The sequence below is a fragment of the Derxia lacustris genome, assembly GCF_002105195.1.
Classification (GTDB): domain Bacteria; phylum Pseudomonadota; class Gammaproteobacteria; order Burkholderiales; family Burkholderiaceae_E; genus Derxia; species Derxia lacustris.
Genome location: NZ_MUHU01000036.1, coordinates 1 through 56,230 on the forward strand (window position 1 = coordinate 1; position 56,230 = coordinate 56,230).

The 56,230-nt window shown below is 69.1% G+C and carries 54 protein-coding genes and 1 tRNA gene (1 of these 55 cut by a window edge); 21 read left to right on the forward strand and 34 right to left on the reverse strand.

Annotated features, from left to right (window positions below; translation table 11 throughout):
• Positions 1-73 precede the first annotated feature (73 nt).
• From fusA to B9P64_RS20980, 4 genes are all read right to left on the reverse strand, one after another.
• The gene (gene fusA / locus B9P64_RS20965; protein ID WP_085318059.1) at positions 74-2,176 is read right to left on the reverse strand and encodes an elongation factor G; all 2,103 of its coding nucleotides are present in this window, start codon (positions 2,174-2,176) and stop codon (positions 74-76) included.
• Between the two features lie 89 nt (positions 2,177-2,265).
• A complete protein-coding gene (rpsG, locus tag B9P64_RS20970) occupies positions 2,266-2,736 on the reverse strand; it encodes a 30S ribosomal protein S7 (RefSeq protein ID WP_085318060.1) in 471 nt (156 codons plus the stop codon).
• Between the two features lie 114 nt (positions 2,737-2,850).
• Positions 2,851-3,228, reverse strand: a complete 378-nt coding sequence (rpsL, locus tag B9P64_RS20975; RefSeq protein WP_085318061.1) for a 30S ribosomal protein S12 — start codon at positions 3,226-3,228, stop codon at positions 2,851-2,853.
• A gap of 278 nt (positions 3,229-3,506) precedes the next feature.
• On the reverse strand, positions 3,507-4,688 hold the full coding sequence (locus B9P64_RS20980; protein ID WP_085318062.1) for a S1C family serine protease: 1,182 nt from the start codon (positions 4,686-4,688) through the stop codon (positions 3,507-3,509).
• A 73-nt stretch (positions 4,689-4,761) separates the two neighbouring features.
• Between B9P64_RS20980 and B9P64_RS20985 the strand changes: the two genes are divergently transcribed.
• A complete protein-coding gene (locus B9P64_RS20985; RefSeq protein WP_085318141.1) occupies positions 4,762-5,508 on the forward strand; it encodes a Nif3-like dinuclear metal center hexameric protein in 747 nt (248 codons plus the stop codon).
• A 12-nt stretch (positions 5,509-5,520) separates the two neighbouring features.
• Here the strand turns inward: B9P64_RS20985 and mscL are convergent, their stop codons facing one another.
• Positions 5,521-5,976, reverse strand: coding sequence for a large conductance mechanosensitive channel protein MscL (gene mscL / locus B9P64_RS20990; RefSeq protein ID WP_085318063.1), 456 nt, complete (start codon positions 5,974-5,976; stop codon positions 5,521-5,523).
• A gap of 428 nt (positions 5,977-6,404) precedes the next feature.
• Between mscL and petA the strand changes: the two genes are divergently transcribed.
• The 6 genes from petA to B9P64_RS21020 all read left to right on the forward strand — a co-directional run bounded on the left by petA (position 6,405) and on the right by B9P64_RS21020 (position 10,527).
• Positions 6,405-7,028: a ubiquinol-cytochrome c reductase iron-sulfur subunit gene (petA, locus tag B9P64_RS20995; RefSeq protein WP_085318064.1), complete on the forward strand. Its 624-nt coding sequence runs from the start codon at positions 6,405-6,407 to the stop codon at positions 7,026-7,028.
• 13 nt (positions 7,029-7,041) lie between these two features.
• The gene (locus tag B9P64_RS21000) at positions 7,042-8,343 is read left to right on the forward strand and encodes a cytochrome b (protein ID WP_085318065.1); all 1,302 of its coding nucleotides are present in this window, start codon (positions 7,042-7,044) and stop codon (positions 8,341-8,343) included.
• Between the two features lie 20 nt (positions 8,344-8,363).
• Positions 8,364-9,224 (forward strand): cytochrome c1, encoded by an 861-nt coding sequence (locus tag B9P64_RS21005; RefSeq protein WP_085318066.1) that lies wholly within the window; start codon positions 8,364-8,366, stop codon positions 9,222-9,224.
• 94 nt (positions 9,225-9,318) lie between these two features.
• Positions 9,319-9,930, forward strand: coding sequence for a glutathione S-transferase N-terminal domain-containing protein (locus B9P64_RS21010; protein ID WP_028312450.1), 612 nt, complete (start codon positions 9,319-9,321; stop codon positions 9,928-9,930).
• A 37-nt stretch (positions 9,931-9,967) separates the two neighbouring features.
• On the forward strand, positions 9,968-10,438 hold the full coding sequence (locus B9P64_RS21015; protein ID WP_085318067.1) for a ClpXP protease specificity-enhancing factor: 471 nt from the start codon (positions 9,968-9,970) through the stop codon (positions 10,436-10,438).
• Between the two features lie 13 nt (positions 10,439-10,451).
• Positions 10,452-10,527, forward strand: a tRNA-Thr gene (locus tag B9P64_RS21020).
• A gap of 8 nt (positions 10,528-10,535) precedes the next feature.
• Here B9P64_RS21020 and B9P64_RS21025 read toward each other — a convergent pair.
• From B9P64_RS21025 to B9P64_RS21060, 8 genes are all read right to left on the reverse strand, one after another.
• Positions 10,536-11,159 (reverse strand): UbiX family flavin prenyltransferase, encoded by a 624-nt coding sequence (locus tag B9P64_RS21025; protein WP_085318068.1) that lies wholly within the window; start codon positions 11,157-11,159, stop codon positions 10,536-10,538.
• A gap of 13 nt (positions 11,160-11,172) precedes the next feature.
• The gene (gene grxD / locus B9P64_RS21030; RefSeq protein WP_085318069.1) at positions 11,173-11,496 is read right to left on the reverse strand and encodes a Grx4 family monothiol glutaredoxin; all 324 of its coding nucleotides are present in this window, start codon (positions 11,494-11,496) and stop codon (positions 11,173-11,175) included.
• A 94-nt stretch (positions 11,497-11,590) separates the two neighbouring features.
• Positions 11,591-12,697, reverse strand: coding sequence for a phospholipase A (locus B9P64_RS21035; protein WP_085318070.1), 1,107 nt, complete (start codon positions 12,695-12,697; stop codon positions 11,591-11,593).
• Positions 12,678-14,261, reverse strand: a complete 1,584-nt coding sequence (ubiB, locus tag B9P64_RS21040; RefSeq protein ID WP_085318071.1) for a ubiquinone biosynthesis regulatory protein kinase UbiB — start codon at positions 14,259-14,261, stop codon at positions 12,678-12,680. The genes B9P64_RS21035 and ubiB overlap by 20 nt, the downstream gene beginning before the upstream one ends.
• 127 nt (positions 14,262-14,388) lie before the next feature.
• Complete coding sequence (locus B9P64_RS21045; RefSeq protein WP_085318072.1) at positions 14,389-15,057, reverse strand: ubiquinone biosynthesis accessory factor UbiJ; 669 nt, start codon at positions 15,055-15,057, stop codon at positions 14,389-14,391.
• A complete protein-coding gene (locus B9P64_RS21050; RefSeq protein WP_176256917.1) occupies positions 15,054-16,052 on the reverse strand; it encodes a Tim44 domain-containing protein in 999 nt (332 codons plus the stop codon). The genes B9P64_RS21045 and B9P64_RS21050 overlap by 4 nt, the downstream gene beginning before the upstream one ends.
• Positions 16,053-16,147: 95 nt before the next feature.
• Positions 16,148-16,927, reverse strand: a complete 780-nt coding sequence (ubiE, locus tag B9P64_RS21055; RefSeq protein WP_085318074.1) for a bifunctional demethylmenaquinone methyltransferase/2-methoxy-6-polyprenyl-1,4-benzoquinol methylase UbiE — start codon at positions 16,925-16,927, stop codon at positions 16,148-16,150.
• 73 nt (positions 16,928-17,000) lie between these two features.
• Positions 17,001-17,378 carry a gamma-butyrobetaine hydroxylase-like domain-containing protein gene (locus B9P64_RS21060; protein ID WP_407919700.1) on the reverse strand — a complete coding sequence of 126 codons (378 nt, stop codon included), beginning with the start codon at positions 17,376-17,378 and terminating at the stop codon, positions 17,001-17,003.
• Between the two features lie 243 nt (positions 17,379-17,621).
• Here B9P64_RS21060 and phoB point away from each other — a divergent pair, with 243 nt between their 5' ends.
• From phoB to B9P64_RS21075, 3 genes are all read left to right on the forward strand, one after another.
• Entirely contained in the window at positions 17,622-18,326 is a 705-nt protein-coding gene (gene phoB / locus B9P64_RS21065; RefSeq protein WP_085318075.1) for a phosphate regulon transcriptional regulator PhoB, read from the forward strand.
• 113 nt (positions 18,327-18,439) lie between these two features.
• Entirely contained in the window at positions 18,440-19,567 is a 1,128-nt protein-coding gene (locus B9P64_RS21070; RefSeq protein WP_085318076.1) for a PDC sensor domain-containing protein, read from the forward strand.
• Between the two features lie 13 nt (positions 19,568-19,580).
• Entirely contained in the window at positions 19,581-20,057 is a 477-nt protein-coding gene (locus B9P64_RS21075) for a hypothetical protein (protein WP_085318077.1), read from the forward strand.
• Between the two features lie 4 nt (positions 20,058-20,061).
• Here B9P64_RS21075 and hslU read toward each other — a convergent pair whose 3' ends face one another.
• The 14 genes from hslU to B9P64_RS21145 form a co-directional block, all read right to left on the reverse strand.
• Positions 20,062-21,393 carry an ATP-dependent protease ATPase subunit HslU gene (hslU, locus tag B9P64_RS21080; protein ID WP_085318078.1) on the reverse strand — a complete coding sequence of 444 codons (1,332 nt, stop codon included), beginning with the start codon at positions 21,391-21,393 and terminating at the stop codon, positions 20,062-20,064.
• Positions 21,394-21,403: 10 nt separating this feature from the next.
• Positions 21,404-21,940, reverse strand: a complete 537-nt coding sequence (gene hslV / locus B9P64_RS21085; RefSeq protein WP_085318143.1) for an ATP-dependent protease subunit HslV — start codon at positions 21,938-21,940, stop codon at positions 21,404-21,406.
• Positions 21,941-22,059: 119 nt separating this feature from the next.
• The gene (locus B9P64_RS21090) at positions 22,060-23,490 is read right to left on the reverse strand and encodes an STAS domain-containing protein (RefSeq protein ID WP_085318079.1); all 1,431 of its coding nucleotides are present in this window, start codon (positions 23,488-23,490) and stop codon (positions 22,060-22,062) included.
• Positions 23,491-23,738: 248 nt separating this feature from the next.
• On the reverse strand, positions 23,739-25,877 hold the full coding sequence (locus B9P64_RS21095) for a TonB-dependent receptor (RefSeq protein WP_085318080.1): 2,139 nt from the start codon (positions 25,875-25,877) through the stop codon (positions 23,739-23,741).
• A 91-nt stretch (positions 25,878-25,968) separates the two neighbouring features.
• Positions 25,969-26,373 (reverse strand): hypothetical protein, encoded by a 405-nt coding sequence (locus tag B9P64_RS21100; protein ID WP_139826444.1) that lies wholly within the window; start codon positions 26,371-26,373, stop codon positions 25,969-25,971.
• A 34-nt stretch (positions 26,374-26,407) separates the two neighbouring features.
• On the reverse strand, positions 26,408-26,785 hold the full coding sequence (dksA, locus tag B9P64_RS21105; RefSeq protein WP_235840082.1) for an RNA polymerase-binding protein DksA: 378 nt from the start codon (positions 26,783-26,785) through the stop codon (positions 26,408-26,410).
• A 126-nt stretch (positions 26,786-26,911) separates the two neighbouring features.
• On the reverse strand, positions 26,912-27,895 hold the full coding sequence (locus B9P64_RS21110) for a CobW family GTP-binding protein (RefSeq protein ID WP_139826445.1): 984 nt from the start codon (positions 27,893-27,895) through the stop codon (positions 26,912-26,914).
• Between the two features lie 212 nt (positions 27,896-28,107).
• Positions 28,108-29,346 carry a class I SAM-dependent rRNA methyltransferase gene (locus B9P64_RS21115; protein ID WP_085318083.1) on the reverse strand — a complete coding sequence of 413 codons (1,239 nt, stop codon included), beginning with the start codon at positions 29,344-29,346 and terminating at the stop codon, positions 28,108-28,110.
• A 34-nt stretch (positions 29,347-29,380) separates the two neighbouring features.
• A complete protein-coding gene (locus B9P64_RS21120; RefSeq protein WP_235840078.1) occupies positions 29,381-30,415 on the reverse strand; it encodes a tyrosine-type recombinase/integrase in 1,035 nt (344 codons plus the stop codon).
• Between the two features lie 13 nt (positions 30,416-30,428).
• Positions 30,429-31,106 (reverse strand): DUF484 family protein, encoded by a 678-nt coding sequence (locus B9P64_RS21125; protein WP_085318084.1) that lies wholly within the window; start codon positions 31,104-31,106, stop codon positions 30,429-30,431.
• Between the two features lie 94 nt (positions 31,107-31,200).
• Positions 31,201-32,052 carry a diaminopimelate epimerase gene (gene dapF, locus B9P64_RS21130; RefSeq protein ID WP_085318085.1) on the reverse strand — a complete coding sequence of 284 codons (852 nt, stop codon included), beginning with the start codon at positions 32,050-32,052 and terminating at the stop codon, positions 31,201-31,203.
• Positions 32,053-32,140: 88 nt separating this feature from the next.
• Positions 32,141-32,977: an RNA polymerase sigma factor RpoH gene (gene rpoH / locus B9P64_RS21135; protein ID WP_235840083.1), complete on the reverse strand. Its 837-nt coding sequence runs from the start codon at positions 32,975-32,977 to the stop codon at positions 32,141-32,143.
• A 293-nt stretch (positions 32,978-33,270) separates the two neighbouring features.
• Entirely contained in the window at positions 33,271-34,215 is a 945-nt protein-coding gene (locus B9P64_RS21140; protein ID WP_085318087.1) for a cell division protein FtsX, read from the reverse strand.
• The gene (locus B9P64_RS21145; protein ID WP_085318146.1) at positions 34,212-34,916 is read right to left on the reverse strand and encodes a cell division ATP-binding protein FtsE; all 705 of its coding nucleotides are present in this window, start codon (positions 34,914-34,916) and stop codon (positions 34,212-34,214) included. The genes B9P64_RS21140 and B9P64_RS21145 overlap by 4 nt, the downstream gene beginning before the upstream one ends.
• 213 nt (positions 34,917-35,129) lie before the next feature.
• Between B9P64_RS21145 and B9P64_RS21150 the strand changes: the two genes are divergently transcribed.
• The 11 genes from B9P64_RS21150 (at position 35,130) to B9P64_RS21200 (ending at position 44,154) form a co-directional block, all read left to right on the forward strand.
• Positions 35,130-35,954 carry an ABC transporter ATP-binding protein gene (locus B9P64_RS21150; protein WP_085318088.1) on the forward strand — a complete coding sequence of 275 codons (825 nt, stop codon included), beginning with the start codon at positions 35,130-35,132 and terminating at the stop codon, positions 35,952-35,954.
• A complete protein-coding gene (gene mlaE / locus B9P64_RS21155) occupies positions 35,951-36,736 on the forward strand; it encodes a lipid asymmetry maintenance ABC transporter permease subunit MlaE (RefSeq protein WP_085318089.1) in 786 nt (261 codons plus the stop codon). The genes B9P64_RS21150 and mlaE overlap by 4 nt, the downstream gene beginning before the upstream one ends.
• Positions 36,737-36,757: 21 nt before the next feature.
• Positions 36,758-37,240: an outer membrane lipid asymmetry maintenance protein MlaD gene (gene mlaD / locus B9P64_RS21160; protein WP_085318090.1), complete on the forward strand. Its 483-nt coding sequence runs from the start codon at positions 36,758-36,760 to the stop codon at positions 37,238-37,240.
• Positions 37,237-37,995: an MlaA family lipoprotein gene (locus B9P64_RS21165; RefSeq protein WP_085318091.1), complete on the forward strand. Its 759-nt coding sequence runs from the start codon at positions 37,237-37,239 to the stop codon at positions 37,993-37,995. The genes mlaD and B9P64_RS21165 overlap by 4 nt, the downstream gene beginning before the upstream one ends.
• A 96-nt stretch (positions 37,996-38,091) precedes the next feature.
• Positions 38,092-38,742, forward strand: coding sequence for an MlaC/ttg2D family ABC transporter substrate-binding protein (locus B9P64_RS21170; RefSeq protein WP_139826446.1), 651 nt, complete (start codon positions 38,092-38,094; stop codon positions 38,740-38,742).
• A complete protein-coding gene (locus tag B9P64_RS21175; RefSeq protein ID WP_085318093.1) occupies positions 38,742-39,011 on the forward strand; it encodes an STAS domain-containing protein in 270 nt (89 codons plus the stop codon). Before B9P64_RS21170 ends, B9P64_RS21175 begins: the two co-directional genes overlap by 1 nt.
• Before the next feature lie 85 nt (positions 39,012-39,096).
• A complete protein-coding gene (locus B9P64_RS21180; RefSeq protein WP_085318094.1) occupies positions 39,097-40,062 on the forward strand; it encodes an ABC transporter ATP-binding protein in 966 nt (321 codons plus the stop codon).
• 33 nt (positions 40,063-40,095) lie between these two features.
• Positions 40,096-40,905 (forward strand): ABC transporter permease, encoded by an 810-nt coding sequence (locus B9P64_RS21185; protein WP_085318095.1) that lies wholly within the window; start codon positions 40,096-40,098, stop codon positions 40,903-40,905.
• Positions 40,906-40,936: 31 nt separating this feature from the next.
• Positions 40,937-41,194, forward strand: a complete 258-nt coding sequence (locus B9P64_RS21190) for a BolA family protein (RefSeq protein WP_235840079.1) — start codon at positions 40,937-40,939, stop codon at positions 41,192-41,194.
• A gap of 7 nt (positions 41,195-41,201) precedes the next feature.
• Positions 41,202-42,482, forward strand: a complete 1,281-nt coding sequence (gene murA / locus B9P64_RS21195; protein WP_085318096.1) for a UDP-N-acetylglucosamine 1-carboxyvinyltransferase — start codon at positions 41,202-41,204, stop codon at positions 42,480-42,482.
• A gap of 319 nt (positions 42,483-42,801) precedes the next feature.
• Complete coding sequence (locus tag B9P64_RS21200) at positions 42,802-44,154, forward strand: capsule biosynthesis protein (RefSeq protein WP_176256918.1); 1,353 nt, start codon at positions 42,802-42,804, stop codon at positions 44,152-44,154.
• An 18-nt stretch (positions 44,155-44,172) separates the two neighbouring features.
• Here the strand turns inward: B9P64_RS21200 and B9P64_RS21205 are convergent, their stop codons facing one another.
• From B9P64_RS21205 to B9P64_RS21235, 7 genes are all read right to left on the reverse strand, one after another.
• The gene (locus tag B9P64_RS21205) at positions 44,173-46,194 is read right to left on the reverse strand and encodes a capsular polysaccharide biosynthesis protein (RefSeq protein ID WP_139826447.1); all 2,022 of its coding nucleotides are present in this window, start codon (positions 46,192-46,194) and stop codon (positions 44,173-44,175) included.
• The gene (locus tag B9P64_RS21210; protein WP_176256919.1) at positions 46,191-48,188 is read right to left on the reverse strand and encodes an FAD-dependent oxidoreductase; all 1,998 of its coding nucleotides are present in this window, start codon (positions 48,186-48,188) and stop codon (positions 46,191-46,193) included. Before B9P64_RS21210 ends, B9P64_RS21205 begins: the two co-directional genes overlap by 4 nt.
• 80 nt (positions 48,189-48,268) lie before the next feature.
• Complete coding sequence (locus B9P64_RS21215; protein WP_085318099.1) at positions 48,269-49,510, reverse strand: glycosyltransferase family 4 protein; 1,242 nt, start codon at positions 49,508-49,510, stop codon at positions 48,269-48,271.
• 8 nt (positions 49,511-49,518) lie between these two features.
• Positions 49,519-50,859, reverse strand: coding sequence for a glycosyltransferase family 4 protein (locus tag B9P64_RS21220; protein WP_217808729.1), 1,341 nt, complete (start codon positions 50,857-50,859; stop codon positions 49,519-49,521).
• 8 nt (positions 50,860-50,867) lie between these two features.
• Positions 50,868-53,300, reverse strand: coding sequence for a polysaccharide pyruvyl transferase family protein (locus B9P64_RS21225; protein WP_085318100.1), 2,433 nt, complete (start codon positions 53,298-53,300; stop codon positions 50,868-50,870).
• Between the two features lie 18 nt (positions 53,301-53,318).
• Positions 53,319-55,241 carry a polysaccharide pyruvyl transferase family protein gene (locus B9P64_RS21230; RefSeq protein WP_085318101.1) on the reverse strand — a complete coding sequence of 641 codons (1,923 nt, stop codon included), beginning with the start codon at positions 55,239-55,241 and terminating at the stop codon, positions 53,319-53,321.
• Between the two features lie 14 nt (positions 55,242-55,255).
• On the reverse strand, positions 55,256-56,230 hold the 3' end of the coding sequence (locus tag B9P64_RS21235) for a polysaccharide pyruvyl transferase family protein (RefSeq protein ID WP_176256920.1). The gene runs 1,536 nt beyond the window's last position; 975 of the gene's 2,511 nt are visible here — the last part of the coding sequence; its start codon lies off the right edge, out of view; the stop codon is at positions 55,256-55,258.

Here is a 56,230-nt window from a genome sequence, read left to right on the forward strand (position 1 = left end):
CCGTTCAAACTTGCTCTTTGCCATGTTCTTTCCTTGATATCCGAATCAGTGAAACCGGGGAGGCGCCGGCCGATTACTTCGTGCGAGCGCTGATGACCGCTTCGGCGACGTTCTTCGGCGCTTCGGCGTAGTGCTTGAATTCCATCGAGTAGGTGGCGCGGCCTTGCGTGGCCGAACGCAGCGTCGTCGAGTAGCCGAACATCTCGGCCAGCGGAACTTCGGCCTTGATGATCTTGCCGCCGCCCGGGATGTCGTCCATGCCCTGGACCATGCCGCGCCGCGACGAAAGATCGCCCATGACCGTGCCGGCATAGTCCTCCGGCGTTTCCACCTCGACGGCCATCATCGGCTCGAGCAGCACCGGGCTGGCCTTGCGCATGCCTTCCTTGAAGCCCATCGACGCGGCCATCTTGAACGCGTTTTCGTTCGAGTCCACATCGTGGTACGAGCCGAAGAACAGCGTGACCTTGACGTCGACAACCGGATAACCCGCCAGCACGCCAGCGTTCAGCGTGTCGATGATGCCCTTGTCGACCGCCGGGATGTATTCACGCGGCACCACGCCACCCTTGATGGCGTCAACGAATTCATAGCCCTTGCCCGGCTCCTGCGGTTCGAGCTTGAGCACGACGTGACCGTACTGGCCGCGACCGCCCGACTGCTTGACGAACTTGCCTTCGGCTTCTTCGCAGATCTTGCGGATGGTTTCGCGGTAGGCCACCTGCGGCTTGCCGACATTCGCCTCGACACCGAACTCGCGCTTCATGCGGTCGACGATGATTTCGAGGTGAAGCTCGCCCATGCCCGAGATGATGGTCTGGCCCGATTCCTCGTCGGTCTTGACGCGGAACGACGGATCTTCCTGAGCGAGGCGCTGCAGGGCGATGCCCATCTTTTCCTGGTCGACCTTGGTCTTGGGTTCGACGGCCTGCGAAATCACCGGCTCCGGGAACTCCATGCGTTCGAGCGTGATGATCGCTTCAGGGTCGCACAGCGTTTCGCCGGTCGTGACTTCCTTCAGGCCCACCGCAGCGGCGATGTCGCCGGCGCGGACTTCCTTGATTTCGTCACGCTGGTTCGCATGCATCTGCAGCAGACGGCCGATGCGGTCCTTCTTCCCCTTGATCGGGTTGTAGACCGTATCGCCCGAGCTCAACACGCCCGAGTACACGCGGATGAACGTGAGCTGACCCACGAACGGATCGGTCATCAACTTGAAAGCCAGCGCCGAGAACTTCTCGTTGTCTTCGGCCTTGCGGGTGGTCGGCTTGTCGTCGTCGTCATGACCATCGACCGGCGGGATGTCCACGGGCGACGGCAGGTAATCGATGACGGCGTCGAGCATGGCCTGCACGCCCTTGTTCTTGAACGCCGAGCCACACAGCATCGGCTGGATTTCGCCAGCGATGGTGCGGGTGCGGATGGCAAGCTTGATTTCCTCTTCCGACAGCGTTTCGCCTTCGAGGTACTTGTTCATCAGGTCTTCCGACGCTTCGGCAGCGGCTTCGACCAGCTTCTCGTGCCATTCCTCGCAGACATCGACCAGATCGGCCGGGATGTCGCCGTAGGTGAACTTCGTGCCCTGGGCAGCGTCGTCCCAGATGATGGCCTTCATCTTGAGCAGGTCGACCACGCCTTGGAAGTTGTCTTCCGCGCCGATCGGCACTTGCAGCGCCACCGGATTGGCCTTCAGGCGCAGCTTCATCTGGTCATAGACCTTGAAGAAGTTGGCACCCGTGCGGTCCATCTTGTTGACGAAGGCGAGACGCGGCACGCCGTACTTGTTGGCCTGGCGCCAGACGGTTTCCGACTGCGGCTGCACGCCGCCGACCGCGCAATACACCATGCAAGCGCCGTCGAGCACGCGCATCGAGCGCTCGACTTCGATCGTGAAGTCGACGTGCCCCGGGGTGTCGATGATGTTGACGCGGTGCTCGGGATAGTTGCCGGCCATGCCCTTCCAGAAGCAGGTCGTCGCGGCCGACGTGATCGTGATGCCGCGCTCTTGTTCCTGTTCCATCCAGTCCATGGTGGCGGCGCCATCATGCACTTCGCCGATCTTGTGGTTCACACCCGTGTAGAACAGGATGCGCTCGGTCGTCGTGGTCTTGCCGGCGTCGATGTGCGCGGAGATACCGATGTTGCGGTAGCGCTCGATGGGAGTCTTGCGTGCCATGGTGGGAACCTGAGAAAACGTGAAGATGGGACGGGCCGCCGGCTGCACGGCCGGACCGCGCTGGTGCGACGGCCCGGGCCTCGCAACGATCAGAAGCGGAAGTGCGAGAACGCCTTGTTGGCTTCGGCCATGCGGTGCACTTCGTCGCGCTTCTTCATCGCGCCGCCCTTGCCTTCGGCTGCGTCGAGCAGTTCGCCGGCGAGGCGCAGAGCCGCCGATTTTTCACTGCGCTTGATGGCAGCTTCGCGAAGCCAGCGCATCGAGAGCGCCGTGCGACGCACCGGACGCACTTCGACCGGCACCTGGTAGTTGGCACCGCCGACGCGACGGCTCTTCACTTCGACCATCGGCTTGACGTTGCTGATCGCGGCGGTGAACACCTCGATCGGATCCTTGCCGGTCTTGGCCTGGATGGTGTCGAGGGCACCGTAGATGATGCGCTCGGCGACGGCCTTCTTGCCGCTGAGCATGATGACGTTGGCGAACTTGGCGAGATCGACGCTGCCGAACTTCGGATCGGGCAGGATCTCGCGCTTGGGTACTTCACGACGACGGGGCATTGCTGACTCCTGGCTTCAGTCTGGGCGCGGTTGATTTGCGCTCCGGGGACCGCCCACGGGCGGCGACTTACTCGGCGGCACCGATGTGCGGCCGGCATTGAAACGATCGGGCGATCAGGCCTTCTTCGGGCGCTTCGCGCCGTACTTGGAGCGCGATTGCTTGCGGTCCTTGACGCCTTGCAGGTCAAGCGAGCCGCGCACGATGTGATAGCGCACGCCAGGCAAGTCCTTCACACGGCCGCCGCGGATCAGCACGACCGAGTGTTCTTGCAGGTTGTGGCCTTCACCGCCGATGTAGGAGATGACTTCGTAGCCGTTGGTCAGGCGCACCTTGGCGACCTTACGCAGCGCCGAGTTCGGCTTCTTCGGGGTGGTGGTGTAGACGCGGGTGCAAACGCCGCGCTTTTGCGGGCAATTGTCCAGCGCCGGGCTCTTGCTCTTCGCATGCGCGAGAACGCGCGGCTTGCGAACGAGCTGGCTGATGGTGGGCATAGCAGTCCAATCCAACGGGCGCCGACGACATCTCGGAAGACGACGACGGCAGGTTCTTTGTCGAAGTTCTTGATCGGAGGACTGCCGCACCACGAAATGCGCGCAATGGCGCAACGGGGCAGCCAAAGAGCGACTCGCAATGAATGCGGCCGGGTGTTCCGCGCGCCCGCCAACGTCACTGAAGGTTGGCGCGACAAGAGACCCAGTCACCCGATTCAAGGGAATCGCAATTCTATGCACGGTGCGCAAGGGGCGTCAACCCGAAGGCCGCCAGGACGCTACTCGGCGCGGCGCCGCGACTTGGCCGGCCTCGGCCGCTGACCGACATCCACGGTCACATCGATGCGCTGGCGTGCGCGATTGAGCGTGAGGCGAGCCTGCCCACCCGGCTTGAGGCGCGCGACCTGATTGAGCATCGCGCTCGAATCGTCGATCGGCGATTCGCCGATGGCAACGAGGATGTCTCCGGTCTTCACGCCGGCACGTTCAGCCGGGCCGCCACGCACGAGGCCGGTAATCAGCGCGCCCTTGCGGCTCGCCAGTTGGAAAGCATCGGCAAGCTCGGGCGACACGTCCTGGGTCTCGACACCGATATAGCCGCGCACCACCTGCCCGTCGGCGATCAAGCCCTCCATCACCTGACGCGCCGTCGATACCGGAATGGCAAACCCGATGCCCGAGGCAGCGCCGGTGCGGGTAAGGATCGCGCTGTTGATGCCGATGAGCCGCCCCGCCACGTCGACCAGCGCACCGCCCGAATTGCCCGGGTTGATGGCTGCATCGGTCTGGATGAAGTTCTCGAACACGCTCAGCTGGAGATTGGCGCGCCCGGTCGCCGAGACGATGCCCATCGTGACCGTGGAGCCGATGCCGAAGGGATTGCCGATCGCGAGCACGACATCGCCCACATGCACATCCTCGTCGCGACCGAACTCGATCACCGGCAGAACCCGCTCCTCGCCCGGCGCAGCCTCGACCCGCAGCAGCGCGAGGTCGGTCTCGGGATCGGTGCCAACCACCTTGGCGGTCGCGCGCCGACCGTCGCCGAACACGATCTCGATGCCTGCCGCATCCTCGATGACGTGATTGTTCGTGAGCACATAGCCGTCGCCGCTCACGACCACGCCCGAGCCTAGGCTGGCGTCTGGATCGGAGCGCCCGCCCTGGCCGTCACCGAAGAAATAGCGGTAGACGCGGTCATCGCGGCCGCCGCGTTCGCGCGTGGTGTTGATATTGACGACCGCCGGCGTGGCGCGCCGGGCGGCATCGGCATAGGACGCGGGCGCCGGCACGGCGGTCGGCTGCGCGCCGGACGGCGCCGTCTGCACAACCGGCACAACGACCGGAACGCTGACGCGCCAGGGCAATTGCCAGTCCGGCCGCAGCGTTTCGAGCACAAAAATGACAGCGAGCGCGGCAGTGACTGCCTGCGCAAAGATCAACCAGAGTCGGCGTAGCATCCGGGGCTTTCTGTGAGCGCGCGATTCTAGTTGACCGATGGAGAGCCTTCTTCCCATGCCCAATGCAGCGCAGATCGAACGGCAGGCGCTCGCCGACTACCTTGATCGCCTGCTCGACTGCGCGCGCTTCAAGGATTACTGCCCGAACGGCCTTCAGGTGCAGGGCCGGCCGCGCATCGGCCGCATCGTGACCGGCGTGACTGCGTCGCTGGCGCTGCTGGAGGCGGCAATCGCGGCCAACGCCGACGCGGTGCTGGTGCATCACGGCTACTTCTGGCGCAACGAAAGCCCGCGCGTGACCGGACGGCTGCACGCCCGCCTGCGCGCGCTGCTGGTCGCCGACATCAGCCTGTTCGCCTATCACCTGCCGCTCGACGCCCATCCCCGATTGGGTAACAACGCGCAACTTGGCGCGGCGCTCGGACTCGACATTCATGGCAATGCCGGCGAGCCCGGCATGCTGCCGTGGAGCGAGCCGGCCGAGCCGCCGACCGCCGCAGCACTCGCGCTGCGCATCGAGAGCGCGCTTGGCCGCGCGCCGACCGTGGTCGGCCGCAGCGACCGGCCGCTGCGCCGCATCGGCTGGTGCACCGGCGGCGCGCAAAGCCATCTCGACGCGGCCATCGAGGCCGGTTGCGACGCATTTCTCTCCGGTGAGATCTCCGAGCCGACCGCGCATATCGCGCGCGAAGCCGGCGTCGCCTACTTCGCCTGCGGCCATCATGCGACCGAGCGCTACGGCATCCAGGCGCTCGGCGACCATCTCGCCGCCGAGTTCGGGCTCGATCACCGTTTCATCGACATCGACAACCCGGCCTGACGCCTCCCGCCTTCAGCGCGACACGCCGCGCAGGCTGTCGCGGATCTCGCGCAGCAGCACCACATCCTCGGGCGGCTCGGCGGGGGCGGCCGGTGCCTCGGCCTGCGCTTCGCGCACCACCTTGCGCTGGGCCGCGCTGACGAACTTCACCAGCCAGAAGATCGCGAAGGCCAACAGGATGAACTGCACCAGCGCAGTCAGGAATGCGCCATAGCCGAAGACCGTCGCCCCGGCCTTGGTCAGCGCCTCGTAGGTCGCCGGGCCGGTGTAGTTCTCGGGCGCCTTCAGCACCAGAAACATGTTGGTGAAGTCGGGCTTGCCGACGAACACGCCCACCAGCGGATTGATCAGATCCTTCACCACCGAATCGACGATCTTGCCGAAGCCGGCGCCGATGATGACGCCCACCGCCAGATCGATCACGTTGCCGCGCACGGCGAAATCGCGAAACTCCTTCAGAAAACTCATTGCCAAACCCTCTGTGAATGTTGTTGATGGCGCCGGCGGCCAGGACGAGGCCGGCGGGCCGACCGGACGCTCCGGCATTTCGTCGCAGCGCCTGCTGGCCCACATGATTGGACGATGACCTAGCGCACGCATCACGTCGCTGCCAAGCGGTCCACGCCACAGAACCGACGGACACAGGTTTTTCTGGCTTGACAGGAATGGCTACAATGGCGCGTTGCGCCGACCGCGCACGTAAAAGAAGTTCCGGCGCACACGCGATGCCGGACACGCGGCTTTTGCTGCCCAGGGCCCGCACGCACAAGCAACAAGAGGCGCCGCAGCATCAAGCCACCCGATCGCTCCATCCGCGTCCAACAACGAGATCAAGCCGCGCCGCCAGGTGCTGCCGAAAGCTCGATCAGGAATCCGTTCTCGAGGAACCTGCTCCCATGAGTACCCAGAACCCGACTGCCGGCCAGCCCGGCGATGCCGAAGTCGATCCCTCCCGCCGCACTTGGCTCACGCTGACCTGCGGCGCTGGCGCCGCACTCGGTGCCGCCGTCGCAGCGCCCTTCATCCTGAGCTTCGCCCCGTCAGAACGGGCCAAGGCAGCCGGTGCGCCGGTCGAGGTCGACATCGCCGACCTCAAGCCCGGCCAGCTCAAGACCGTCGAATGGCGCGGCAAGCCGGTCTGGCTGCTCAAGCGTGATGCGGCGATGCTCGAATCGCTCAAGAAGACCGATTCGATGGTCGCCGACCCCAAGTCGGATCGCGCCGGCATGACGCCCGCCTATGCCAAGAACGAGACCCGGTCGCGCAAGGAAGACCTGCTCGTCGTGATCGGCATCTGCACCCACCTCGGCTGCTCGCCCAACGCGCGCTTCGCCGCCGGTGCGCAAGCCGGTCTGCCCGACGACTGGCAAGGCGGCTTCCTCTGCCCCTGCCACGGCTCCACCTTCGACCTGGCCGGTCGCGTGTTCAAGAACAAGCCCGCCCCCGACAACCTCGAAGTTCCGCCGCACGTGTACCTGTCCGACACGAAGCTGCTGATCGGCGAAGACACGAAGGCCTGAGCGGAGACCACAAATGGCTGAATTCCACGAAGTCCCCGCCGACGCGCCCGTTGGCGTCAAGCTGCTGAACTGGGTCGACAACCGCTTCCCGCTGTCGGTCACCTACAAGGCCCATCTGTCCGAGTACTACGCGCCGAAGAATTTCAACGCCTGGTACTTCTTCGGTTCGCTGGCACTGCTGGTGCTGGTGATCCAGATCCTGACCGGCATCTTCCTGGTCATGAACTACAAGCCCGATGCCTCGCTCAACGCCGCCGGCCTGCCGGTCGCGTTCGCGAGCGTCGAATACATCATGCGCGACGTGTCGTGGGGCTGGCTGATCCGCTACATGCACTCGACCGGCGCGTCGATGTTCTTCGTCGTGGTCTATCTGCACATGGTGCGCGGGCTGCTCTACGGCTCGTACCGCAAGCCGCGTGAACTGGTCTGGGTGTTCGGCGTCGCCATCTTCCTGGCGCTGATGGCCGAAGCCTTCATGGGCTATCTGCTGCCCTGGGGCCAGATGTCGTACTGGGGCGCCCAGGTCATCGTGAACCTGTTCTCGGCGATCCCGCTGATCGGCCCCGACCTGTCGGTGTTCATCCGTGGCGACTATGTCGTGAGCGATGCCACGCTGAACCGCTTCTTCGCGCTGCACGTCATCGCGGTGCCGCTGGTGCTGATCGGCCTGATCGTCGCGCACATCGTCGCGCTGCACGAAGTGGGCTCGAACAATCCCGACGGCGTGGAAATCAAGGCCAAGAAGGACGCCCGCGGCATTCCGCTCGACGGCATCCCCTTCCACCCCTACTACACCGTGCACGACGTGTTCGGCGTGGGCATGTTCCTGATGGTCTTCTCGGCGATCGTGTTCTTCGCGCCCGAGGCTGGCGGCTACTTCCTGGAAGCCAACAACTTCTTCCCGGCCGACCCGTTCAAGACCCCGCCGCACATCGCCCCGGTCTGGTACTTCACGCCCTTCTACTCGATCCTGCGCGCCAACACGTTCAACTTCTTCTGGCTCGACGCGAAGCTGTGGGGCGTGATCTTCATGGGTCTCGGCGTCATCATCCTCGGCTTCCTGCCCTGGCTCGATCGTTCGCCCGTCAAGTCGATCCGCTACCGCCCGTTCTGGCACAAGGCCGTGTACGCGGTGTTCTTCGTCAACTTCGTCATTCTCGGCTACCTCGGCGTGCAACCGCCGTCGCCGGTCGGCCAGATCGTTTCGCAGATCGGCACCCTGATCTATTTCGGCTTCTTCATCACGATGCCGATCTGGAGCCGGATCGGAACCTTCAAGCAGCCGCCCGAGCGCGTGAACTTCAAGCCGCACTGAGCCCCGAGGACCCAAAAATCATGAAGAAGAAGCTTCTCGCAGCCGTGTCGGCCATCGTGGCCGCCGCGACCCTGTGGATGAGCCCGGTACATGCCAACGAAGGCCCGGAACTCGACCACTTCCCTGTCGCCAAGGCGACGGACCTCGCGGCGCTGCAGAACGGCGCCAAGCTGTTCGTCAACTACTGCCTGAATTGCCATGGCCTCTCGGCCGTGCGCTACAACCGCCTGATGGACATCGGTCTGACCAAGGAACAGATCCAGGACAACCTGATGTTCACGACGGACAAGATCGGCGACCAGATGACCATCTCGATGACGCGTGCCGACGCGAAGTCGTTCTTCGGCGTCGCGCCGCCCGACCTCACGCTTGAGGCTCGTGCACGCTCCACCGAGGAAGCGCCCGGCGTCGACTGGCTCTACAGCTATCTGCGCTCGTTCTACCGTGACTCGGGCCGGCCCACCGGCTGGAACAACACGGTGTTCCCGAACGTCGGCATGCCGCACATCCTCTATGCCCTGCAAGGCCAGCGCGAGCTGACCGTCGAGGAAACCAAGCCGGCCGAAGGCGGCGGTCACGATGCCAAGTGGGTCAAGACGACCACCGTCTACGATGTCAACGGCTTCACCACCGTCAAGACCGAAGACCTCGGCACGGGCTCGTTCCACGAGAGCGTGCACAAGGAATTCAAGGCCGTCGACGCGGCCCAGGCAGCGGCCTACGACGACCAGATCGGCGACCTCGTCGCCTTCCTGGCCTGGACGGCCGAGCCGATCAAGCAGACCCGCATCCGCCTCGGCACCGTGGTTCTCGCCTTCCTGGCGGTGTTTACCTTCCTTGCGTGGCGCCTCAACGCCGCGTATTGGAAAGACATCCGCTGAAATCAGTAAGCCCGTGCGGAACCCCGGTTCCGTACGGTGTCGCAAGCAAGGGTGAGCGCATGCTCACCCTTGTGTCATTGTGGAGAGCAACAACATGATGGTTCTGTACTCGGGCACGACCTGCCCCTTCAGCCAGCGCTGCCGGCTCGTGCTGTTCGAAAAGGGCATGGATTTCGAGATCCGCGACGTCGACCTGTTCAACAAGCCGGAAGACATCAACGTGATGAATCCGTACGGACAGGTGCCGATCCTCGTCGAGCGCGACCTGATCCTGTACGAGTCGAACATCATCAACGAGTACATCGACGAGCGCTTCCCGCATCCCCAGCTGATGCCGGCAGATCCGCTCTGGCGCGCCCGCGCACGGCTGTTCCTGTTCAACCTCGAGCGCGACATCTTCAGCCACGTCTCGGTGCTGGAAAGCCGCAATGCCAAGGGCGTGGAAAAGGCGCAGGAGAAGGCACGCGCCTCGATCCGCGAACAGCTCGTGCAGCTCGCCCCCGTGTTCACCAAGCACAAGTACTGGATGGGCGAGGAATTCTCGATGCTCGACGTGGCGATCGCGCCGCTGCTCTGGCGTCTGGACCACTACGGCATCGACCTGCCGAAGTCGGCCGCGCCGATCATGAAATACGGCGAACGCATCTTCAGCCGCCCGGCCTATATCGAAGCCCTCACGCCTTCCGAAAAGGTCATGCGCCGCTGAGGGCTTGCCCGCCGGCGCATTTGGCTACACTCGCGGCATGTCAGAACTCTCGACCAAGCCCTATCTCATCCGGGCGCTTTACGACTGGTGCGGCGATGCGGGCTACACGCCCTACATCGCCGTGTCGGTCGACGAGCGGACCGTGGTGCCGCGCGAATTCGTCAAGAACGGCGAGATCGTGCTCAACGTCTCGCCGCTCGCGACGCACAAGCTGGCGATCGGCAACGATCTGCTGAGTTTCCAGGCACGTTTTGGCGGAGTCGCGCGCGACTTGTCGATTCCGATCGACAACATCATTTCCATTTACGCGCGCGAAACCGGACACGGCATGGCCTTCGAGGTCACCCGCCACGCCGAGATGGAAGTCCCGGCAGATGCGACGCCCGAGCGCCCGATACTCGCTGCGGTTCCGTCGCCTGCCGACAGCAACGACGAGCCTTCAGCCGAGCCCGAACCGCCCGCGCCGCCGCCGTCCGGTGGCCGTCCCCAGCTCAGGCGCATCAAGTAGACTGCGCCGCCGCGCCGCTTTAGCTCAGTTGGTAGAGCAATCGCCTTGTAAGCGATAGGTCGTCCGTTCGAGTCGGACAAGCGGCACCAAAATTCCTTCAGCTCGATGCCGCGTCATTGCCGGCACGGCCGGCGCGCAGATCGAGCCCCTGCCACGGCGCCGTGAGCGTCTGCGGCAAGCCCAGCAGATCCAGTACCCGTCCCAGCGTGTGATCGACCAGTTCGGCGATGCTCGCCGGGCGCTGATAGAACGCCGGCACCGGCGGAAAGATCACACCGCCCATCAGCGTCACCGCTTCCATGTTGCGGATGTGCGCGAGGTTGAGCGGCGTTTCGCGAACCATCAGCACCAGCCGACGCCGCTCCTTGAGCGTGACATCGGCGGCGCGCGTGATGAGGTTGTCGCCCATGCCGTGCGCCACGGCCGCGAGCGTCTTCATCGAACACGGGGCGACCACCATGCCGGCGGTTGCGAACGATCCCGATGCAATGCTCGCGCCCACATCGCGCACCGAATGCGCCACCGTGGCCAGCGCTTCCACTTCGCTGCGGTCGAGTTCGAGTTCCTGACGGATGTTGAGCCAGCCGGCGGACGACACGAGCAGATGCGTGTCGATGCCGGATTCGCGCATCACCTGGAGCAGCCGCACGCCGTAGATGGCGCCGGTCGCCCCGGTGATGGCGACGATGATGCGCGGACGCGCGCCGCCCGGCGGCTGCACGCCCGGAATCCGATCAGGCAGCAGGCGTGACCTTCTTGATCAGTTCCTGGAGTTCGCCGGCCGAGAACATTTCGCCCAGGATGTCCGAGCCGCCGATGAATTCGCCGTTGACATAGAGCTGGGGCACGGTCGGCCAGTTGGAATATTCCTTCACGCCCTGGCGAATGCTGTCGTCTTCGAGCACGTTGACGGTGACGACGTTGACCGCGCCCGAGGCCTTCAGCAGCTGGATGGCACGGCCCGAGAAGCCGCACTGCGGGAACTGCGCGTTGCCCTTCATGAACAGCACGATGGGGTTTTCGGTCACGGTCTTCTTGATGAATTCTTGGGCGTCCACGGCAGGCTCCTGGAGAAGGTTTGAAAAGAGGGCTGGAATGCCCCCGAGGTTACATCAGGCATTGACCGGCGCATTTCGCGCGAACTTCGGCGCGTCATTCGGCGAGCGACACGCCCAGACCCAGCGAATTCTGGCGATGGTTGTAATCCACCAGCGATTCGCCATAGCCGCTGAAGGCCCTTGCATAGCCGCGCAACCGCGACCAGATCGGAAAGCTCCAGTCGAGCGCGATGCTGCCGCGCCCGCTGTCGAAGCCTGGTGTGCCGCGTGCGGTCAGCACAACCCGCTGCCGCCCGGGCGACCAGACGCCCTGCCATTCGACCCGGCCGATGTAGCGCGCTATGTCCGGATTGTCGTCATCCGCGCGCGATTCCGGCGTTCGCCACCACGGTCGCACGATCAGTGCCAGATCGCCGCGCTCGATGCCGGCCGCCGCATATACCCGGTTCCAGCTGCGCGACAGCGGTTCGCTGCGGCCATTGGACTGATGCAGATAGCCAAGGTTCAGCACGCGCCAGCGCCAGCCGGCGAAGCTCGCGTCGGGATGCAGCGAGAACACGGCTTCGGGCTCGTAGCTGGTCTCGCGGAACGGCGCCGACAGCCCGTTGTTGTAGGACTGGAGAAACGAGGTCTGGGTATAGCCGAACCACAGATCGCCGCCGCCCACCGGCGTATCGGCCAGCAGATCCGACAGCAGCCGCGTCTTGAAGCTGAGCTGGAAGGTCAGTTCGGCGCGCTGGAGCCGGCTCGTGTCGGCGCTGCCGCGCGTGGGCGTGACCGGCGCGCGGTTGACCGAATCGGTCACATGTACCGGCAGCAGATAGCTCGCCTGATAGGGCCGGAAGGTGAATGCGGAATGGCGCGTGGCCGGCGTCAGTTCCCATTGCTCGTCGAGATAGCTGGCCTGCGGCAGCGCGAGCGTGGCATCGGCCGGCGCCACGACGGCGGGCGCGGGCGCGTCCGGTGCAGCAGAGGCAGAGGCAGTGGCGGCGGCCCGTCCGGCTGGCAGCACGCCGAAGGCGCGGTCGTAGCAGGCGAGCCGCTCGGCATCGACCAGCAGCGTCCGGCAATCGGCGCCGGCCGGTTGCGCCGGCTCGGGAACCGGCGCCTGGGCGAATGCGCCGGCGCAGACGAAGCTCAGGCTGGCGAGGCAGCCGGGCCGGAGCGCGCCGGTCGGTCGGTCAGACGAACGACGCCGCATCTCCGGCGTGCATGAAATAGATGACAAGCAGCACCCCCACGATCAGTCCGGTGGCAAACATCAGCAGCAGCGGCCAGACGCTGCGCCGGCGATGCTGCTGACGGACCAGCAGGGCGAGCAATTTCTCTTGCCGGTCGATACGTTCGCCGGCCTCGATCTGCTGTTCGAGCACCTGATGCACGAGGCGCGGAATCTGCGGCAGCCGGCCGGCGATCAGCGGCAGCTCGGCCTTGCTGCGGCTGATGAAGGCACGCAGGCCCAGCTGCTCGTCCATCCAGCGTTGCAGGATCGGGCGCGCGGTCTTCCAGAGGTCGAGATCGGGATCGAGCTGGCGGCCGAGGCCCTCGATGTTGAGCAGCGTCTTCTGCAGCAGCACCAGCTGCGGCTGCACTTCCACGTTGAAGCGGCGCGACAGCTGGAACAGCCGCAGCAGCACATGGCCGAAGGAAATGTCCTTGAGCGGCTTGTCGAAGATCGGCTCGCAGGTCGAGCGCACTGCCGCTTCCAGCTCCTCGACGCGCGTGCCCTTGGGCACCCAGCCCGAGTCGATGTGCGCCTGCGCAACGCGCCGGTAATCGCGGTTGAAGAAGGCCAGGAAGTTCTGCGCCAGATAGTCGCGGTCGAGGTCGGACAGCGTGCCGACGATGCCGAAATCGAGCGCGATGTACTGGCCGAGCGAGCCCGGCGCCTCGCTCACGTAGATGTTGCCGGGGTGCATGTCGGCATGAAAGAAGCCGTGCCGGAACACCTGGGTGAAGAAGATTTCCACGCCGTCGCTCGACAGCTTGCGCAGGTCGATGCCGGCGGCCTGCATGCGCTCGATCTGGCTGATCGGAATGCCGTGCATGCGCTCCATGACGATGACGCTCTCGCGGCACAGGTCCCAGTGCATCTCGGGCACGCGCAGCAGCGGGCTGCCGGCGAAGTTGCGCCGCAGCTGCGAGGCGTTGGCGGCCTCGCGCATGAGGTCGAGCTCGTCATGCAGATAGGTGTCGAACTCGGCGACCACCTCGCGCGGCTTGAGCCGCTTGCCGTCGCGCCACACGCGCTCGATGAGCGCCGCCGCGTCGCGCATGAGCGCGAGGTCGTCGTCGATGACGGCCTTCATGCCGGGGCGCAGCACCTTGACCGCAACTTCGCGGCCATCGCGCAGCCGGGCGAAATGCACCTGCGCGATGGAGGCCGACGCGACCGGCGTGCGGTCGAACTCGGCAAAGAGCTGCTCGGGCGCGGCGCCGAGCGCGCGGGTGATCTCGCGCACCGCCAGCTCGCTGTCGAACGGCGGCACGCGGTCTTGCAGCAGCGCGAGTTCGTTGGCGATGTCGGGCGGCAGCAGATCGCGCCGCGTCGACAGCACCTGACCGAGCTTGACGAAGATCGGCCCGAGCGCTTCGAGCGCCATGCGCAGCCGGGCGCCGCGCGGCGCGTCGAGCTTGCGGCCGATGCTCAGCACCCGCAGCAGCACCTTGAACGCCGGATGCCGCAGGCTCGACACCGCGAGTTCGTCCAGCCCGTACTTGAGGATGACGAACAGGATTTTCGCGAGGCGCAGCAGCTTGAGCATGAAGACGGACGGAAGGCGGAGGGGCGCGACCCGGAACGGGCGGCGGGCGGGGAGCGGCGATTCTAAGCCGCCGACCGGACCGGCTTGCGCGATGCGGATCACTGCGCGGCGACCCGCCGCAGCGCAGTCAGCCGGGCTTGCGCGCCGGCAGCGCGGCGAGGCGCGCGCCGAGCCGATCGGCATCGGCTTGCAGCGCCGCGAGGTCGGCGCGCAGCGCATCGAGCCGGGCGCGCGGCACCAGCACCGGCCGTTCCTCGGTGAGGTATTCGGCGAGGTTGGCGGCGACGCGCCGGGCGCCGTCGCGCAGCGTGGCGCCGGCCTTGCGCCCGCTGCTCATCAGCCGGTAGGCGGCGGCATCGCCGATGACGCGCGCGAGGTCGTCTTCCGCATCCCAGCGCACATGGCGCAGCAGCAGGCCGAGCGTGTTGGCGAAGTCGGCCTCGCCCTCGATATGCACATGGCGCAGCAGCGCGTCTTCGAGCGGCGTGCCGTCGGCGGCGCTGCGCGCGCTGGCCGGCAGCCCGGCCCAGTCGAGCGTCAGCCGCACATCGGGCTCGGTCACGCTGGCGGCGGCGCCGACCAGGCCGTCGCTCATCACCACCAGCGTCAGGTCGAGCGGCGCGGCGGCGATGTGCGCCGTCTTGCCGGCATGGTTGCGCAGCCGGTCGCGCGCCCATTGCTCGGACGCGATCAGATGGTTGAGCGCGGCGGTCAGCCCGCCGAGCGCCACGCGCCCGAGGGCGGACGGCGCTACCAGCGGCACGGCGGTATCGGGCGAGGCAAGGGTCGCGGTCATGCGGACTCCGGTCGGGCGTGCAGCGGTTCGATGCCGGCGAGCAGCCAGCGGCCATCGCCGGGGCTGGCGCAATCGAAGTTCCAGATCTCGTCGAAGGCGTCGGGCGAATCGAGCGCCACCGTGGCATCGAGATCGCGCATGCGGCCCCGGAAACGCACGCTCGCCAGCCACTGCGCACCGACCGTCTTCACGCCGATGAGTTCGGCATCGAGCGCGAGGATTTCGGTGTGCTCGGCGCGGCGCCGCTCGGCCTGGCGCCGTTCGAGTTCGCCATGCACGCGGCCGATCATGGCGGCGGTCATCATCGCTTCCATGCCGGCGGTGTCGCCGTCGTCCCAGGCCTGTTGCAGCCGCAGAAAGTGTTCGCGCGCCGCCGCGACGAAACCGGCGGCATCGAAGCCGGCGGGAACGCGCGGCGCCGGGCCGGCCGCTGTCGGCGCCTGCGCCGCCGAGGCGGTCGGCTCATCGCGCGCCGCCTGCGACAGCGGCACCAGCAGCGCCGTGATCGGCCCGGCCTCGCCCTCGCGGCCGAGCAACCCGATGGTGATCGGCCCCAGATCGCGCAGCGGCTGCGCCACCGGCGGCCCGAGCGGACGCTGGCGTCGGGCCCGGCGCCCCAGCCGCAACGCGACGATCAGCGCCAGCAGCAGCAACAGCGTCAGCACCGCGACGATGGCGGCCGCCATGCCCGGCGTGGGCGGCGCACCGGACAGCGCGCCAAAGCCCAGCGCCAGCACCGCGCTCACCAGCGCAGCACCCGCCAGCTCGACCGGCCCGGTTGGCGCCGCAGCAGGCACCGGTGCCGCCACCGTCGGCTGCACCGGCGCCGCCGGGCGCGCTTCGCGCACGCGCTTGCGCTGCACGGGACGCGGCGCTTCCTCGGCGGCGGCGCCGGTCGCGGCCTGGGCCGTGCCCGAATTGCCAGCGCTTGCATCGGATTCGGCCGCCGCCGGCAAGGGCAGCGCGAACAGCGCCACCAGACTTGCGTGAACCATGAACGAAGCTGCCGCATGCCTGCGACGCCACCCTTCCGCCATCCGATCCGCCCTGTGTTCCGCCTGCTCGCCTTGCATGCCTTGCCCGGTTCCCGTCAGTACTTCCAGCCCTTGTGCAGGGCCACCACGCCGCCGCTGAGGTTGAACACCTCGACACGGTCGAACCCCACGCCTTCCATCATCGCCTTGAGCGTGGCCTGATCGGGATGCATGCGGATCGATTCGGCCAGATAGCGATAGCTCTCGGCGTCATCCGTCACCTTGGCGCCAAGCCAGGGCAGCACCTTGAAGCTGTAAACGTCGTACAGCTTTTCGAGCGGCTTGAGGCCCGGCAGCAGCTTGCTGAACTCAAGCACCAGCAGCTTGCCGCCCGGCCGCAGCACGCGGCGCATCTCGGCCAGCGCCGCGTCCTTGTGGGTCATGTTGCGCAGGCCGAAGGCCACGCTCACCACGTCGAAGTACTCGTCGGGGAAAGGCAGCTTCTCGGCATCGCATTGCGCCACGGGCATCAGCAGACCGTCGTCGATCATGCGGTCGCGGCCCACGCCGAGCATCGAGGCGTTGATGTCGGTCAGCCAGACCTCGCCCTCGCGGCCATCGCGGCCGGGGCCGCGCGCGCGCTTGGCGAAGGCGCGCGCCAGATCGGCCGTGCCACCGGCCACGTCGAGCACCCGCATGCCTGGGCGGATGGCGGCCTGCCCGATGGTGAAGGCCTTCCACAACCGGTGCAGGCCGGCCGACATCAGATCGTTCATCACGTCGTAGCGCGCGGCCACCGAATGGAACACGTCGGCGACGCGGCGCGCCTTCTCGCTCTCGGGCACGGTCTGATAGCCGAAATGGGTGGTGGCGCTGGCGGGATCTTGGCTGGTCATGCTGCTGGGCTCGGGCCGCGCCGGGGCGCGGAAAGAAACGTGAACGGCCGCGCGCGGCGGCCGGCAAGGAAGATCAGAGCGGGTCGCGGCTGGCGCCGGCGGCGGCCAGCGTGGCGAGATAGTCGGCCCACAGCTTGTCGTGGTCGCGCCCGAGTTCGTACAGGAAGGGCCAGGTGTAGATGCCCGATTCATGGCCGTCGTCGAACACCGGCTTGAGGCCGTAATTGCCGACCGGCTCGATCGCCACGATGTTGACGTTGCGCTTGCCGACCTGGAGCACCTCCTGCCCCGGGCCGTGGCCGCGCACCTCGGCCGACGGGCTCAGGACGCGCAGGTATTCCACATCGAGGCGAAAGCGCGCGCCGTCGTCGAAAGCGATTTCGAGCTGGCGCGAACGCTGATGCAGGGTGATTTCGGTCGGCAGGACGTGGGCGGGAACGGGGCTGGTCACGGCGGCTCTCGGAGGCTGGGCGGGCATCGTCTTCGCGACGCGCTCGCGGGCGTTGGAATCCGTGGCAGGGCTGGCTTCGGCCGGCATCCGCAACGGCGCGCGCAGGAAAGTGCTGGCAGCGAAGTTATCAGCAAAGCCCGGCCGCCGTCGGCACGGCGCGTGAACCGTTGCGGCGGTGTCATGGCGGTGTCACGCTAGGTTCATACCGTCGCGGTTCCGGCAGACACACAAAGGGTCCATGCCATGCCCAGCACCATCCTCGTCGTCGAAGACGAACCCGCCATCCAGGAACTCATCTCGGTCAACCTGAGCTTCGCCGGTCACAAGACGCTGCGCGCCTTCGATACCGACCAGGCCCAGACGCTGATCCGCGCCGAACTGCCCGACGTCGTCATCCTCGACTGGATGCTGCCGGGCAATTCCGGCATCGCCTTCGCGCGCCAGTTGCGCGCCAGCGAGCGCACCAAGGACGTGCCGATCATCATGCTCACGGCGCGCGCCGACGAGGAAGACAAGATCGCCGGCCTCGAAGCGGGTGCCGACGATTACGTGACCAAGCCGTTCAGCCCCAAGGAACTGCTGGCGCGCATCAAGGCGGTGTTGCGCCGCCGCGCGCCCCAGCTCACCGACGATGCGGTCGAGATCGGCGGCCTGCGACTCGATCCGGCCACCCACCGCGTGACCGCGCGCGGCAAGACGGTGGAGATGGGTCCGACCGAGTTCCGCCTGCTGCACTTCTTCATGACCCACGGCGAGCGGGTGCATTCGCGCACCCAGCTGCTCGACCATGTGTGGGGCGACCATGTGTTCGTGGAAGAGCGCACGGTCGATGTCCACATCAAGCGGCTGCGCGCGGCGCTGGTCGCCACCGGCCACGACAAGCATGTCGAAACCGTGCGCGGCGCCGGCTATCGCTTCACCGCCACGCCGGCCGACGTGGCTGCCTGACCCGGCGAACGCCGGGAAAAAAGGAATAGTCCCGGCTCGGCATTCGTAACAAAACATTTTTCAGCGCGCCGGGGTTTCTAGGATCGGTTCTCCCCTTCCTCCACTGAAACCCCATGTCCGCCAATCCCACTCTTGCCTCGCCGGCCGCGCAGCCGAGCGTCAACGTCGTCCGCTTCGGGCTGCGCCAGCGCCTGCTGATCGTCTTTCTGCTGGCCACGCTGCTGCCGATCGGCGGCCTGTGGCTCGCGGTGCGCAGCACCTTCATCGATGAAGCCCGCAACACGGCCGAAGCGCGGCTGAAGGTCATCGGCGAAAGCGCGCGCCAGACCACCGACGACTGGCTGTCCGAGACCCGGACCGCGATCGAGCTGCTGGCCGCCATGCCGGCCAGCCGGGCGCTGTCGGCGCCGCAGATCACCCGGGTGTTGCAGGCGGCCGGCCGCAATCCGCGGCTCGATACCGTCTATCTGTGGCATCTGATCGGGCCCGACGGCGCCAATCTGGCGCGCAGCGACGAGCGCGATCCGGCCGGCTTCAGCTATGGCGAGCGCAGCTATGTGCGCGACGTGCTCGCCGGCCAGCCCTTCGCCGTCGAGGTCGGGATGGGCAAGACGCGCGTCGTGCCGACGGTGATCCTGGCGGTGCCGGTGCATGGCGAAGCCGGCAATCTGGCCGGCGTGATGGCCGCCGCCACCTCGCTCGACAAGATCGCCCGGCACTTCGCCGAGCAGCGCCACGGCATGAGCAACCAGACCTTCCTGGTTCATGCCGACGGCCGGCTGATCGTGCATACGGATCATGGGCTCGGCGACCGGTTCGAGGATTTTTCGGCGCATCCGGCCTATCTGGCGGCACGCCGCGGCCAGACCGGACTGGCGCACTACACCGATGGCAACCGCGAGCAGCTGGCCTGGATCGAGAAGACGAACCAGGGCTGGTTCGTCATCACCCAGCTGGCGACCGAGGAAGTGCTGAGCGGCGTCGAGCATGCCGACCGCATCGCCATCGCCATCCTGGTGGTGACGCTGATCGGCGTGGCAGTACTGACCTGGCTGGTGGCCGGTTCGCTGGCGCGGCCGATCGTCGAACTGACCGCGATCGCCGACCGCATCAGCCGCGGCGCGCTCGACGACGAGATTCCCGCCGTCAATCGCAGCGACGAGATCGGCTCGCTGGCCCAGGCCATCGCCCGGCTGTCCAAGAGCATGAAGCTCGCGATGTCGCGGCTGCGCCGCGCCTGATCGGCCCACCGCCATGATCGACATCGCAATGCTGGCCGAACTGCGCCGGCTCAACGACCTGGGCGCGACGGGAATGGTGTTCGCCGTGTCCGAGGACAACCGGCATTGCCGGATCGGACTGGCGGCGGGAAACATCGTCGCCGTCTCGTTTCGCGCGCTGCGCGGCAAGGAGGCACTGCTGGCCTTCCGCGAGACGCGCTGCCGCAGCTACCAGTTTGTGCCGGGCGAGGTGAACGAGCGTCACGTCGACCTGCCGCAGACCGCACAAATCCTGGGCGGCACGACCGAGGCGCCGGCACCGGGCGGGCTGCCGCCCGAGCAGCTGGCCCGGGTGGAGCGCGAACTGCTCGATCTGGTCGGACCGATGGCCAGCGTGCTCATCGAGGAAGCCGCCGGCGCGACCAGCCTCGACGGCCTGCTGGCGCGGCTCGCGCCGTCGCTCGACGCCGCCGACGCGCGCACGCTGGCGCGCCGGCTCGGCCTCGGCTAGCGGCTTACAGCACGTAGCGGCTCAGATCCTCGTCGCGCGCCAGCGCACCGAGCCGCTCGTTGACCAGGCCGGCATCCACCACCACCGCGCGCGGCTGGCCGGGGTTGCCGGCCTCGAAGCTCACCTGCTCCAGCAGCCGCTCCAGCACCGTGTGCAGCCGGCGCGCGCCGATGTTCTCGGTCTTCTCGTTGACCGAATGCGCGATCTCGGCCAACCGCCGCACGCCATCGGGCTGGAAGTCGAGCGTCACGCCTTCGGTCGCCAGCAGCGCCTGGTACTGCTTCACCAGCGAGGCATCGGTCTGCGTGAGGATGGCCTCGAAATCGGCCACCGACAGCGAATCGAGCTCGACGCGGATCGGGAAGCGCCCTTGCAGCTCGGGGATCAGATCGCTCGGCCGGCTCAGGTGGAAGGCGCCCGAGGCCACGAACAGGATGTGGTCGGTCTTCACCATGCCGTGCTTGGTCTGCACGGTCGTGCCTTCCACCAGCGGCAGCAGGTCGCGCTGCACGCCCTGCCGCGACACATCGGCGCCGTGGCCTTCGCTGCGCGACGCGATCTTGTCGATCTCGTCGAGAAAGACGATGCCGTTCTGCTCCACGCTTTGCAGCGCGCGCAGCTTCAGCTCTTCCTCGTTGACCAGCTTGCCGGCCTCCTCGTCGGCGATGAGCCTGAAGGCCTCGCGCACCTTGAGCTTGCGCTGCTTCTTCTTGCCCTGGTTCAGTCCCGAGAACATCGACTGGATCTGGTTCATCGCGTCTTCCATCCCGGGCGGCGCCATCACCTGCAACTCGGGCGCGGCCTCGCGGATCTCGATCTCGATTTCCTTCTCGTCGAGCTGGCCCTCGCGCAGCCGCTTGCGGAAGGTCTGGCGCGTGGCGTTGTCCTCGCTGTGGCTGGCGGCAAAACCGATGTCGCGCGTGGGCGGCACCAGCACGTCGAGGATGCGGTCCTCGGCGCGCTCCTCGGCCTGGCTGCGCACGCGGCGGGTTTCCAGCTCGCGCACCTGCTTGATGGCCACCTCGACCAGGTCGCGGATGATGGTTTCGACATCGCGGCCGACATAGCCCACCTCGGTGAACTTGGTCGCCTCGACCTTGACGAACGGCGCATCGGCCAGCCGCGCAAGGCGGCGCGCGATCTCGGTCTTGCCCACGCCCGTGGGCCCGATCATGAGGATGTTCTTCGGCGTGATTTCATGGCGCAGCGGCTCGGCCACCTGCTGGCGGCGCCAGCGGTTGCGCAGCGCCACGGCCACGGCCTTCTTGGCATTGCCCTGCCCGACGATGTGCTTGTCGAGCTCGGCGACGATCTCGGCCGGCGTGAGTTGGCTCATGCGTGCTCCTTCAGTCGAGCGATTCGATGGTGTGCGACTGGTTGGTGTAGATGCAGATGTCGCCGGCGATGCTCAGCGACTTCTTCACCACGTCGGCGGGCGCAAGCTCGGTGTTCTCGATCAGCGCCTTGGCGGCCGATTGCGCATAGGCGCCGCCCGAGCCGATGGCGACGATGCCGCCCTCGGGCTCCAGCACGTCGCCGTTGCCGGTGATGATGAGCGAATGCTCGCGGTCGGCCACGGCCAGCATCGCCTCCAGCCGACGCAGCATGCGGTCGGTGCGCCAGTCCTTGGCCAGCTCCACCGCGCTGCGCAGCAGATTGCCCTGATGCTTTTCGAGCTTGGCCTCGAAGCGCTCGAACAGCGTGAAGGCGTCGGCGGTGCCGCCGGCAAAGCCGGCGAGGATGCGGTCGCCATACAGCCGGCGCACCTTGCGCGCGGTGCTCTTGACGACGATGTTGCCCAGCGTGACCTGACCGTCGCCGCCGAGGGCGACGCGATTGCCGCGCCGCACCGAAAGAATGGTGGTGCCGTGGTACTGCGGCAGACCCTGGGATTGGTTGGGCTCCATGAGCGCTCCTTGAAACGAGTGCCCTAGATGCAGCCGGATGGCCGGCTTGCAAGCCCGCCGCCGCCCGACCTGGGTCGAGCCGGCGAGCGCCGCCTTTAGAGCCGGCGCGCCGTGACCTGGGCCACGCCGGTGATGCCCATGATGCGGAACAGCGCCAGCACCAACTGGTTCACGTCCATGAAGTTGAACTGCTTGCCGCGCGACTGGGCCGACACCAGCCAGTTGAGCAGATTGCCGGCGGCCGCGAAATCGACCCGGCGCAGCAGGCTGCAATCGATCTCGACCTGATCCGACAGCGCCGCCGCCGCTTCGAGAATGCTGATCGCCTCGGGCGCGCGGCCGAGCAGATCGCCTTCCAGATGCGGACCGAGCGTGCGCAGCTCGGCGACGCGCGGATCGGTTGCCACGCCGGATTCGCGCCGGCGCGCCCGGTCGTCGACGACGAAATGCTCGGGCACCGGCTCGAACGACGGCGGCGACACCTCGAAGGCCACCGCGTATTCGACCGACAGCTCCTCGAACTCGTTGTCGCGGCGCAGCAGCCGGTACAGCTCCAGCCGCAGCAGCCAGACCGTGCGCGGCAGCAGGCCGTCGTTGCTGGCCGCCGACTCGCCGAGCCGCTCGACCGCGGTGCCGAGCCCGGTGAGATAGACCTGGGCCTGACCGCGCGCCGCAGCGGCAAGGAAGTCGAGCAGCGCCTCGGCACCGGCCTCGTCGGACGAGCAGACCGCATCGAAGGACAGGTTGATGCGCGCCTTGCTGTTGATGGCACGCCGCGCCGCCGCGAAATCGTTGGCCACGCGGGCCACCAGCGCGGCCGGCAGCGCCACGGTGTAACTGTGGCCCGGCGTCTTGCGAAGGGTGGACTCGCCGGGCGCAGCCTGATCGCGCCAGACCGGCGACGAGCGCTCGAAGCGCACGACGAAATCCATCGCCAGCGCATCGAAGCCGGCATGGTCGCCCTGCTGCTGGAGCGCCTCGAACAGCAGATACCAGACCGAAGGATTGCTGCCGTCGACGGCGATCTCGTCGCGCAGCGCGCGCATGCATTCGGCGTTCTGGCCGTTGGCGTAGAAGATCGCCGCCTCCTCGACCGCGGCCGGCAGTCCGGCACCGGTATCGCTCAGCTCGATGGCGACCGGCGAGTCGTGAAAGATGTCGGTCGACAGCGCTTCAAGATCGGCGGTGAGCACCGACGGCGATTCGCTCATGCCGACGGTGTCGGGCGGCGCGCCGCGCTGCTGGGCGGTATCGGGCTCGCGCTTGACGTCGGCCGGCAGCGCGACGCCGTTGGGGACCGGCGTTGCCCGGCGCGGTGCGCCGAGCGGCGGCAGGTCGGCGACCATTTCCGACTCGATCGCGTTGATCTTGGCGGTCATTTCTTCCTGCCGGCGCCGCTGGATGTCGCTGCGCGACTGGGCGCTGGCCGCACCGGCCTGCTGGTCGCGCGGGTAGACGGTGCGACCGAGTCCGCTGTTCGTGGATTCGGAGCGTTTGCGGTCTTTTTTGCCGAACAGCGAAAACATGTGGTTTGCCTGATCCCGAGGAGGTAGTACACGGCGAAGACGTGCGCGGGGACGGGATTGCCGGGCGCGAGTCTAGCATCGCCCATCCGCCACAAGCACAAAACCAGCCAGTAACACAAGCCATGGCAACCACGGTTACCAAAAGGATGCCTGAGCCTTGCCTTCACAAGGCTCTCGGACTCCGGGCCTGACTGGTTCTTCGGCCACACGCCACGATTCTTGATCGCGCTCGCCGTGCAATCGCTCGGTCAAAACCCGAAACGGGCTCCAACCACCAGCGAGCGCCCCGGCAGTGGCGCGCGATCCTTCAAGAATGACGTAGCCACGCGCGCATCGGCGTCGAGCAGGTTACGCAGGGCGAGAAACAGTGTCATGTCCGGGTTGGCGCCAAGCGGTCGCCACTGCGCGCGCAGGCCGGCCAGAACATAGCCCGGCGTCGGTGCTTCGGCCGCGTCATCTCGAATGTCGTATTGCGAGACGTGATTTTGTCTGAACACGCCGGTGATATCGGCCGACAAATCGAAGCGATCCCTGCGCCAACCCACTTGCGCGCCCAATCGGGCCGGTGCGATGCGTGGCAGGTTGTCGCCGGCATGCGGGCCCGAGGTGAGCACCGCGCGCACCAGATCGCCCCAGAGCCGCAGCCGCAGTGCCTCGCCCTGCCATTCCACCTCGGCCTCGCCGCCGCGAAAGCGCGCGTCGTCCTGGCGGTAGCGCAGGTTGGCGAGGCTTTCGCCGTCATCGAGCGCGGTGCTGCTGCCGTCGAAATCGCCGTGGATGTAGTCGGAGAAGCGGTTCTCGTAGAGCGCGGTCTTCCAGCGCCAGGCGCCGGCGTGGGCGGCATACGACAGCTCCAGATTGCGCGAGCGTTCGCGGCCGAGTTCGGCGCTGCCGATTTCGTAGGCGAAGGTGGCCGGATGAGCGCCGACGAAATACAGCTCCTGCACCGATGGCGCGCGCTGCGAAAGCGTAGCCGTGACGCCCAGCTCCTGCCCCGCGAGCGGCGACCAGAACGCCGCCGCCGAGCCGCTGAACAGGCCGAAGCTGCGGTTGGGCGGCTGGCTGCCGTCCTCGCCGGCCTCGCCCGGGCGGTAGGCCGTGCGTTCGCCACGCAGGCCGGCTTCGTAGCGCATCGGGCCGGCGCGCAGACGTTCGAGCGCGAATACCGCGAGGCTGTTGCTGGTGGTGCGCGGCAGCACGCCCTCGCCCGCGCCGCGCACGCTGCCGTCGTCGACCGAGACGCCGACCGCGCCGTCGAGCCCGCCGATCGCGCGCTGCGGCAGTTCCACCCGCAGCTCGTTCGACTGGCTGATGAAGCGCGCGCCGGTCGAGCCGTCGGGCGCGACTTCGGCATGGCCGTATTCGGTGTGGCCGGCCTTGATGCGGGCGCGCTCGAACCAGCCGTCGCCGGGCGGGGCCAGTTCGGCGCGTGCCTCGATGCGCGTGCGGCCGAGCTGGATCGTGACCGGATCGGCGTAGTTGGGAATGCCGTAGTCCGACTCGTAGCGCTGCACCGCCAGACCCAGATTGCGCACCGCGCCGTCGCCAAACCAGGCGCCGCCGAGCGCGAACGACTGCGTGGTGGCGCCGCTGCTCGGCAGCCGGTCGCTGGCGACGATGCGGCCGCTGGCGTCGCGCAGCGGCTTGGCCAGCGAGTAATCGCCGCTCGCGTCGCGGAAGCCTTCGGCGCGCCAGGCCATGTCGGCGCCGGCCGGCGCGGTCATGCCGAAGGACAGCGTGGTGTCGCGCTCGGCGCTGGCGCTGCTCACGCCGACGTCGGCCTGCATCGCGTCGGGTCGTTCGAGCGGGATGCGGGTGGACACGACATTGACCAGCCCGCCGATGGCGCCCGAGCCGTAGAGCAGCGTGGCCGGGCCGCGCAGCACCTCGATCTGCGGCGAGTTGAAGCTGTCGGCCGCCACGCGGTGGTCGGGCGAGGCGGCCGACACGTCGCCGACGCCCAGGCCGTTCTCGGCGATGCGCACCCGGCTCGAATCCATGCCGCGAATGATCGGCCGGCCGGCGCCGGCACCGTAGGCGCTGGAACTCACGCCGGGCTGGTTGGCCAGCGTCGCGCCGAGGCTGCCGCGCTCGGCCGCGCGCAGCGCATCGCCGCGCAGCACGGTGGCCGGCGTGGCCTGGGTCAGCTCATCGTCGCGGCCGAGCGGCGAGGCGGTGATGGTCACCGTGTCGAGCTGAAGCTGCGTGCTGCCGCCCGCCGCTGCGGCGGCAGCGGCGCGGCCGGCCGACGACGCGGCGCCGCCAGCGCCAGCCGCCGCATCGTCGGCGGCGAGCGCCGCTGCGCCGTTGACGCCGGCCATCAGCCCGAAGGCGAGCGAAAGCGCGCGCGCCATCGCGGCGCGCGGGAAAACATCGAAAACCTGCATGGGAATCCCTTTGGCGCGCCCGCGAGGGAAAAGGGACGCGCACAGTCCTGCCGCGAAAGCGGCAACGCCGGCCACGCGGGCCGGCACCGGTTCAGCCGAACGGGACTGGGCGCGGCGGGGCGCGCGAAAGGAAGGCGGCAATGCGCCGCAGATCGGGCAGCGCGATGGCCGCCGACAGTCGCCGCACCAGGGCGGCGCACAACAAGGCCAGCGCCAGCGCCACGCCCGGCAGCGCCGCCGCAAGCGCAACGCCATCGAACAGCGCGCAGGCAATCCGGTCGGCGGCATGGCCGAACAGGGAAGTGCGCTCGTCGGCCACCGCCGCCGCGCCGACCGCCGGCAGCGCCGACCGCTCGACGGCGGGCACCGGCCAGGCCGCATGCGCGATGCGGTGAACCTGCCCGAGCGTCTGGCCGAACAGCAGCAGCAGCGCCAGCACGGACGCCGGCCATGCGCTGCGCGCAAATGCAAACAGGCGCAGCAACCGGGATTGCATGCGCCTGTTCGTCGAACTCATGACGGTGAAAGACTCAGTCGCCGTAGAGCTTCTGCTTCAGCTCGCGGCGCTGCTGCGCCTCGAGCGTGAGCGTGGCGGTCGGGCGGGCCAGCAGACGCGGCAGCCCGATCGGGTCACCGGTTTCCTCGCAATAGCCGTACTCGCCGCTGTCGACCTGCTGGACCGCCTGCTGGATCTTCTTGAGCAGCTTGCGCTCGCGGTCGCGGGTGCGCAGTTCGAGCGCGTGCTCTTCCTCGATGGTGGCGCGGTCGGCCGGATCGGGCACGACGACGGTCTCGCGCAGGTGTTCGGTGGTCTCGTCGGCGTTCTGCAGGATTTCCTGCTCCATCGCCTGGAGCCGTGCGCGGAAGAACGCGAGCTGCTGCGCGTTCATGTAGTCCTCTTCCGGCATCGCGAGGAGTTCGGCCTCGGTGATGCCGGCATAACGGGTGGTGTGAGCCGGGTTCACGGCGGCCGAACCGTCACGGGAAGACGGCGTGTTGTTCGATGCGGTCGCTGCCATCTCGATCCCTCTGATTTAACTAACCAAGCATTGCTCAAGCCCCTTCAGGATCACGTCCTGAGGCAGCTTGCGCCCGATGAAGACCATCTTGTTCGTGCGCTTGTCCTTGCCCCAGGCCTTGCCCATGTCGGAGCCCATCATCATGTGGACGCCCTGGAAAATGACCCGGCGATCCATGCCCTTGATGAAAAGCACGCCCTTATACCTCAAGAGGCTTTCGCCGAATACCTGCACGATCGACGACAGGAATTCATCGAGCCGGGCGCCGTCGAAGGGCTTGTCGCTGGTGAAAGCGAAGGCTCCCACGTCGCCTTCATGCGAATGCTCATGACGCCCGGCGAGGAAGTCGGGATCGATGTCGAGGATGGCGTTGAGATTGAAGCCCTTGATGTCGAGCACGTCCGACACGTCGGCGTCGCCGAAGGCCACGGGCTTGATCGGCGCGCGCGGGTTGATGGCCACCAGCCGCGCCTTGATGGCGGCAGCTTCCTCGGGCGTGACGAGGTCGGTCTTGCTCAGCAGGATGCGGTCGGCAAAGCCCACCTGCGCCTGCGCCTCGTCCTGCTCGTCGAGCGTCTGGCCGCCGTGCTTGGCATCGACCACCGTCACCACGCCGTCGAGCAGATAGCTCTCGGCGACCTCGTCGTCCATGAAGAAGGTCTGGGTGACCGGGCCCGGATTGGCCATGCCGGTGGTCTCGATGACCACGCGGTCGAACTTGAGCTTGCCGGTGCGGCGCTTGGCCGCCAGCTCGCCGAGGATGCGCACCAGGTCGCCGCGCACGGTGCAGCAGACGCAGCCGTTGTTCATCTCGACGATCTGCTCGCCGTCCTCGCGCACGAGCAGGTCGTTGTCGACGCTTTCCGGCCCGAACTCGTTCTCGATGACCGCGATCTTGTGGCCGTGCTCGGCCTTGAGGATGCGGTTGAGCAGCGTGGTTTTGCCGGCGCCGAGAAAGCCGGTGAGGATCGTGACCGGAATCATGGTGTTGGTGGACATGGGGCTTCCTTGGTTCGGCGAAGGCGGGAGCGACCTTCGCGCCGGCGTCGCGCGACGCCTGCTGTTGTGTTGTGCGGCGCCCGGCCCGGAGGCGGCGCCTTGACGCGGGGCTGACGATAACGCCGCACGGCATGTGGGGCGCGGCGGCGGTGTTTCAAGCGCGCGCGGCGGCAATGGGCGGCGGCCCGCGCGGGTTGTCGAGCCGCCGCGCCTCAGCCCGCCTTGCGCAGCACCAGCCCCTTCAGATACTCGCCCTCGGGGAAGGCGAGCCGCAGCGGATGGTCGGCATCGGCGCCGAGGCGCTCGACGATGACCGCGTCGGCCGGCGCGTCGGCGGCGGCACCGGCCACGATCTTCTGGAACAGCTCGGTCGAGATCGCGCCCGAGCACGAGTAGGTGAACAGCAGCCCGCCCGGCGCCAGCAGGCGCAGGCCGTTGAGGTTGATGTCCTTGTAGGCGCGCGCGGCGCGTTCCACATGCGCGGCCGACGGCGCGAGCTTGGGCGGATCGAGGATGACGAGGTCGAACTGGCGCTCCTCGGCGCGCAGCCGGCGCAGCGCCTGGAAGGCGTCGTCGCAGATCCAGTCGGCGCGGCCGGCGTCGAGGCCGTTGCGCGCGACGTTGGCGCGCGCCAGCTCCAGCGCGTCGGCCGAGGAATCGATCGACACCACGCTTTCGGCGCCGCCGGCCAGCGCCGCGACCGAGAAGCCGCCGGTGTAGCAGAAGGTGTTGAGCACGCGCTTGCCGGCGGCCATGCGGCCGACCTTGGCGCGGTTGACGCGCTGGTCGGCGTAGAAGCCGGTCTTGTGGCCGCCGACGATGTCGACGCCGAGGCGCAGACCGTTCTCCTCGATGGAGAAGCCGGCCGACGGGCCGGTCACGCCGGCGGCCGCGCGGATGACGCCGGTGCGCGGCGCCAGCCCTTCGAGGCCGCGCACGTCGCTGTCGCTGCGCTCGTAGACGTTGGGCGTGCCGGTGGCATCGACCAGCGCGGCCACCAGCGCGTCGCGCCAGCGTTCGGCGCCGGCGCTGGTGAGCTGGAGCACGAGCCAGGATTCGCCGCCGGCGGCCGGCGCCAGCTCGGCGCGGTACCAGTCGCAGATGACGCCCGGCAGCCCGTCCGACTCGCCGTGCAGCAGCCGCAGCGCGCCCTGGCGATCGAAGTCGGGCATCAGCGCGCGGCGCAGCGCGATGGCCTCGGCGACGCGGCGCTTGAAGAAGGCGTGATCGATCGGCCGGCTCAGGTCGAAGCTCCAGACCCGGGCGCGGATCTGCGAGCTGGGCGACCAGCTGGCGAGCGCGAGCGGCTTGCCGCCGGCGCTTTCGACCTGCACGGTCGCGCCCGGCTGCGTGCGCTGCGGCTCGGTCTCGATCGCGCCCGAGAAGATCCACGGATGGCCGTGCAGCAGGGCCTTGTCGCGGCCGGGTTTGAGGATGAGTCGGGCGGTCATGGCTTGGGCGGAAGAGGAGTGGAGCGGGCGGCCGTCAATCGCGCCGCCGGGCGCGCGGATGGGCCTGGTCGTAGGCCTGGGCCAGATGCTGGAAATCGAGCCGCGTGTACACCTGCGTGGTCGACAGGCTGGCGTGGCCGAGCATCTCCTGCACCGCGCGCAGGTCGCCCGAGCTTTGCAGCACATGGCTGGCAAAGCTGTGCCGCAGCATGTGCGGGCTGACGCCGCCCGGCAGCCCGGCGCGCGCGGCCTGGGCAGCGAGCTGCAACTGCACCACGCGCGGCGCAATCCGCGCGCCGCGCAGGCCGACGAACAGCGCCGGCTCATCGAACCTGGCGAGCTGCACCCGCGCGCGGCGCCAGGCGCGCAGGGCCTCGGCGGCCTGAGTGCCGACCGGCACGCTGCGGCGCTTGCCGCCCTTGCCGGTGACCGTCACCTCGCGCAGATCGTCGGCGAGCCAGCCGAGCGCATCGGGCGAGGCGCGCAGGTCGAGCCCGACCAGCTCGGCGAGGCGCAAGCCCGAGGAGTACATCAGCTCGAACATGGCGCGGTCGCGCAGCGCGACGGGGTCGATGCTGGCGGCTTCAGTGGCGACGCTGGCCGGCGCGGCGCTGGCATCGGCGGTCGGCACGGCCGGCGCCGCATCCCGCAGCGCGGCGGCCAGTCGCGCTGCGCGCCGCGCATCGGTCATGTCGCTGTCGAGCAGCTGGGCCGTCGCATCGGGCACCAGCGCCTTGGGCAGCAGCCGCGCCGCCTTCGGCGCCTTGACGCCGAGCGCCGGATTGGCCGCCACCGCGCCACGCCGTGCCTGCCAGCGATAGAAGGCGCGCCAGGCCGACAGCGCCAGCGCCACGCTGCGCGGCGCCTGTCCACGCTCGGCCAGTTGCGCCGCCGCGCGCCGAATGTGCAGCGGCTGCACCGCCATCAGCGGCACGCGGCCGCCGAGCGAGCCGATCAGCTCGGACAGCGCCAGCGCATACATCTCGACCGTGCGCTGCGCCAGCCGACGCTCGCAGCGCATGGCGTCGAGAAAGGCGCGCGCCTCGGGCGGCAGCTGTTCGATGTCCACGCCGGCGCGGCGCTCAGGCCTTGAGCAGGCGCGACAGCGCGGCGCTGGCGATCTCGCCGATGCGCGCCAGATAGGTCGTGCCCATCTCGGTCGTGAAGCGCTCGCTGTCGGGCGAGCCGAGCAGCAGCAGGCCAAACGCCGCCGGCGCCGCGCCCACGCGCAGCGGCAGGATCGCCACCGAGCGGATCACCAGCCCGTCGTTGCCGTCGGTCAGCCAGCGCACCGCATCAAAGCCCGAGTTGGGGCCGCAGTACGGAACCATCAGGCTGTTGGCAAAGCTGCGCGTGTCGGACGGCACCTCATGCGCCCACGACTGGCCGGCCGTGACTTCGGCCGGCGCGCCCCAGATGCGCATGGCCAGCGCCGGCAGCGCGAACGCGTTCTTCAGATTGCGCAGCACCGCCGCCGGCAGCCGGCGCGGATCGGTCTCGATGAGCAGATCGCGCACCAGCCGCTGGGTGCTCTCGGCGATCACGTCGTTTTCCTGGCCAAAGCGGATCAGCTCGGCCAGCTTGAGTTCGAGCGCATGCAGCTTGTCGCGCAGCACTTCCACCTGGCGCTCCTGGATCGACACCGCGCGATTGCCGTGCGGCGACACCAGACTGAGCTTGGCCAGCGCATCGGCATGCTCGTTGAAGAATTCGGGATGAGCCTGGAGCCAGGCGGCAACTTCGGTCGGATCGAGGGACATGGCGGCTTTGCGGAGGGCGTGGGCGGCGGGGCGCGGATTCTAGCGGTGCGGGCGGCCGGGGCATGGTGCAGTCGGCCGGCCCGCTGCGGGGCGATCAGATCTCGATCTCGCCCTCGAACACGATGGCGGTCGGCCCGCCGAGGAAGGCGACGCTGCCGGGGCCGTTCCAGGCCACGCTCAGCTCGCCGCCACGCGCCTCGATGCGCACCGGCGACTGCACCCAGCCGGCCAGGATGGCCGCGACCACCGCACCGCAGGCGCCGGTGCCGCAGGCCAGCGTCTCGCCGGCGCCGCGTTCCCAGACGCGCAGACGGATTGCGTGGGCGTCCAGCACCTGCACAAAGCCCACATTGGTCCGGCGCGGAAAGCGCGGATGGTTCTCCACCTGCGGGCCGACGCTGGCGACCGGCGCCGTGTCCACATCGTCCACGCGCAGCACCGCATGCGGATTGCCCATCGACACCACGCCGATCTCGACCGTGGCGTCGCCCAGGTCGAGCGGCCAGCGGTCGAGCTCGCCGTCGCGGCGCGCTTGCAGGCTGGTGGCGTCGAAGGGCACGCGCGCCGCATCGAGCACCGGCACGCCCATGCCAGCGGTGACCGCGCCGGCCGCATCCATCTCCAGCGTGATGAGGCCCGGCAAGATTTCCACGCTGACGCGGCGCTTGACCGTCAGCCCCTTGGCCGTCACGAAGTGCATGAAGGCGCGCGCGCCGTTGCCGCAGTGCTCCACCTCGCTGCCGTCGGCATTGACGATGCGGTAGCTGAAATCGTTGGCCGGGTCTTTCGGCTGGCCGACGATCAGGATCTGGTCGGCGCCGATGCCGTAATGGCGGTCGGCCAGTGCGCGCCAGCGCTCCGGCGCCAGCTCGATCGGCTCGCGCGTGGCATCGATGACGATGAAGTCGTTGCCCGCGCCCTGCATCTTGGTGAAGCGAAGTTTCATGATCGGCCAATGAAAAAGCCCGTGCGGATCGGCACGGGCTCGGGATGGTGCGGCAGCGGCGCGGTCGGGGCAACCCGACCGGCGCAGGTCAGCTGCGGTATTCGGCCAGGGTGCCGCGCATCTTCTTGAGCGCGGCCGACTCGATCTGGCGAATGCGCTCGGCCGACACGCCGAATTCGCCGGCCAGATCGTGCAGCGTGAGGTCTTCGCCCTCCTCGGCCAGCCAGCGCGACTCGACGATGCGGCGGCTGCGCGCATCGAGCTTGTCGAGCGCTTCTTGCAGGCCGACGCCGGCCAGCGCATCGCGGCGGCGCGCCTCGATCACGCGGGTGGGCTCGTCATGGTCGTCGGACAGGTAGGCGATCGGCGCGAATTCCTCCTCGCCGTCTTCCACCTGACCTTCGAGCGCCACGTCGCCGCCCGAGAGCCGGGTTTCCATCTCGACCACGTCGGCGCGCTTGACGTCGAGCGCATCGGCCATCGCGTCGATCTCGGCATCGCTCAGCGAGCCCGAGCCGGTCTTCATGCTGCGCAGGTTGAAGAACAGCTTGCGCTGGGCCTTGGTGGTGGCGATCTTCACGAGGCGCCAGTTGCGCAGCACGTACTCGTGGATCTCGGCCTTGATCCAGTGCATCGCAAAGCTCACGAGGCGCACGCCGCGCTCGGGGTCGAAGCGCTTGACGGCCTTCATCAGGCCGACATTGCCTTCCTGGATCAGGTCGGAATGCGGCAGGCCATAGCCCAGGTACTGGCGCGAGATCGAAACCACAAGCCGCAGATGCGACATCACCAGCTTCCCGGCAGCGTCGATGTCGTGGTTGTCGCGGAATTCGCGCGCGAAGCGGGTCTCTTCCTCAGGCGTCAGCAGCGGGATGCGGTTGACCGCCTGGATATAGGTATCCAGGTTGCCGACCGGAACCGGCATGTTGAACCGCGCCGGGGTTTGCAGACCGGAAGTCAGGGCAAGGGCGGTGTTCGTCATCTGGCAAATCTCCTTTGGCGGCGGCATCGCGAAGGCAGGTGCGCCGCTGTCGAAAAAATCTTAGCACTCGACAGGCGAGAGTGCTAAGCCGGAGAAAGCCGGCCTTACGATTTACAAAACGAATCAAATAGGCCGCTTCGATAGAAGAAAGCCTAGCCCAATCGGTTCGGCTGCCGAGTAACGAAATCGGCGGCTTTTGCAGCGGAAATCACGCCGCCGGGCGCGGCTACCCGGGATCAGGGATGGGTGCGCAACTGGCGCCAGGCCGACCAGTTGCCGCCAGCCGCGCCGAGCAGCACGCAGGCGACGACCGCAGCGCCGGCCTCGACCGGCTGCAGCGTCACCGGTACCGCCGCCGCCAGCGCGGCGAATTCGGCGCCGCCGTATTGCGTGACCGCCGCGCGCAGCGCATGGCCCAGCAGCGCCATCAGCCCGAGCGCCAGCGTGCTGCCGGCCAGCCCGAGCAGCGCCCCGCGATACACGAACGGCCGGCGGATGAAGCCGCCGGTCGCGCCGACCAGCCGCGCCACCTCGATCTCGTCGCGCAGCAGCAGCACCTGCACTCGCGTGGCATTGAAGGTGACCGCCATCACCACCAGCGCGAGCAGGCCGGCGAGGCCCCATTGCAGCGCCGTCACCACGCCGAGCGCGGCGGCCAGCCGCTGCACCCAGGCCGCGTCGAGCTGAACCAGATCGACGCCCGGCAGCGCACGCGCCGCATCGGCCAGCCGGGTCAGCCGGGCCGGCGCGGCATTGCTCGCGGTCACGATGAAGCTGTCGGGCAGCGGGTTGTCCTTCAGCGCATCGAGCGCGCCGGCGCCGCCGGCCCGGCCGGCCTCGATGCGAAACCGCTCCAGCGCCTCGCCGCGCGGCACTTCGCGCAGCTTGAAGCGCGCGCCCGGCGTGTCGGCGCGGGCGGCGGCCAGCAGCGGTTCGAGCTGGCCGCGCAGGGCGACGGTGGCTTCGGGCGGCGCCTCGGGCGCGAGAAAGATCGAGATCTCGGGGTCGGCGGCGATGTCGCGCAGCAGCGGCGCCAGCGCGCCGACGGTGGCGTGCAGCACCATCGGCAGCAGCACCGCGACCGCGATGACCAGCACGCCGGCCAGCCAGCTCAGCGGCTCGAGCGCAATGCCGCGCAGCGCCACGCCAAGCGCATGCAGATGAAAACGCAGCCAGATCATCGCTGGGCTCCCTGCGGCACCGCGACCGGCGGCGCGAAGCGCTCGTCGCCGACCAGCCGACCGTCGGCGAGCCGGATGGTGCGGGTCGCCGCGCCGGCCAGCACGTCGGGCGTGTGCGTGGCCACCAGCACCGTTGTGCCCAGGCGATGGAAGTCGGCAAAGATCTGCACGATGCGTTCGGCAGCGGCGGCATCGAGATTGGCGGTCGGCTCGTCGGCCAGCAGCACCGCCGGGCGGTTGACGATGGCGCGCGCCAGCGCCACGCGCTGCTGCTCGCCGCCCGACAGGGTGGCCGGCAGCGCCTTTTCGAACTGGCGCAGCCCCACCTTGTCGAGCGCGGCGCGGCCGCGCGCCACGGCCTGCTCACCGAAGCTGCCGGTACACAGCAGCGGCAGCATCACGTTGTCGAGCACGCTGCGGTCGTCGAGCAGCTTGGTGTCCTGGAAGGTGAGTCCGAGCTTGCGGCGAAACCACGGCACGGCGGCACGCGACAGCCGGCCGACATCCTGGCCGCCCACGCTCACGCGGCCGGCGCTCGGCCGCTCGATGGCGGCAATCAGCTTGAACAGGGTGGACTTGCCGGCGCCCGAAGGCCCCAGCACGGCAATGAACTCGCCGCGCGCAATGGCCAGATCGAGGCCGGCCAGGGCATCGCCGCGGCTGCCGGGATAGGCCTTGCGAACGGCCGCGAACTCGATCAGCGGGGCGGTCTGGGTCATGCACAAAATGCTAACACCCGGGTCTGGCAGGCTTGCCGCAGTGCCGCAGCGGGCCTTGCGCAGGCTTACCAAGCAACACAATCCGGCAGTCAGGCTCAAAAAACCCCGCTGCTAGAATCCGCCGCCGCCTGCCTTTCAGTGGCCTCACAACGGATTTTCAATAACAAACAAGGGCTTCGCGCACCACACCCGCCAATGAATGCCGCCTCCGCCCCTCCGCTCGTCGAACTCCGGCAGGTGTCGTTCGCCTATTCGGAACGGCCGATCCTCATCGATGTGTCGATGCGGTTTCCGCGCGGTCAGGTGGTGGCGATCATGGGCGGCTCGGGCTCGGGCAAAACCACGGCGCTGCGGCTCATCGGCGGCCTGGTGCGACCCGGGCACGGCGAGGTGCTGTTCGACGGCCAGCCGATCGATCCGGCCCGGCGCGAGTCGCTCTACGCCGCGCGGCGCCGCATGGGCATGCTGTTCCAGTTCGGCGCGCTGTTCACCGACCTGAGCTGCTTCGACAACGTGGCCTTCCCGCTGCGCGAGCACACCGATCTGCCAGAAGAACTGATCCGCGATCTGGTGCTGATGAAGCTCAACGCGGTCGGCCTGCGCGGTGCCGCCGGGCTCAAGCCGGCCGAGATTTCGGGCGGCATGGCGCGCCGCATCGCGCTGGCCCGCGCGATTGCGCTCGACCCGCAGCTCATCATGTATGACGAGCCCTTCGCCGGCCTCGATCCGATCTCGATGGGCATCACGGCCAATCTCATCCGCAATCTCAATACGGCGCTCGGCGCCACGTCGATCATCGTGAGCCATGACGTGCGCGAGACCTTCCTGATCGCCGACTACGTGTATTTCGTGGCCGACGGCCGCATCGCCGCCGAGGGCGCGCCGGCCGATCTGGAGCGTTCGGCCGATCCCTTCGTGCATCAGTTCATCAGCGCCAGCGCCGAGGGGCCGGTGCCCTTCCACATGGCCGCGCCGGCGCTGGCCGAGCAGTTCGGCATCGGCACGGAGCCGCGCGCATGAGCGCCGCACTCGATTTCACGGCCCGGCTCGGCGCGCGCACGCTGGCCCTGCTGGCCGGCATCGGCGAAGGCGCGCGGCTGTTTCTGCGCCTGCTGACGCAGGGCTTGTCGGCGTTTGGCCGGCCCCGGCTGGTGATCGACCAGATCCATTTCATCGGCAACTACTCGCTGGTCATCATCGCGGTGTCGGGGCTGTTCATCGGCTTCGTGCTGGGCTTCCAGGGCGATTACATCCTCGGCCGCTACGGCGCCGAGCAGTCGGTCGGGCTGCTGGTGGCGCTGGCGCTGCTGCGCGAGCTGGGGCCGGTGGTGGCGGCGCTGCTGTTTGCCGGCCGTGCCGGCACCTCGCTCACCGCCGAGATCGGTCTGATGAAGGCCGGCGAGCAGCTGACCGCGATGGAAATGATGGCGATCGACCCGGTGGCGCGGGTGCTGGCGCCGCGCTTCTGGGCCGGCGTGATCGCGCTGCCGATCCTGGCCACGGTGTTTTCTGCGGTCGGCATCCTGGGCGGGTGGCTGATCGCGGTGAAGCTCATCGGCATCGATGCCGGCGCGTTCTGGAGCCAGATGGAAGCCGGCGTGGACATCTTCACCGACATCGGCAACGGACTGCTCAAGGCGGTGGTGTTCGGCTTCACCGTCACTTTCATCGCGCTGCGCGAGGGCTTTGCCGCCGCGCCCACGCCCGAGGGCGTGTCGCGCGCCACTACGCGCACCGTCGTCATCGCCTCGCTGCTGGTGCTGGGCCTCGATTTCGTCATGACCGCGCTGATGTTCCGCTGACGCGCGCCGGAGAGAAAAGCAATGCAAACCCGTTCGGTGAATGTCTTCGTTGGGCTGTTCGTGCTGCTGGGTGCGGCGGCGCTGCTGTTTCTGGCGCTCCAGGCCGGCAATCTGGCCAGCTTCCAGCGCGGCGAAACCTATGAGGTGCTGGCCAAGTTCGACAACATCGGCGGGCTGAAGGCGCGCGCGCCGGTCAAGAGCGCCGGCGTGGTGGTGGGCCGGGTCGCCGACATCGGCTTCGACGACCGGACCTATCAGGCGGCAGTGCGGCTCCAGCTCGACAAGCGCTATGCCTTTCCCAAGGACACGAGTGCGGCCATCCTCACCTCGGGCCTGCTGGGCGAGCAGTACGTGGGCCTGAACGCCGGCGGCGATACCGACAATCTCGCGCCGGGCGAACGCATCGGCTCGACGCAATCGGCCGTGGTGCTCGAAAGCCTCATCAGCCAATTCCTGTTCAAGTCGGCCGCCGATGCCGGCGCCAAGAAGGAGAACGCGCCTTGACCAAGCCCGCCGTCCCGTCCGCCGCCGCCTGTCTCGCCGCACTGGCGCTGGCCGGCTGCGCCACCACCGGCGCCCGCGCGCCGAGCCCGGCCGATCCCTGGGAAGGCTTCAACCGCTCGATCTACGGCTTCAACGACCGGGTCGACCGCTATGTGACCAAGCCGGTCGCCGAGGGCTATCGGGCGGTGCTGCCCGAGCCGCTGCGCAACTGCATCTCGAACGTGTTCGGCAATGTGGGCGATCTTTGGTCGGCCACCAACAGCCTGTTGCAGGGCAAGCCGGCCGACACGGCGCACACGCTCACCCGCTTCACGATCAACACCATCTTCGGCTTTGGCGGCTGCGCCGACGTGGCCAGCACCCTGCCCGGCCTGCAGAAGCGGCCGGAAGACTTCGGCCAGACGCTCGGCGTCTGGGGCGTGGGCAGCGGGCCGTATCTGGTGCTGCCGTTCTTCGGCCCGAGTTCCGGGCGCGATGCGGTCGGTTTCGTTGCCGACCGTTTCGGCGAACCGATCGCCTACATCAACGACGACCTGCTGTACTGGTCGCTGTCGGCGACGCGGCTGATCTCGATCCGCGCCGAGCTGCTCGACACCACCAAGCTGCTCGACAACGCCTCGTTCGACACCTATGCCTTCACGCGCGACGCCTATCTGCAACGGCGCCGCTCGATGATCTACGACGGCAATCCGCCCAACTCGGCGCCCAGCTACGACGACGACGAGGACGACGGCGCCACCCCGGTCAAGCGCTGAGCCGCCGGGCTGCCTGTTACACCCGCCGCCGCCACACCCGCCGAAGATGACCGCCCGGCGCGCCTCTTGCGCCGGCATCCGCACGAGGAAAGCCAAATGCAACGACGCCAACTGATGAAACAGGGCGCAGCCCTGACCGCCCTGGCGCTGCTCGGCCTGCCGGCGGCCCACGCCGCCGTCGACGCCAGCGCGCCCGACCAGCTGATCCGCCAGCTCTCGACCGAGGTGCTCGACACGCTCCAGAACGACAAGGCCTATGCGAGCGGCGACATCAACAAGGTGATGCAGCTGGTCGACCAGAAGGTGATGCCGTATGTGGACTTCGAGCGCACCACCGGCCTGGCCGTGGGCCGCGCCTGGCGTCAGGCCACGCCCGAGCAGAAGAAGGCGCTGAGCGAGAGCTTCAAGCAGCTGCTGGTGCGCACCTATGCCGGCGCGCTCACGCAGGTGAAGGATGTGCGCTTCAACTTCCTGCCGTTCCGGCCCGAGGCCGACCAGCCGAACAAGGCGGTCGTCAAGACCCAGGTCATCCAGGCCAAGGGCGGCGACCCGATCCAGCTCGACTACGCGCTCGAACGCAAGGACGGCGGCGCCTGGAAGATCTACGACCTCAATGTCGTGGGTGTCTGGCTGGTCGAGAACTACCGCAACACCTTCGCGCAGGAAGTGAACAAGAGCGGCCTCGACGGGCTCATCAAGTCGCTCCAGACCAAGAACGCCGAGCTGTCGGGCGGGAAGGCCAGCTGATGGCCTGGCGCGCTCCGGTCCGGCTGCGCATGGCCGAAGCCAGCGCCGCGCTCGACGCCGGGCGCGCGGCCATCGCCGCCGGCGAAACGCGCATCGACCTGTCGGCGGCGACCGATGTCGATTCGTCGGCGGTGGCGCTGCTGCTGGCCTGGCGTCGCAGCGCCGGCGCGCGCGCGCTGGCCTTCGAAGGCGCCAGCCCGGCGCTGGCCGAGCTGGCCAAGCTCTACGGCGTGGACGAGCTGATCGGGCTCGTGCCGGCCACGTCCTGACTTCCGGCTGCCGGCGCCGGTTTTCCCCGGATCGCCGCACGCCGCCGCTCCCTATAATCCGGGCCCGCTTCCCGCGCCCGAATTCATGACCAACTCCGTCCCAGCCCTCGCCGTCCGCAACGTCGCCAAGCAGTACCGCAACGGTCCGCGCGCGCTCGACGGCGTGAGCTTCGACGTGGCGCAGGGCGAATTCTTCGGTCTGCTCGGCCCCAACGGTGCCGGCAAGACCACGCTCATCTCCATCATCGCGGGGCTGGCGCGCGCCAGCGCCGGCAACGTGAGTGTGATGGGCCATGACGTGGTCGCCGAACCGGCGCTCGCCCGCATGAACCTCGGCGTGGTGCCGCAGGAACTGGTCTTCGACCCCTTCTTCACCGTGCGCGAGACGCTGAGCTTCACGCGTGGCTACTACGGCCTCGGCGCGCGCGACCCGCGCTGCGGCGACGACTGGATCGACGAGGTGCTGCACAACCTCGATCTGAGCGACAAGGCCAACGCCAACATGCGCGCGCTGTCGGGCGGCATGAAGCGCCGGGTGCTGGTGGCGCAGGCGCTGGTGCATCGACCGCCGGTCATCATCCTCGACGAGCCGACCGCCGGCGTGGACGTGGAACTGCGCCACACGCTGTGGAAGTTCATCGCGCGGCTCAACCGCGAGGGCTGCACCGTCATCCTAACCACGCACTACCTCGAAGAAGCGCAGCAGTACTGCGGCCGCATTGCGATGCTCAAGCTCGGCCGCGTGGTCGCGCTCGACCGCACCCAGGCGCTGCTGCGCCGGCAGGCGGCGACGCGGCTGGTGTTCCGGCTCGGTGGCGAGCTTGCCGCCCTGCCCGCCGACCTCGCCGCCGGCGCCGAAGCCCTGCCCGACGGCCGCCTCGCGCTGGCCGCCACCGACGCCGGCGCCATCGAATCCGCGCTGCGCCGCCTGCGCGAAGCCGGCCTGCAAATCGACGACATCGAGCTGCGCCATGCCGATCTCGAAGACGTGTTCCTGCGCCTGACCGGCGATGCGCCCGAACCGGCCGCGCCCGTCGCCACCGTCGGCTGAGCCGTCGTCCGCCCGCCTTAGCTACCGAGCCCCATGCCCAGCCAGCCCGCCCACCTCGCCGCCGCCACGCCGCGCCAGCCGCGCGCCTTCACCGGCTTTGCGATGCTGCTGCGCAAGGAAGTGCTGCGGTTCTGGAAGGTGTCGTTCCAGACGCTGGCCGCGCCGATCCTCACCTCGGTGCTCTATCTGCTGATCTTTGCCCAGGCGCTGGAGCAGCGCGTCGAGGTGTACCCGGGCGTGAGCTACACCGCCTTCCTCATCCCCGGGCTGGTGATGATGAGCGTGCTGCAGAACGCGTTTGCCAACAGCTCGTCGTCGCTCATTCAAAGCCGGGTGACCGGCAATCTGGTGTTCATCCTGCTGCCGCCGATCTCGCCGGCCACGTTCTTTCTGGCCTATGTGCTGGGCGCGATGCTGCGCGGGCTGGCGGTCGGCGCGGGCGTGTTTGCCGTGACCGTCTGGTTCGCCGAAGTCCACTTCGCGCATCCGCTGTGGATCGCGGTGTTCGCGCTGCTGGGCAGTGCCATCCTCGGCGCCTTCGGCGTCATCGCCGGCATCGTGGCCGAGAAGTTCGACCAGCTCGCCGCGTTCCAGAACTTCCTCATCATGCCGGCGACCATGCTGTCGGGCGTGTTCTACTCGCTGCACACCCTGCCACCGCTGTGGAAGACCGTGTCGCACTTCAACCCGTTCTTCTACATGATCGACGGCTTCCGCTACGGTTTCTTCGGTCAGGCCGACCTGTCGCCCTGGGTCAGTGTCGGGATTGTCGCGGCATGCTTTTCGCTGCTGTCGACGGTTGCGCTTGCGCTGCTGAAGTCCGGCTACAAGCTGCGCACCTGACCTTTCCCCACCCTGCCCCAGGAGCACTGCCATGAGTACCGCCCAGATGATGACCAAGGAAGCCATCCAGGAAATGATCGCCGCCGGACTGAGCTGCAGCTCGATCCAGGTCTTCGGCGACGACGGCGCGCATTTCGACGCCGTGATCGTCTCGCCCGAATTCGAGGGCAAGAGCCGTGTGGCTCGTCACCAACTCGTCTACAAGGCCATCGGCGACGGCATGCGCGAAGCCATCCACGCCCTTGGTCTCAAGACGCTCACGCCGGCCGAACAAGAGGCCGGCAAGTAAGGAAGCCTTGGACAAACTGCTTATCCGCGGCGGTCAGCCGCTGCGCGGCGAGATTTCCATCTCGGGTGCGAAAAACGCCGCGCTCCCCATTCTTTGCGCCGGGCTCATGACCGCCGAGCCGCTGGTGCTGCGCAACGTGCCGCGGCTCCAGGACATCGCCTCGATGCTCCGGCTGCTGCGCCAGCACGGCGTCAAGATCGATGAAGCGGCCACCGTGCGCGACCCGGAAGCGGTCGTCGCACTGGCCACGCCCACGCTCCACAGCGACGAGGCGCCCTACGACATCGTGCGCACCATGCGCGCCTCGATCCTCGTGCTGGGGCCGCTGCTGGCGCGCTTCGGCTCGGCCAAGGTGTCGCTGCCGGGCGGATGCGCCATCGGCGCGCGGCCGGTCGATCAGCACATCAAGGGCCTGCAGAAGCTGGGCGCCGAAATCACCATCGAGCACGGCTACATCCACGCCAAGGCCAAGCGGTTGAAGGGCGCACGCATCGTGACCGACATGGTCACGGTCACCGGCACCGAGAATCTGATGATGGCCGCCGCGCTCGCAGACGGCCGCACCGTCATCGAGAACGCCGCGCGCGAGCCAGAGGTGGTCGATCTGGCCAACTGCCTGATCGCCATGGGCGCGAAGATTTCCGGCGCCGGCACCGACCGCATCGAGATCGACGGCGTTGAAGCACTCCACGGTGCCGAGCACGCCATCGTTCCCGACCGCATCGAGACCGGCACCTTCCTGTGCGCCGCGGCCGCCACCGGCGTGTTCGGCGGCAGCGATCTGCTGCTCAGGCACGCCGCGCCGCAGACGCTCCAGGCCGTCATCGACAAGCTGGCCGAAGCCGGCGCCGCCATCGAGCACAACGGCGACTGGATCCGCATCCGCGCCGAACGCCGGCTCAAGGCGATCAGCGTGCGCACCCTGCCCTATCCGGCCTTCCCGACCGACATGCAGGCGCAGTTCATGGCGCTCGACTGCACGGCCGAAGGCACCAGCGTGCTGACCGAAACCATCTTCGAGAACCGCTTCATGCATGTGCCCGAGCTGATCCGGCTCGGCGCCGACATCGCCATCCAGGACGACACGGCGGTGGTCAAGGGCGTGGCCGGGCTGTCGGGCGCAGCCGTCATGGCCACCGATCTGCGCGCCTCGGCCTCGCTGGTCATCGCCGGCCTGGTGGCGGAAGGCGAAACCACGATCAGCCGCATCTACCACCTGGATCGCGGCTACGAGCGCATGGAAGGCAAGCTCGCGGCGGTGGGCGCGCGCATCGAGCGAGTGAGCTGAGGCTTCGCAGCAACGGTGACGGCAAAACGCCGATAAGCGGCTGTCAAGACTGGCTCATCGGCGCTAATGCGGCGCAGCATTGCAGCCACCCTGAAAGCTCTGCTGCAACTGGCCCGGTTGCCGTGGCAAAACGGGCACGCAGTTGCAACAGCGGGACAAAGGCAGCGAAAACTCGCCGAAAGTTACGGGCAGATTGATAGCCGTTAGGCTTTTTCTGCCCCCCGAGCCAGCCCGGAAACACGATTCGCACAGAATGCGGGGCCGCGAGGCGCGCTGGCCTCGCTTCCGAATTGAGTGCAACACAGCGATGCCGCCATCCATGAACAAGCCTAGCTTCCTGCTGCTGCAAGGTCCGGTCGGACCCTTTTTCCGCGAGCTTGCGCGGATGCTGCGGCAGTTCGGGCGGGTGCGGCGCGTGGCCTTCAACAGCGGCGACGCGCTTGATGCGCGCGGCGACTGCGAATTCTTCGGTCTGACCCTGGAACACTGGCCGCGCCGTCTGGCCAATCTGCTGGTCGAGCATGCGGTCACCGACGTGGTGCTGTTCGGCGACTGCCGGCCGATCCACCGCGAAACCATCGCCTGGCTGCGCGAGCGCGCGCCGCAGGTACGCGTGCATGTGTTCGAGGAAGGCTATCTGCGGCCCGACTGGGTCACGCTCGAACGCAACGGCGTGAACGGCTTCTCGCCGCTCAACGAGCTGGTCGAGGCGATCCATCAGGTGCCCGAAGCGCGCCGCCGTCCGCCGGTAAGCCTGCCGGTCGGCACCACCGCGCTGCGGCTCGGTGCCTATGCGGCGCGCCATTACGCGCTGGTCGGGCTGGGTCGCGGACTGCTCGGCCATGCCATCACCCATCGCGAGCGCTGTTGGCATGAGGGTCTGCGCTGGACGCTGCGGCTGGCCAGCACGCCGCTGCGCCGGCATGCGGCCAGCCTGCTGCAACGCCAGCTGATGGCCCGCGCGGGCGACATGTATCTCGCGCTGCTCCAGATCGATTCCGATGCCCAGGTGCGCATGCATTCGCGCTTCGCCGACACCTGTGCCTTCATCGAGGAAATCCTGCCGTCGTTTGCGCGTCATGCGCCGGCCGGCGCCTTTCTCGTCATCAAGAACCATCCGCTCGACGCCAGTGGCAACAACTACCGGCAGCTCATCAACCGGCTGGCCCATCAGCACGGGGTGCGCGACCGCGTGTTCTTCCTCAACGGCGGCAGCCTGCCGCTGCTGCTGAGCCGGACCCGCGCCGCCATCACCATCAACTCGACCGCCGGCATCTCGGCGCTGCACCGGCTGGTGCCGCTGAAGGCGCTGGGTCAGGCGCTGTACAACGCGCCGGGGCTGGCAAGCCAGCAGCCGCTGCCCGAGTTCTGGTGCGCGCCGCAGCCGCCGCTGCTCAAGACCTATCGCGCGTTCCGGCATGTGGTGGCCCAACGCAGCCAGATCAACGGCAGCTTCTATCGCGCCGAGGGCCGGGCCATGATCGTCGACGCATTGCGCCAGCGCCTGCGCAGCGGCATGCCGCTGAGCTTCGCACCCGACTGCTGGCTGACGCCGGCAGCACCACCGGCCCGCGAACCGGCCGTGCTGCCGGCAGAAGCCCTGCCGGCGCCGGTCAAGCCCGCCTTCGTCGCCAGCCAGCAGCTGGCGCTGCATCACACCGAAGTCCACTGACCCGGCCGGCTGACGCGCTCAGCGCGCGCGCAGCGTGAGCAGTGCGCGCAGCAGTCGGCGCCACCACGGCAGGCGCGCCGGGCCGCCAGCGCGCCAGGCCAGCAGCTCGTCGAGCGCGCGTTCGGCCGTGGTGTAGCGCCCGGTCGTGCGGCTCAGATACACCGGATAGAGCAGCAGCGCCGCCGCCACCAGCGCATCGAGCGGCAACGCGCGGCCGCGCCGGGCCGGCGGCAGCCGGTCGTCGGTCAGGCCCCAGCCGGCATAGAAGGGCTGGCCCCAGCAGACCACGCGCCGGCCGCGCAGCAGCGCCTCGAAACCGGCGAGCGAGGTCAGCACATGCACCTCGTCCACCGCCAGCAGCAGCGCGCCCATCGGTGCGTCGGCGAGCAGCTGGTCGCAATGGGCGGCGGCGCCGTCCTCGCCCTGACCGGCATGGCGCAGGCCGGCCACCACATCGGGATGCGGCTTGTAGACGATCCAGGCATCGGGCGCGGCGGCACGCACTGCGCGCAGCAGATCGAGATTGCGCGCGATGCCCGGCGCGCCATAGCGCAGCGAGGCATCGGACTCGACCTGGCCGACCACCAGCAGCCGGCGCCGACCGGCCGGCGCATTCACCGCCGCCGCGCCGCTGCCGACGTTGTACTTGGTGAGCCCTTCGGCCACGAGGCGCTCGCGCAGCGCGGCGGCGCGCGCCAGCAGCGGCGCGTCGAACTGCGCGGTGGCGAGCAGATGCTCCAGATCGGATTCGCGCGTGGCGTCGAAATAGATGCCGCGCCGGTCCATCACCCAGGACAGCGGCCGGACCAGATCGGCGCCCAGCCCGACCGAGCGCACGAAGCCGTCCTCCAGCCGCAGCAGCGGGCCGGCATGGTCGGTGGCGGCGCGGCCCCAGACCGCCAGCGTAGCGTCGGGTGCGATGGCGCCGGACCGGACCGCCGCGTCGGCACCGGCCCCCCCCGCCGCCGCGCCCTCCACGAAGCTCACCTGCGAGCCCTGCAGGAAGTCGCGCACGATCGGCCGCTTCCAGGCCGAGAAGCCGGCGGCAAAGATCTGACGCGGAAAGCGTTCGCGCTGAGCCCGTTGCAGGCCGAGCCAGTCGAGGACGCGCTCGACCTCGCAGCGCGCGCCGGTCTCGGGATCGCGGTAGCGCGGGTAGTCGACCAGCGCCGCATGCACCAGGCTTTCGAGCGCCACCGGGCAGCGCCGGTCGGGCGCCGGCCGGGCATCGGCTGTGAGGCCCCAGCCGGCATAGAACGGCATGCCCTCGACATGCACCGGCCGGCCCCAGAGCAGCGCCTCGAAGCCGATCTGCGAAGTCACGGCATACACGGCCTCGGCCTGCTCGATGAGCCGCACCGGATGCACATCCTCGCCGAGCAGCAGCACGCGCGGTTCGCGCCGCAGTTCGGCCAGATCGAAATGGCCGCGCTTGCGTCCGGCCAGCACCTCGGGATGGACCTTGACCAGCACCCGGCAATCGGGCCGCTCGGCCAGCGCGCGCGCCAGCAGCCGGGCAAAGCTGGCCGGGCTGGCCTGACCGTGGCGGATCGAACCGTCGCCAAAGGTCTGGTCGGCCAGCAGCACATAGCGCGGCGGCAGTTCGCCGGCAAATTCGCGCGCATGGTTGTACTTGGAGACGCGGGCGGCGCGCCAGGCGGCGATCAGCGCCCGGGCCCGCGCGGTACGTGCCGCGTCGAGCGGCTGGCGCACCAGCGCTTCGAGCCGCGACGGCGCGCCGGCGTCGTAATGCACGCCGAGGTCGTCGACCAGCAGCGACAGCGGCGGCTCGGCGCGGCCGAAGCCGACCGAGCGCAGAAAGCCGTCTTCGAGATGGATGAAGGCGATGCCGCGCCGCCGCGCCACCGCCTCGGCATGACGGCCGTGCGGACTGCGGCCCCAGCCGAGCGTGGCCTCGATGCCGGCCGGCGCCATGAAGCGGCAGCGCGCGACCGGCGCGCCGAGAAACACATCGAGCCCGTCGAGCCGGCGCAGCCCGCGATTGAAGACTGCGTAGCGGAAGGCGCCGGTCCCGGTCATCGCTCGAAGGAAAGTTTCTGGCCGGCCGCCAGCAGCAGCGGACGCAGCCGCTCATAGGGCAGGCCGTGCAGCGTCGTGCCGAGCCGCAGCGTCTCGGCGGCGGCGATGCCGGCCGACTGGCCCAGCACCATGAAGGTCGGCTCCATGCGGATCGAGCACAGCGCCAGATGGGTGACCGACGGCGCGCCCACCACCAGCAGATTGCTCACCTCGCTGGCGCGCGGCAGCAGGCTGCGATAGGGCACGGGATAGGGCCGGTCGTCGGGCAGATGCAGGATGAGATAGCCCTCGACCACGATGGAATCGACGCGCCGCGAGCGGTCGGCGGTCAGCACCGAGTGCGCGTAGTAGCGCGCCGAGTGCGAGTCCATGTCGTAGGCGCCCATGCCGATCACGTCGGCGATGGCCGGCCGGCGGCCGTTCTGGCGCAGGTCGTTCTCGTTGAGCACATAGACGCCTTGCAGCCGGCGCGACTCGCGCACATAGAGCGCATAAGGCCAGTTGCCGTTGTCGGTGAACTCGTCGGCGCACAGGCCGAAGCGCGCGACCTTGGCATTGAGCGCGCCGAAGCGCGGATCGGTCTGCCAGAAGTAGAGCAGCCCCGAGATGTAGCTGCGGTAGGCGGCGCGGATGCGGTTGCGACCGGCCTCGTCGGCATCGGTATAGGCCTGGTTGAGATCGGCCGCCGTCATGTCGCTGGAGAAGGTGGCGCCGCCGTTCAGGTCGTACTTGTAGTAGTTGGGATCGGCCGCATGCACGGTGCGGTAGGGCCGGAACATCAGCTCGTCGAGCTTCTGGCCGCTGGCGGCGAGCGCCTGCGCCACCCGCGCCGAGCCCTCGTAGCGCGCCGGGTCGTAATCGGCCGGCCGGGTGAAGGGCACGCGCGACTGCGGATCGTCGGTGACGCAGAGCCGGTAGTTGTAGGCCATCACGCGGTGGTCGGCACTGCCGACGGGCGGCAGCGAGGCCGGCTTGGGCTCGACGAAGGGCAGCGTGCCGCTCGACGGATCGCCCGCCACCACATAGGGATCGACGATCAGGCTGGACGGCTTGAGCGCGGTGCGGATGCCGGCGGTGTCCTCCTGCAATTCGAGCGCGGCCGTGTCGCCAGCGGCAGCCTCGGTGCGCGCCTCGCGGCCGATGGTGTAGCTGGCACCGGCGCGCGCCATCAGGTCGCCCTCGTAGCTGGCGTCGATGAAGACCGCGCCGGCCAGGCTGCCGCGCGTGGTGGCGATGGCGGCGATGCGGCTGCCGCTGCGGCTCGCGCCGGTGAGCCGGGCGCCGCGTTCGAGCGTGAGATTGGCTTCGGCGCCGATGAGCTGCTCGAACACCCGCTCGGCCACATGCGGCTCGAAGTCGCTCCGGCCGTCGCAGGGCCAGTTGGCCGAGCAGCGGCCGGCGGCGGTTTCGGCGGCATAGGTGGCGGAGAGGAATTCCTGCGCAAAGCCGCCGATGACCGGCAGGCCGTTGACGCCGAGGTCGGTCTTGGTCAGGCCGCCGCTCATCATCCCGCCGACATGCGCGGTGGCTTCGAGCAGCGCCACGCTGCGCCCGGCGCGCGCCGCCGCGACCGCCGCCGCGATGCCGCCCGGCGTGGCGCCGTAGACCACCACCTCGGGCTGGCGGATCTCGATGCTGCGGCTGGCGCGCGCCACCAGCGTGCCGGTGGCGTCGCGCAGCTCGACCTGCAAGGCGTGGCTGCCGACGGCCAGCCCGGTGTAGCTCAACACGCCGGCGCTGGCACTGCCGGAACAGGCCGCGCTCGCCGCATCGGCCGCCAAGCAGACCAGCCGCTCGCCGCTCGCCAGCGCGCGCGCGACGCTGAAGGCCACCGTGCCGTCGGGCAGCACGCTGCGCCCGGTTTCGGCCGCAAAGGCCACGACCGGCACCACCTCGGTCGGCTGGGCCGCCGGCGTGCCGGCCGAACCCGACCCGCCACCGCCGCAGGCGGCCAGCCCGAGCGCCAGCCCGACGCCGGCAAGTTGACTGCGCATCGCGCTCCATGCCGCCCGGCCCCCGCCGGCGACAGCTGCAAATTGACCCTGCATGTTTTTTCCTGTGCAGCTGGCGGTGTTCAAGCCAGCAGTTTCTCGACCTGCCGAAAATGCGCCTCCCACGTGAACGCCTTGTAGGTGGCGATGCGCGCGAGTTGCGCCTCCCGCAACGGGGAGTCCGGCGCTGTGTAGCCGAGGATAGTTCGGCGCCAGCCCGGTCCGTCCAGGGCAGGACAGTAGTCGGGCACATCGCCGGCAATCTCGCGGAAAACGGGTAATGGCGACGCCAGCACCGGCACGCCGAGCGCCAGCGCCTCCTGCACCGGCAGCCCGAAGCCCTCGGCAAACGACGGCAACAGCAAGGCGCGTGCCCCGGCCAGCCAGCCGAGCGCCTCCTCGTCGTCGGCATCGTTGCGTTCCAGCACATGGCCGCGCAATCGCTCGCAGCGCTCGAGCATGTCGATCACCTGCTCGCATTCCCAGCCGCGCCGGCCGACCACCACCAGATCGGGCGCGGCATCGCCCAGCTCCAGCACCAGCTCGCGCCACAGGTTGAGCAGCAGCAGATGGTTCTTGCGCGGCTCGATGGTGCCGAGCATGAGGAAATGCGGCCGGCCCGAGCCGGTGGCGCGCGGCGGCGGCAGCGCCGGCAGCCGGGCATGGCCGAGCGGCGCCGCCGCGCTCGGCGGCAGCGGCAGTTGCAGCCGCGCCGCGAAGGCGCGCACCTCGTCGAGCGTGGCCTGCGAATTGCCGATCAGCGCCTGCGAATGCCGCAGCGCGCCGAGCAGCCGGCGCCGGTGGCGCTCGGCCTCGCCGGGCCGGGCGTACTCGGGAAAGTCGATGGGGATGAGGTCGTGGATCATCGTCGCCACGCGCAGGCCCTGGGCCCGCGCGGCGGCCCAGGCGGCCGGCGAGTCGAGCCACAGATGCGCGACGTTGAGCAGCCAGCCGCCCTCGCTGGCGCGCGGCGGCGCCAGCCGGCGCCCGAGCGCGCCGACCCAGCCGCCGGCGGTGCGGCCCAGATTGCCGGCGGTGCGGCCGAGCCAGCCGCGTCCGGTGCTGCCGGCCGGCAGGCGCGGCGCGCGGCGCAGATTGGCGGTCTCGGCCGCCGCCTCGGCCAGAAAGCCGTGGGTGAAGGCATTGAGATCGCGCGCCGACAGCGCCGAGAAGGCCGAGTCGCGCCAGACGCAGAGCTGGCCGCCGCGCGCCAGCGTCCAGTTGGCATAGGCCAGATTGACGCGGTCGATGCCGGTCAGGCCGATGCCGTCGGCACGCCGGCGAAACAGCCGCGTGACATCGCAGAAGACGGGCGAAGCGGGCATGACCAGACTCAGCCGCGCGCGGGCGGCGCCACGCCGAGGCCGGTGTAGAGCGCGGTCAGCCGGGCCTCGTAGGCGGCGGCGTCGAAATGCGCCGCGCGCGCCTGACCGGCCAGCGACAGCCGGCGCCGCAGCGCGCTGTCGCTGTCGAGCGCGACGATGCCGCGCGCGATCGCCTGGCTGTCGTAGGGATCGACCAGCAGCGCCGCATCGCCGGCCACCTCGGGCAGCGAGCTGGTGCTGGACGACAGCACCGGCGTGCCGAGCAGCATCGATTCCAGCACCGGCAGCCCGAAGCCCTCGTACAACGACGGGAACAGCGTGGCCTTGGCGCCGCGGATCAGCGACACCAGCACCGCGAACGGCACGTAGTCGATGTGCCGGATGCGCGGCCCGCCCGCGCCGGCCACGCCGGCCAGATGCGCATTGAGCAGCCGCATCTCGTCATCGGCCTTCCAGGCCAGATTGCCGACCACGATGAGCGGCGTGGTCACGTTGGTGGCCAGATAGGCCTCGACCAGCCGGGCCAGATTCTTCTTGGGCTCGATGGCGCCAAAGAACAGGAAATAGCCCTTGTGCTCCAGCCCGAACAGGCCGCGCAGCTCCTTGCGCACCACCTCGTCGGGCTTGGCCAGCAGCTTGGGCGGCACCTCGACCGTCTGATAGGTGTTGATGACCCGGTCTTCCGGCACGTCGAGCAGGTCGAGGATGTCGCGCCGCGAGCACTCCGACACCGTGACGATGCGATCGCCCGAGGCCACCAGCTTGCGCAGCATGCGCAGATAGCGGCGCTTGTTGTCGAGCGTGGTGTAGGGCAGGCGCAGCGGAATCAGGTCGTGCAGCGTGTACAGGTTGATGGCGCCCGGCACCCGCAGCGGGATCGGATAGGTCCAGTGCATCACCGCCGGCGTCTCGGGCAGGCGCACTTCGCTGATGCGGCGCGTGAGGTTGAACACCCGGTGCGCGCGCAGGAACAGCCCGCGCTGATTGCACAGCTGGTCGAAGTGCGGCAGCCGGCCGCGATGGCTGTCGCGGATGACGCGGCCGGTCACCGGCACCTCCACCGCCCTGAAGCCGCCGAGCCGCGCGCGCGCCGCATCGATCCAGGTATTGCGGATGCGCTTGAGCGCGCTTTCGGCCGGCGCGCGCGAGTCGAAGAACATCGCCTCGCGCAGCAGCGCATCGCCACGGTCGGGCGACCACTGGCCGTAGAGCACGCCGACGCGATAGCCGAGCTGGCCGAGCGACTGGCTCAGGTTGCGCGAATAGGTCGCGATGCCGGTGCCCTTTTCCAGGCTCAGGTTCATGCCGTCGAGCATGACGAGCGGGGCGGTCTTGGGCTTGGGGAGCATGGGCAGCTTCAGAAAACGAGGTTCGCGAGGCCGGGTTGCAGCGGTACCCGGGCGGCGAGCGGATCGACCACCGGATCGAAGGGGAAGGCGTCGACCAGCGGGCGCGCATCGTAGTCGAGCGGCGTCCAGACCCGGTCGATGTCGGCGATTAGCGCCTCCCAGTCGGTCGCGACGCTGCGGCGCTGGCCGTAGAAGTTGTGCTGGCGCGTCGAGCCCGAATTGAAGAATTCGAGCGTGCGGCGGTCGAGCAGCGTGCTGGGCACGGCGCCGGCGGCAAATGCGCCGGCCGGCACGCCGGGCTTGGAGCACAGCGGCAGGCAGGGAATGCCGAAGGCCTCGGCGATCACCACGCCGTGAAAGCTGCGCGACACGATGCGCTTGCACGACAGGATCAGCCGCAGCTTGGCCAGCAGCCCGGCCAGATCGGCCGTGTGCCAAGTGTTGATGATAGCGACCGAGTCGCGCAGCGCATCGGGCAGGTCGAAGCACACCCACTCTTCCTTGGGCAGCGCATCGGGCGCGGGCGCGCGCAGGTCGCCGATGTGGGTGATGACGCCCAGCTCGTAACGCTTCTCGACCGGCTCGTCGAACATCGCCGGCAGCAGCCAGGCCGGCTCGCCGAACACCGCCGGCGCGTCGACGCCGACGCGGCCCAGGCATTCGCGCGAGATCGGGCCGCGGGTGGCGCGGATGTCGTAGCGGGTGTGCGGCACGTTGTGGACCATGAGGTCGGGCCGGTAGCAGCCGGTGCCCCAGATCACCGCCTGGCCGTTGCGGATCGCATGGCCGATCGAGCCGATGCCGACCAGCTTGGCCACGTCGGCGCCGAAGTCGGTATGCCGCACCGGCCGGCCGGCCAGATTGGCGACGATGAAGGCGCTGAGCGCATCGCCCAGGTTGGCGTGGCCGCCGCTTTCCTCCCACGAGCGCGCCCAGCACAGCCGGATGGCGCCGTTGTCGTCGAGCAGCGCCTCGGCCGGCAGCAGGCCGCCGGCGCGCCGGCCGCTGTCGGGCTGGGCCGCGCGCAAGGCACGCGCATGGGTGTGGGCGGTGCGCGCATGCGCCAGCACCTGGTCGCGCGCCGGCCGGCGCAGCGTGCCGGCGCGGGCGCGCTCGACCAGCGCAGCCAGCTTGTCGGCGCCGTCGCGCGGCTCGATGAGCTGATCGGCCAGCTCGGGAAAGGTCGAGCGCAGCAGCCGGTCCTTCTTGCCGTGGCGGCGGTCGAACACCACGGTGGCGCGGCCGGCCGCCAGCGCCAGCACCGCGCCATGAAAGCGCGTGGTCAGCACCGGCTCATGGTTGCGCAGCACCGCCAGCGTCTCGGCCGGCGTCTTGCCGCGCAGATCGACCGTGACCAGATGCAGGCCGCGCGCCGCGAGCTGGGCGGCGAGCGTGCGCGCATGGCGCGCGTCGTCGTTGGACATGAGCGCAACCGCCGGCGGCTCGACCGTGTTGCCGAGCGCGCCGAACCAGTCGGCGACCGCCGGGCCGGCGAGCCAGTCGGCGAACGCCGGGTACTGGCCGAATTCGCCGATGAACAGCGGCGCGAGCGCGGCGCCCTCGGGCGGGCCGTCCTCGGCGCCGGGATGCTGGGCCAGCGCCCAGACCGGGTCGGCGCCGACGCTCGGGCTGCGGCCGGACAGCCGGCGCACCAGCTGGGCAGTGTCCTGGTCGCGCACGCTGACGGTGGCGCAGCGGCGCAGCGCCTCGGCGGCAAAGCGGCGCGATGGCGCATCGAGTTCGAGCAGCCGGGCGTAGTCCTGGTCGCCGACGGCCACCAGATGGCAGGGCAGCCCGGCGCGCTCGCACCAGAACACGAAGCGCAGATAGTTGGCGAGGTTCTGGTAGTCGGGCTCGCCCTGCTGCGACACGTAGAGCAGGCCGCCGCCGCCGACGATGACGCTGTCGACGCCGCGCAGCCGCGCCGGCTTGATGGCAAAGCTGGAGATGTCGGCGGTGTCGAACAGCCCGTCGTCGAGCAGCCGGGCGCGGATTTCGCCGGCGATCAGGTCGTCGCCGACATTGCCCAGGCCCGAGGCGCCGACGATGAGGGCGCGCCGCACCCCGGCGTCGCGCGGCGCCGGCGTTTCGGCGGCCAGCGTGCGGCAGGTAGCGAGCCAGGAGCGCAGATGACGTTGCAGCTCGGCGCCCGGATCGCGCGGCGCGGCTTCGAGGCTGCCGAGCACGAACACCTCGTTGGCGAAGCGGTAGTGGCGCGGCGTGCTGGCGGCGGCGCGCCAGTCGGGCGCCAGCGTGGCGGCCTCGTCCTTGTGACACAGGAAGGCCACGCGACCGGGCAGGCCGGTTTCCGAATATTCGAGCGGCCGGAAGCGCGGATGCAGGCCGTGGAAATCGGCCGGCGTCAGCACCCAGTCGAACTCGGCAGCGGCGGCCAGGGCGGCGTGCGCGGCGGCACGCCAGTAAGCGTCGTCAAACCACATGGATGGCCTTGGTCGGTGTCAGGCCCCGGCGGCGGGTGGCCAGCGCAGGGCAAAGGGCGCGGCGGCGGCGAGCGCGGCGAGGTCGATCTGGCGCTGCGGCAGCAGGCCGGCGGCGCCGGTCGCGCCGGCGTCGAGCGCCGCGTCGGGTCGCTGCTCGGCCAGCGCGGCGGCGAGCGACTCGGGCGTGAGCACGAAGCCGCGCGCCAGCCGCAGCGGCGCGGCGCCGTCGAGCCCCACGGTGATGAAGTAGTCGCGGAACTTGCAGCCGTCGCCGGGCAGGCCGCGGGCGCTGTCGGTCAGCTCGATCCAGCGCGCCGGAATGCCGTAGGCCTGGGCCAGGATCAGCCCGTGCAGCGAGCTGCTGACCACGGTTTCGCAGTCGTGCAGCTCGTCGATGAAGGCTTCGATGTCGTCATAGCCGGCGCGCAGCACCGAGATGCCGCGCACGCCGGCGCCGGCCACCAGCTCGCCGGCATTGGCGTAATGGCAGACCAGCCCGAGCTTGTGCGTCGGCCGGCGTGGCGCCGGCCGGTACAGCGCCGGCATGAACCAGGCCGGATCGCCATACACCTCGGGGCAGCTGCCGCCCGAGGCCAGCACCAGCTGGCGCGTGAGCGGCCCGCGCACCGCCAGATAGCGCGCGCGCGGATCGAGCCGGTCGGTCATGCGCGGCGTGCCGGCGCCCCATACCGTGGAGCCGGCGCCGGCCAGTCGCACCACCGAGCCGATCGCCAGCAGCCCCTTGGCGGCGGCCACATGGCGCGGCGGAATGCCGGCCAGCTTCTCGACCAGATAGGCGTTGAGGATGTCGCCGACATTGCCCGGATAGGGGCTCTCCATCCAGTACAGCTGCGGCCGGTCGGCATCGGCGATGCCGCGTTCGCGCGCGCGCAGGTCGGTGCCCAGACGCATCAGCCGGCTGCGCGCCCAGGCGATGTCGGACGGCGTGCCGCGTTCGAGCAGGTCGCGCATCACGGCGCCGGCGCGGTCCAGGTCGCCGCTCTCGTGCGCCGAATCGGCCTCGAAGCGGCGCGCATGGTTGACCGTGAACGGCTCGCCCTGATGCCGGCGCAGAAACAGCAGCGCGCCGGGCAAATCGCCGCCGCGTCGCAGCGCGCGCGCCAGCCGCAGCGCGACCGAGTCGTCGGCCGGATCGACCTCGTAGGCCTTGCGCAGAAAGAAGCGCGCATCGGTGCCGTTCCTGGCCTTCTGCGCGGCGGCGGCCTCGTGCAGAAACAGCGCCTTGCGCCGCGCCGGGCTGAACATCTCGGCCTCGTGCTGGGCCGTCTGCTTGCGGTAGAGCGGCACATTGCCGCTGCGGCCAAAGGCAAACGCCGGCCCGCTATCCGGCCCCAGCTCGGCCAGCTGGCCGCTGCCGCTCGTGCCGGACGGCGCGCCGTCCTCGGCCAGCACCAGATCGGGCGGCAGCAGCAGCACCGCCGGCATGCGGTCGAGCCGCTTCCACGCCGCCTGCAGGAAAAAGTCGTCGGTCGCGCTGGCCGGCTCGGCCGCCTCCAGCTCGACCATCAGATCGAGCAGCGCATGGCTGCGCGGCGTGTCGGCGAAGGCCAGGATCGACGGCTGGAAGAAGCGCGCCGTGGCCTGCGGATCGAAGCTGCGCAGATCGGCGAAGTTGCGCAGAAAGCCGGCCACGTCGAAGCCGCCAGCGCCGAACAGCGGCGCCGGATCGCGCAGCAGCCGGCAGTCGACATCCATCCACAGCACGGTGCCGCCATGCTTGCGCAGCATGTCGCGGTAGAAGCCCACCTTGCGCCGGCACAGCTCGATCCAGCCCTGGCCCGGCGCCGGATCGATGCGCACGATGTCGTGCGCCACGCCCAGGCGCGCGCAGTCGGCGCGCAGCGCCTCGGCGGCACGGTGGTAGTAGTCGTCGCCGCTGCTGAAGCTGACGACGACCGGACCGGCGGCACTGGCGCTCATGCGGCGCGCGCGGCTCAGGCTGCGGCCGCGACCGGCAGCGGCGCCGCCTTGACCGCGACCTTGAACTGGTCGAGGCAGACCGCCAGCGGCGAGCCGATGGCGCCGAGCTTGAGCGCACGCGGCGAGCGGGCGCTGCGCGCTTCCAGCTCGAAGGCGAGCGGCGTCGAGCCTTCGACGCCGGGCAGGTTCAGCACCAGCTCGGCCGGCGCGCGCGAGGCCTGGAGCCAGGACAGCTCGGCCACCACCGCGCCGTTGAGCCGCACGCGCAGCCGCTGCGGCACCGGCAGCTCGGCCGGGTTGTAGGGATGCAGCGACAGCTGCACCTGCACCTGGTCGCCGGCATGCGTGCCCGGCACCCGGGTTTCGAGCCGCGCGCTGCGCGCCGTCATCCACAGGCCGCTGCTGTCGCGGCGGTCGAAGCCGGCGCTGCGGAACAGCTCGGGCAGCAGTTCCTCGTCCACTTCCTTGAACTCGATGGCGCTGCCGGCCTTCACATGCGCGGTGACGGCCAGCGCGCGCACTTCCTCGGTCGGGAAGGTGGCGAGGTAGTCGTCGAAGCGCAGCCTGGGCAGCGGCGGCGGCGCGGTCTTGAAGGCGGCTTCGAGGCTTTCGGCCGGCTTCACGGCATAGCGGCCGGTGCCGTAGTAGTAGTCGTAGAACTTGAGCGAATCCTCGCCGCCGATCGAGGTGAGCCAGACCGCCGGAATGCCGAGCGCCTCGGCAAAGATGATCCCGTGCAGCGAGCTGGAGATGACCAGTTCGGCGCCGAGCAGATTGCCGATCAGGCCCATCGGCGTGTCGTCGACCGAGACGAACTGGCTGACGATCCCGAAATGCTCGCGCCGCATCATCAGGTCGTCGCGGTAGTGCGGAACGATGCGCACGCCGCGCGACTTGCCGCCGAGGGCGGCCTGCGCCGCCTCGATCTCGGTCTTGTAGAGCAGCGGAATCAGGCAGCCCGGATCGAAGACTTCGCGGATCTTCGAGGT

Bases quoted from the DNA above. Each gene is read 5' to 3' on its own strand.
- fusA (WP_085318059.1), bottom strand. From the start codon at position 2,176: ATGGCACGCAAGACTCCCATCGAGCGCTACCGCAACATCGGTATCTCC.
- rpsG (WP_085318060.1), bottom strand. From the start codon at position 2,736: ATGCCCCGTCGTCGTGAAGTACCCAAGCGCGAGATCCTGCCCGATCCG.
- rpsL (WP_085318061.1), bottom strand. From the start codon at position 3,228: ATGCCCACCATCAGCCAGCTCGTTCGCAAGCCGCGCGTTCTCGCGCAT.
- B9P64_RS20980 (WP_085318062.1), bottom strand. From the start codon at position 4,688: ATGCTACGCCGACTCTGGTTGATCTTTGCGCAGGCAGTCACTGCCGCG.
- mscL (WP_085318063.1), bottom strand. From the start codon at position 5,976: ATGAGTTTTCTGAAGGAGTTTCGCGATTTCGCCGTGCGCGGCAACGTG.
- petA (WP_085318064.1), top strand. From the start codon at position 6,405: ATGAGTACCCAGAACCCGACTGCCGGCCAGCCCGGCGATGCCGAAGTC.
- B9P64_RS21000 (WP_085318065.1), top strand. From the start codon at position 7,042: ATGGCTGAATTCCACGAAGTCCCCGCCGACGCGCCCGTTGGCGTCAAG.
- B9P64_RS21005 (WP_085318066.1), top strand. From the start codon at position 8,364: ATGAAGAAGAAGCTTCTCGCAGCCGTGTCGGCCATCGTGGCCGCCGCG.
- B9P64_RS21010 (WP_028312450.1), top strand. From the start codon at position 9,319: ATGATGGTTCTGTACTCGGGCACGACCTGCCCCTTCAGCCAGCGCTGC.
- B9P64_RS21015 (WP_085318067.1), top strand. From the start codon at position 9,968: ATGTCAGAACTCTCGACCAAGCCCTATCTCATCCGGGCGCTTTACGAC.
- B9P64_RS21035 (WP_085318070.1), bottom strand. From the start codon at position 12,697: ATGCGGCGTCGTTCGTCTGACCGACCGACCGGCGCGCTCCGGCCCGGC.
- ubiB (WP_085318071.1), bottom strand. From the start codon at position 14,261: ATGCTCAAGCTGCTGCGCCTCGCGAAAATCCTGTTCGTCATCCTCAAG.
- B9P64_RS21045 (WP_085318072.1), bottom strand. From the start codon at position 15,057: ATGACCGCGACCCTTGCCTCGCCCGATACCGCCGTGCCGCTGGTAGCG.
- B9P64_RS21050 (WP_176256917.1), bottom strand. From the start codon at position 16,052: ATGGTTCACGCAAGTCTGGTGGCGCTGTTCGCGCTGCCCTTGCCGGCG.
- ubiE (WP_085318074.1), bottom strand. From the start codon at position 16,927: ATGACCAGCCAAGATCCCGCCAGCGCCACCACCCATTTCGGCTATCAG.
- phoB (WP_085318075.1), top strand. From the start codon at position 17,622: ATGCCCAGCACCATCCTCGTCGTCGAAGACGAACCCGCCATCCAGGAA.
- B9P64_RS21070 (WP_085318076.1), top strand. From the start codon at position 18,440: ATGTCCGCCAATCCCACTCTTGCCTCGCCGGCCGCGCAGCCGAGCGTC.
- B9P64_RS21075 (WP_085318077.1), top strand. From the start codon at position 19,581: ATGATCGACATCGCAATGCTGGCCGAACTGCGCCGGCTCAACGACCTG.
- hslU (WP_085318078.1), bottom strand. From the start codon at position 21,393: ATGAGCCAACTCACGCCGGCCGAGATCGTCGCCGAGCTCGACAAGCAC.
- B9P64_RS21090 (WP_085318079.1), bottom strand. From the start codon at position 23,490: ATGTTTTCGCTGTTCGGCAAAAAAGACCGCAAACGCTCCGAATCCACG.
- B9P64_RS21095 (WP_085318080.1), bottom strand. From the start codon at position 25,877: ATGCAGGTTTTCGATGTTTTCCCGCGCGCCGCGATGGCGCGCGCGCTT.
- B9P64_RS21100 (WP_139826444.1), bottom strand. From the start codon at position 26,373: ATGCAATCCCGGTTGCTGCGCCTGTTTGCATTTGCGCGCAGCGCATGG.
- dksA (WP_235840082.1), bottom strand. From the start codon at position 26,785: ATGCCGGAAGAGGACTACATGAACGCGCAGCAGCTCGCGTTCTTCCGC.
- B9P64_RS21110 (WP_139826445.1), bottom strand. From the start codon at position 27,895: ATGTCCACCAACACCATGATTCCGGTCACGATCCTCACCGGCTTTCTC.
- B9P64_RS21115 (WP_085318083.1), bottom strand. From the start codon at position 29,346: ATGACCGCCCGACTCATCCTCAAACCCGGCCGCGACAAGGCCCTGCTG.
- B9P64_RS21125 (WP_085318084.1), bottom strand. From the start codon at position 31,106: ATGTCCCTCGATCCGACCGAAGTTGCCGCCTGGCTCCAGGCTCATCCC.
- dapF (WP_085318085.1), bottom strand. From the start codon at position 32,052: ATGAAACTTCGCTTCACCAAGATGCAGGGCGCGGGCAACGACTTCATC.
- rpoH (WP_235840083.1), bottom strand. From the start codon at position 32,977: ATGCCGGTTCCGGTCGGCAACCTGGATACCTATATCCAGGCGGTCAAC.
- B9P64_RS21140 (WP_085318087.1), bottom strand. From the start codon at position 34,215: ATGATCTGGCTGCGTTTTCATCTGCATGCGCTTGGCGTGGCGCTGCGC.
- B9P64_RS21150 (WP_085318088.1), top strand. From the start codon at position 35,130: ATGAATGCCGCCTCCGCCCCTCCGCTCGTCGAACTCCGGCAGGTGTCG.
- mlaE (WP_085318089.1), top strand. From the start codon at position 35,951: ATGAGCGCCGCACTCGATTTCACGGCCCGGCTCGGCGCGCGCACGCTG.
- mlaD (WP_085318090.1), top strand. From the start codon at position 36,758: ATGCAAACCCGTTCGGTGAATGTCTTCGTTGGGCTGTTCGTGCTGCTG.
- B9P64_RS21170 (WP_139826446.1), top strand. From the start codon at position 38,092: ATGCAACGACGCCAACTGATGAAACAGGGCGCAGCCCTGACCGCCCTG.
- B9P64_RS21175 (WP_085318093.1), top strand. From the start codon at position 38,742: ATGGCCTGGCGCGCTCCGGTCCGGCTGCGCATGGCCGAAGCCAGCGCC.
- B9P64_RS21180 (WP_085318094.1), top strand. From the start codon at position 39,097: ATGACCAACTCCGTCCCAGCCCTCGCCGTCCGCAACGTCGCCAAGCAG.
- B9P64_RS21185 (WP_085318095.1), top strand. From the start codon at position 40,096: ATGCCCAGCCAGCCCGCCCACCTCGCCGCCGCCACGCCGCGCCAGCCG.
- B9P64_RS21190 (WP_235840079.1), top strand. From the start codon at position 40,937: ATGAGTACCGCCCAGATGATGACCAAGGAAGCCATCCAGGAAATGATC.
- B9P64_RS21200 (WP_176256918.1), top strand. From the start codon at position 42,802: ATGAACAAGCCTAGCTTCCTGCTGCTGCAAGGTCCGGTCGGACCCTTT.
- B9P64_RS21205 (WP_139826447.1), bottom strand. From the start codon at position 46,194: ATGACCGGGACCGGCGCCTTCCGCTACGCAGTCTTCAATCGCGGGCTG.
- B9P64_RS21210 (WP_176256919.1), bottom strand. From the start codon at position 48,188: ATGCGCAGTCAACTTGCCGGCGTCGGGCTGGCGCTCGGGCTGGCCGCC.
- B9P64_RS21215 (WP_085318099.1), bottom strand. From the start codon at position 49,510: ATGCCCGCTTCGCCCGTCTTCTGCGATGTCACGCGGCTGTTTCGCCGG.
- B9P64_RS21220 (WP_217808729.1), bottom strand. From the start codon at position 50,859: ATGCTCCCCAAGCCCAAGACCGCCCCGCTCGTCATGCTCGACGGCATG.
- B9P64_RS21225 (WP_085318100.1), bottom strand. From the start codon at position 53,300: ATGTGGTTTGACGACGCTTACTGGCGTGCCGCCGCGCACGCCGCCCTG.
- B9P64_RS21230 (WP_085318101.1), bottom strand. From the start codon at position 55,241: ATGAGCGCCAGTGCCGCCGGTCCGGTCGTCGTCAGCTTCAGCAGCGGC.